The sequence below is a fragment of the Mesorhizobium sp. M1409 genome (assembly GCF_040317535.1).
Classification (GTDB): Bacteria; Pseudomonadota; Alphaproteobacteria; order Rhizobiales; family Rhizobiaceae; genus Mesorhizobium.
Genome location: NZ_JAMYKV010000053.1, coordinates 1 through 41,088, shown reverse-complemented (window position 1 = coordinate 41,088; position 41,088 = coordinate 1). Strand labels below are relative to the sequence as shown.

The 41,088-nt window shown below is 64.5% G+C and carries 51 protein-coding genes, 1 tRNA gene and 1 pseudogene; 26 read left to right on the top strand and 27 right to left on the bottom strand.

Annotated elements, in window-relative coordinates:
* Positions 1-273: 273 nt before the first annotated feature.
* Both NKG99_RS29440 and NKG99_RS29435 read right to left on the bottom strand, forming a co-directional pair.
* The gene (locus tag NKG99_RS29440) at positions 274-399 is read right to left on the bottom strand and encodes a hypothetical protein (protein ID WP_352872657.1); all 126 of its coding nucleotides are present in this window, start codon (positions 397-399) and stop codon (positions 274-276) included.
* A complete protein-coding gene (locus tag NKG99_RS29435; protein ID WP_352872656.1) occupies positions 368-937 on the bottom strand; it encodes a hypothetical protein in 570 nt (189 codons plus the stop codon). The genes NKG99_RS29440 and NKG99_RS29435 overlap by 32 nt, the downstream gene beginning before the upstream one ends.
* 127 nt (positions 938-1,064) lie before the next feature.
* On the opposite strand from NKG99_RS29435, the gene NKG99_RS29430 reads away from it, so the two are divergent.
* Complete coding sequence (locus tag NKG99_RS29430) at positions 1,065-1,436, top strand: nuclear transport factor 2 family protein (protein WP_352872655.1); 372 nt, start codon at positions 1,065-1,067, stop codon at positions 1,434-1,436.
* A gap of 269 nt (positions 1,437-1,705) precedes the next feature.
* Here the strand turns inward: NKG99_RS29430 and NKG99_RS29425 are convergent, their stop codons facing one another.
* The 4 genes from NKG99_RS29425 to NKG99_RS29410 form a co-directional block, all read right to left on the bottom strand.
* A complete protein-coding gene (locus tag NKG99_RS29425) occupies positions 1,706-2,344 on the bottom strand; it encodes a phage terminase large subunit family protein (protein WP_352872654.1) in 639 nt (212 codons plus the stop codon).
* A 269-nt stretch (positions 2,345-2,613) separates the two neighbouring features.
* Positions 2,614-3,309: a terminase large subunit domain-containing protein gene (locus NKG99_RS29420; protein ID WP_352872653.1), complete on the bottom strand. Its 696-nt coding sequence runs from the start codon at positions 3,307-3,309 to the stop codon at positions 2,614-2,616.
* Positions 3,248-3,655, bottom strand: coding sequence for a hypothetical protein (locus tag NKG99_RS29415; RefSeq protein ID WP_352872651.1), 408 nt, complete (start codon positions 3,653-3,655; stop codon positions 3,248-3,250). Before NKG99_RS29415 ends, NKG99_RS29420 begins: the two co-directional genes overlap by 62 nt.
* Complete coding sequence (locus NKG99_RS29410) at positions 3,648-4,067, bottom strand: hypothetical protein (RefSeq protein ID WP_352872649.1); 420 nt, start codon at positions 4,065-4,067, stop codon at positions 3,648-3,650. Before NKG99_RS29410 ends, NKG99_RS29415 begins: the two co-directional genes overlap by 8 nt.
* A 372-nt stretch (positions 4,068-4,439) precedes the next feature.
* Here NKG99_RS29410 and NKG99_RS29405 point away from each other — a divergent pair, with 372 nt between their 5' ends.
* Together NKG99_RS29405 and NKG99_RS29400 are read left to right on the top strand one after the other, a co-directional pair.
* The gene (locus NKG99_RS29405) at positions 4,440-4,709 is read left to right on the top strand and encodes a hypothetical protein (protein ID WP_352872648.1); all 270 of its coding nucleotides are present in this window, start codon (positions 4,440-4,442) and stop codon (positions 4,707-4,709) included.
* A gap of 76 nt (positions 4,710-4,785) precedes the next feature.
* Positions 4,786-5,091, top strand: a complete 306-nt coding sequence (locus NKG99_RS29400; RefSeq protein WP_352872647.1) for a hypothetical protein — start codon at positions 4,786-4,788, stop codon at positions 5,089-5,091.
* Positions 5,092-5,100: 9 nt separating this feature from the next.
* On the opposite strand, the gene NKG99_RS29395 is transcribed toward NKG99_RS29400, so the two are convergent.
* Entirely contained in the window at positions 5,101-5,544 is a 444-nt protein-coding gene (locus NKG99_RS29395; RefSeq protein ID WP_352872646.1) for a DoxX family protein, read from the bottom strand.
* A 701-nt stretch (positions 5,545-6,245) separates the two neighbouring features.
* Here NKG99_RS29395 and NKG99_RS29390 point away from each other — a divergent pair.
* The 4 genes from NKG99_RS29390 (at position 6,246) to NKG99_RS29375 (ending at position 7,549) form a co-directional block, all read left to right on the top strand.
* The gene (locus NKG99_RS29390; RefSeq protein WP_024501602.1) at positions 6,246-6,425 is read left to right on the top strand and encodes a DUF3606 domain-containing protein; all 180 of its coding nucleotides are present in this window, start codon (positions 6,246-6,248) and stop codon (positions 6,423-6,425) included.
* Between the two features lie 110 nt (positions 6,426-6,535).
* A complete protein-coding gene (locus NKG99_RS29385; protein WP_352872644.1) occupies positions 6,536-6,979 on the top strand; it encodes a GFA family protein in 444 nt (147 codons plus the stop codon).
* A 74-nt stretch (positions 6,980-7,053) separates the two neighbouring features.
* The gene (locus tag NKG99_RS29380) at positions 7,054-7,290 is read left to right on the top strand and encodes a DUF982 domain-containing protein (protein ID WP_352872643.1); all 237 of its coding nucleotides are present in this window, start codon (positions 7,054-7,056) and stop codon (positions 7,288-7,290) included.
* Between the two features lie 13 nt (positions 7,291-7,303).
* Positions 7,304-7,549 carry a DUF982 domain-containing protein gene (locus NKG99_RS29375; RefSeq protein ID WP_352872642.1) on the top strand — a complete coding sequence of 82 codons (246 nt, stop codon included), beginning with the start codon at positions 7,304-7,306 and terminating at the stop codon, positions 7,547-7,549.
* 114 nt (positions 7,550-7,663) lie between these two features.
* Here the strand turns inward: NKG99_RS29375 and NKG99_RS29370 are convergent, their stop codons facing one another.
* On the bottom strand, positions 7,664-7,972 hold the full coding sequence (locus tag NKG99_RS29370; protein WP_352872641.1) for a hypothetical protein: 309 nt from the start codon (positions 7,970-7,972) through the stop codon (positions 7,664-7,666).
* A gap of 148 nt (positions 7,973-8,120) precedes the next feature.
* On the opposite strand from NKG99_RS29370, the gene NKG99_RS29365 reads away from it, so the two are divergent.
* A complete protein-coding gene (locus NKG99_RS29365) occupies positions 8,121-9,047 on the top strand; it encodes an alpha/beta fold hydrolase (RefSeq protein WP_352872640.1) in 927 nt (308 codons plus the stop codon).
* Between the two features lie 34 nt (positions 9,048-9,081).
* On the opposite strand, the gene NKG99_RS29360 is transcribed toward NKG99_RS29365, so the two are convergent.
* Entirely contained in the window at positions 9,082-10,152 is a 1,071-nt protein-coding gene (locus NKG99_RS29360; protein ID WP_352872638.1) for a sensor histidine kinase, read from the bottom strand.
* Positions 10,153-10,677: 525 nt separating this feature from the next.
* On the opposite strand from NKG99_RS29360, the gene NKG99_RS29355 reads away from it, so the two are divergent.
* From NKG99_RS29355 to NKG99_RS29335, 5 genes are all read left to right on the top strand, one after another.
* Complete coding sequence (locus NKG99_RS29355) at positions 10,678-10,971, top strand: hypothetical protein (protein ID WP_352872636.1); 294 nt, start codon at positions 10,678-10,680, stop codon at positions 10,969-10,971.
* A gap of 80 nt (positions 10,972-11,051) precedes the next feature.
* A tRNA-Gln gene (locus NKG99_RS29350) sits at positions 11,052-11,125 on the top strand.
* A gap of 346 nt (positions 11,126-11,471) precedes the next feature.
* Positions 11,472-11,660, top strand: coding sequence for a hypothetical protein (locus tag NKG99_RS29345; protein WP_352872634.1), 189 nt, complete (start codon positions 11,472-11,474; stop codon positions 11,658-11,660).
* A 209-nt stretch (positions 11,661-11,869) separates the two neighbouring features.
* Positions 11,870-12,133: a hypothetical protein gene (locus NKG99_RS29340; protein ID WP_352872633.1), complete on the top strand. Its 264-nt coding sequence runs from the start codon at positions 11,870-11,872 to the stop codon at positions 12,131-12,133.
* 239 nt (positions 12,134-12,372) lie between these two features.
* The gene (locus NKG99_RS29335) at positions 12,373-12,579 is read left to right on the top strand and encodes a hypothetical protein (protein ID WP_352872632.1); all 207 of its coding nucleotides are present in this window, start codon (positions 12,373-12,375) and stop codon (positions 12,577-12,579) included.
* A gap of 74 nt (positions 12,580-12,653) precedes the next feature.
* On the opposite strand, the gene NKG99_RS29330 is transcribed toward NKG99_RS29335, so the two are convergent.
* The gene (locus NKG99_RS29330; protein WP_352872630.1) at positions 12,654-12,893 is read right to left on the bottom strand and encodes a hypothetical protein; all 240 of its coding nucleotides are present in this window, start codon (positions 12,891-12,893) and stop codon (positions 12,654-12,656) included.
* A gap of 272 nt (positions 12,894-13,165) precedes the next feature.
* Here NKG99_RS29330 and NKG99_RS29325 point away from each other — a divergent pair, with 272 nt between their 5' ends.
* On the top strand, positions 13,166-13,474 hold the full coding sequence (locus tag NKG99_RS29325; RefSeq protein ID WP_352872629.1) for a hypothetical protein: 309 nt from the start codon (positions 13,166-13,168) through the stop codon (positions 13,472-13,474).
* Between the two features lie 99 nt (positions 13,475-13,573).
* Here the strand turns inward: NKG99_RS29325 and NKG99_RS29320 are convergent, their stop codons facing one another.
* The gene (locus tag NKG99_RS29320; protein WP_352872628.1) at positions 13,574-14,443 is read right to left on the bottom strand and encodes an SDR family oxidoreductase; all 870 of its coding nucleotides are present in this window, start codon (positions 14,441-14,443) and stop codon (positions 13,574-13,576) included.
* 104 nt (positions 14,444-14,547) lie between these two features.
* On the opposite strand from NKG99_RS29320, the gene NKG99_RS29315 reads away from it, so the two are divergent.
* From NKG99_RS29315 to NKG99_RS29300, 4 genes are all read left to right on the top strand, one after another.
* Entirely contained in the window at positions 14,548-15,441 is an 894-nt protein-coding gene (locus tag NKG99_RS29315) for a LysR family transcriptional regulator (protein WP_352872627.1), read from the top strand.
* A 121-nt stretch (positions 15,442-15,562) separates the two neighbouring features.
* On the top strand, positions 15,563-15,871 hold the full coding sequence (locus NKG99_RS29310) for a DUF982 domain-containing protein (protein ID WP_352872626.1): 309 nt from the start codon (positions 15,563-15,565) through the stop codon (positions 15,869-15,871).
* Between the two features lie 115 nt (positions 15,872-15,986).
* Positions 15,987-16,289: a DUF982 domain-containing protein gene (locus NKG99_RS29305; protein WP_352872624.1), complete on the top strand. Its 303-nt coding sequence runs from the start codon at positions 15,987-15,989 to the stop codon at positions 16,287-16,289.
* Between the two features lie 157 nt (positions 16,290-16,446).
* A complete protein-coding gene (locus tag NKG99_RS29300; protein WP_352872622.1) occupies positions 16,447-17,448 on the top strand; it encodes an aldo/keto reductase in 1,002 nt (333 codons plus the stop codon).
* A gap of 93 nt (positions 17,449-17,541) precedes the next feature.
* On the opposite strand, the gene NKG99_RS29295 is transcribed toward NKG99_RS29300, so the two are convergent.
* Together NKG99_RS29295 and NKG99_RS29290 are read right to left on the bottom strand one after the other, a co-directional pair.
* Complete coding sequence (locus NKG99_RS29295) at positions 17,542-19,476, bottom strand: AI-2E family transporter (RefSeq protein WP_352872659.1); 1,935 nt, start codon at positions 19,474-19,476, stop codon at positions 17,542-17,544.
* A gap of 357 nt (positions 19,477-19,833) precedes the next feature.
* On the bottom strand, positions 19,834-20,268 hold the full coding sequence (locus NKG99_RS29290; protein ID WP_352872621.1) for a hypothetical protein: 435 nt from the start codon (positions 20,266-20,268) through the stop codon (positions 19,834-19,836).
* Between the two features lie 317 nt (positions 20,269-20,585).
* On the opposite strand from NKG99_RS29290, the gene NKG99_RS29285 reads away from it, so the two are divergent.
* On the top strand, positions 20,586-20,771 hold the full coding sequence (locus NKG99_RS29285) for a hypothetical protein (protein ID WP_352872661.1): 186 nt from the start codon (positions 20,586-20,588) through the stop codon (positions 20,769-20,771).
* Positions 20,772-20,927: 156 nt separating this feature from the next.
* On the opposite strand, the gene NKG99_RS29280 is transcribed toward NKG99_RS29285, so the two are convergent.
* The 9 genes and pseudogenes from NKG99_RS29280 to NKG99_RS29240 all read right to left on the bottom strand — a co-directional run bounded on the left by NKG99_RS29280 (position 20,928) and on the right by NKG99_RS29240 (position 29,162).
* Entirely contained in the window at positions 20,928-21,692 is a 765-nt protein-coding gene (locus NKG99_RS29280; protein WP_352872620.1) for a slipin family protein, read from the bottom strand.
* On the bottom strand, positions 21,689-23,065 hold the full coding sequence (locus NKG99_RS29275) for an NfeD family protein (protein WP_352872619.1): 1,377 nt from the start codon (positions 23,063-23,065) through the stop codon (positions 21,689-21,691). The genes NKG99_RS29280 and NKG99_RS29275 overlap by 4 nt, the downstream gene beginning before the upstream one ends.
* 177 nt (positions 23,066-23,242) lie before the next feature.
* Positions 23,243-23,602 carry an SPW repeat protein gene (locus NKG99_RS29270; protein WP_352872618.1) on the bottom strand — a complete coding sequence of 120 codons (360 nt, stop codon included), beginning with the start codon at positions 23,600-23,602 and terminating at the stop codon, positions 23,243-23,245.
* Between the two features lie 154 nt (positions 23,603-23,756).
* Positions 23,757-24,830 carry a D-alanine--D-alanine ligase family protein gene (locus NKG99_RS29265; RefSeq protein ID WP_352872617.1) on the bottom strand — a complete coding sequence of 358 codons (1,074 nt, stop codon included), beginning with the start codon at positions 24,828-24,830 and terminating at the stop codon, positions 23,757-23,759.
* Between the two features lie 24 nt (positions 24,831-24,854).
* Positions 24,855-25,499, bottom strand: coding sequence for a C39 family peptidase (locus NKG99_RS29260; RefSeq protein ID WP_352872616.1), 645 nt, complete (start codon positions 25,497-25,499; stop codon positions 24,855-24,857).
* 73 nt (positions 25,500-25,572) lie between these two features.
* Positions 25,573-26,080: pseudogene (locus tag NKG99_RS29255) on the bottom strand (hypothetical protein).
* Positions 26,081-26,321: 241 nt separating this feature from the next.
* The gene (locus tag NKG99_RS29250) at positions 26,322-26,750 is read right to left on the bottom strand and encodes a VOC family protein (protein ID WP_352872615.1); all 429 of its coding nucleotides are present in this window, start codon (positions 26,748-26,750) and stop codon (positions 26,322-26,324) included.
* A gap of 253 nt (positions 26,751-27,003) precedes the next feature.
* On the bottom strand, positions 27,004-28,203 hold the full coding sequence (locus NKG99_RS29245; protein WP_352872658.1) for an aminotransferase-like domain-containing protein: 1,200 nt from the start codon (positions 28,201-28,203) through the stop codon (positions 27,004-27,006).
* Positions 28,204-28,673: 470 nt separating this feature from the next.
* Positions 28,674-29,162 (bottom strand): hypothetical protein, encoded by a 489-nt coding sequence (locus NKG99_RS29240; RefSeq protein ID WP_352872614.1) that lies wholly within the window; start codon positions 29,160-29,162, stop codon positions 28,674-28,676.
* A gap of 108 nt (positions 29,163-29,270) precedes the next feature.
* Here NKG99_RS29240 and NKG99_RS29235 point away from each other — a divergent pair, with 108 nt between their 5' ends.
* Complete coding sequence (locus tag NKG99_RS29235; protein ID WP_352872613.1) at positions 29,271-29,867, top strand: DUF922 domain-containing Zn-dependent protease; 597 nt, start codon at positions 29,271-29,273, stop codon at positions 29,865-29,867.
* A gap of 196 nt (positions 29,868-30,063) precedes the next feature.
* On the opposite strand, the gene NKG99_RS29230 is transcribed toward NKG99_RS29235, so the two are convergent.
* Positions 30,064-31,122, bottom strand: a complete 1,059-nt coding sequence (locus tag NKG99_RS29230; RefSeq protein WP_352872612.1) for a Gfo/Idh/MocA family protein — start codon at positions 31,120-31,122, stop codon at positions 30,064-30,066.
* Between the two features lie 46 nt (positions 31,123-31,168).
* Entirely contained in the window at positions 31,169-31,873 is a 705-nt protein-coding gene (locus NKG99_RS29225; RefSeq protein ID WP_027046408.1) for an SDR family oxidoreductase, read from the bottom strand.
* 127 nt (positions 31,874-32,000) lie between these two features.
* On the opposite strand from NKG99_RS29225, the gene gcvA reads away from it, so the two are divergent.
* Complete coding sequence (gene gcvA / locus NKG99_RS29220) at positions 32,001-32,900, top strand: transcriptional regulator GcvA (RefSeq protein ID WP_352872611.1); 900 nt, start codon at positions 32,001-32,003, stop codon at positions 32,898-32,900.
* On the opposite strand, the gene NKG99_RS29215 is transcribed toward gcvA, so the two are convergent.
* Positions 32,897-33,358, bottom strand: coding sequence for an Lrp/AsnC ligand binding domain-containing protein (locus NKG99_RS29215; RefSeq protein WP_352872610.1), 462 nt, complete (start codon positions 33,356-33,358; stop codon positions 32,897-32,899). The genes gcvA and NKG99_RS29215 overlap by 4 nt on opposite strands.
* 130 nt (positions 33,359-33,488) lie before the next feature.
* Between NKG99_RS29215 and NKG99_RS29210 the strand changes: the two genes are divergently transcribed.
* Positions 33,489-34,484, top strand: a complete 996-nt coding sequence (locus NKG99_RS29210) for an ornithine cyclodeaminase family protein (protein ID WP_352872609.1) — start codon at positions 33,489-33,491, stop codon at positions 34,482-34,484.
* A gap of 257 nt (positions 34,485-34,741) precedes the next feature.
* Here NKG99_RS29210 and NKG99_RS29205 read toward each other — a convergent pair whose 3' ends face one another.
* A complete protein-coding gene (locus tag NKG99_RS29205; RefSeq protein ID WP_352872608.1) occupies positions 34,742-35,215 on the bottom strand; it encodes a MarR family winged helix-turn-helix transcriptional regulator in 474 nt (157 codons plus the stop codon).
* A 125-nt stretch (positions 35,216-35,340) separates the two neighbouring features.
* On the opposite strand from NKG99_RS29205, the gene NKG99_RS29200 reads away from it, so the two are divergent.
* The 3 genes from NKG99_RS29200 (at position 35,341) to NKG99_RS29190 (ending at position 38,066) form a co-directional block, all read left to right on the top strand.
* Complete coding sequence (locus NKG99_RS29200; protein WP_352872606.1) at positions 35,341-36,156, top strand: p-hydroxycinnamoyl CoA hydratase/lyase; 816 nt, start codon at positions 35,341-35,343, stop codon at positions 36,154-36,156.
* Between the two features lie 24 nt (positions 36,157-36,180).
* A complete protein-coding gene (locus tag NKG99_RS29195; protein ID WP_502911045.1) occupies positions 36,181-37,698 on the top strand; it encodes an AMP-binding protein in 1,518 nt (505 codons plus the stop codon).
* Between the two features lie 173 nt (positions 37,699-37,871).
* A complete protein-coding gene (locus tag NKG99_RS29190) occupies positions 37,872-38,066 on the top strand; it encodes a hypothetical protein (protein WP_352872604.1) in 195 nt (64 codons plus the stop codon).
* A gap of 52 nt (positions 38,067-38,118) precedes the next feature.
* On the opposite strand, the gene NKG99_RS29185 is transcribed toward NKG99_RS29190, so the two are convergent.
* The gene (locus NKG99_RS29185) at positions 38,119-40,215 is read right to left on the bottom strand and encodes an EAL domain-containing protein (RefSeq protein ID WP_352872603.1); all 2,097 of its coding nucleotides are present in this window, start codon (positions 40,213-40,215) and stop codon (positions 38,119-38,121) included.
* Between the two features lie 232 nt (positions 40,216-40,447).
* On the opposite strand from NKG99_RS29185, the gene NKG99_RS29180 reads away from it, so the two are divergent.
* Positions 40,448-40,897 carry an ester cyclase gene (locus NKG99_RS29180; protein ID WP_352872602.1) on the top strand — a complete coding sequence of 150 codons (450 nt, stop codon included), beginning with the start codon at positions 40,448-40,450 and terminating at the stop codon, positions 40,895-40,897.
* The last annotated feature ends 191 nt before the right edge of the window (positions 40,898-41,088 follow it).

Below are 41,088 nucleotides of genomic sequence, written 5' to 3'. Positions count from 1 at the left end.
CCGTCGAGGCATTCGATGCGCGATGACCTGATATCTGTCATTGCGGACTCCGAGATAGTAATGTTGCAGTGCAGCATGGCGGCTGGGGCCGGATTGTCAACCCGCCGCAAGATGACGAATTGCTCTCCGCTGTTACGGAAGAGCGGGCGGGACACTGAGCAGCCGATCCCTCCGGGGGAGATCACCCGCGCCGCTTCACCGCCCGCGCATGCCGCCTCCACACCCACCAGTCCCACACGCGTTTGCGAAAACTGCGCTTCATCGCGGTCATGGTCACATCCCCAGCAGCACGCGGCGCTGGCCGGTGAGGCTGCCGGGCGCGAGATCGGTCTTGATCGTGCCGGCGGTGCCGTTGCGCTGTTCGAGTTCAGCCCGCAGAGCCGCCTCGCGCGCCTGCACGTCCTTGTCCTCGGCTGTCGGCGTCGGCGGCAGCGGCTTCAGTTCCGGTGGTTTTTGAAACAGACACATGGTTCCAGCCTTCTCTTGTCCAGTCATAGAGGAAAAAATCTTCGCCGTTGCGGCCATATCCAGGCAGCAGGCAGCGTTGCGTGGCGCCCAGCCGGCCAAGCCAGTGCAGCGCCAGTTCATTGGCGGCCAGCGCCCGCGCCTCGACCCGCCAGGCGCCGCGCGCCGCGACTTGAGGCCCAAGCACGGTGTGAAAGAACCCGGTGATCCCGGGCACGCAGCGCCTAATGCGGCGCGTGCCCCAGCTCCAGGCGATCCACAGCCCGCCGCGCTGTTCGGCGGCGCCAAACCCGGCCTCCGGATTGCCGTCCAGCTCGGCGACATAGGCAAACCCCTGCAGCGCCGCCAGCGCCAGCAGCGCCGGCGACCAGTGGTCGAGCTGGCAGTCGATCTCGGCACGATCTTCGGGACGCAGGTTGGCGGCGATGTAGGACAGGTCGCGCAAGGTGGCGGGGACGATGCGAAGGGTCATGAGCAGGCCTGAGCAACGGAGGTTCCCGCTTCCGGGCGGAGTCTCGACGGCTTGCGCACTTGACCGCCCCCGTCGCTGGTGACCTACTTCGAACATCGAACGCTGCGGCTATCCAGGAGACGGGCGAATGGACATTCGAGCGACACTGACGGAGCTATGCGAAGCCTTCAACGCGCACGATCTCGATCGCATCATGGCGTTCTTTGCCGACGACTGCATCCTGGAGATGCCGAGGGGCGCCGAGCCCTGGGGAACGCGTTGCGAGGGCAAGCGCAACGTGCGGGACGCGCTGGCAACACGCTTCGAAGGCTTGCCCGATGTCCACTACGGCAAGGCTGAGCACTTTGCCGACGAGGCCGCCGACACCGGCATGTCGAAATGGACCCTCACCGGCACCACCCGCGAGGGCGTGACCAAGGAAGTCCAGGGTTGCGACTTCTACACGTTCCGTGACGGCAAGGTGATCCGCAAGGATTCTTACTGGAAGATCGTGGAGTGACACGTGGCGTCAATTCGAATTGCGGTGGTGCGACCGATACCTCCTCGTCATCCTATGGCGGAGCAAGGAGCGGAGCGACGCGGCGCAGACCATAGGATCCATGCCGTGACTTTAGAGCGCCGCCAACGATGCAGAATTTGGGCATTTCGTCCCTCACCTGAAAGCACCCAGCGGATCACTCTGCCCCACCTTCCTCCGCGCGCTCTTGAACTCCGCCGGATCCACCACCGCCTCCCGCAGCATCATCACGCCGTAGCGGGTCGCCGCCATCAGATCATCCGCAGCTTCACAACCTGGCCATCCTTGCGATGGAAAAGGCGAAACTCCTCGAACCAGGGGGCCAACGTCGAAAACACCTTGAAGCGGCCGCTCTGCATGCGGTCGAGCATTTCCATCAGCCCGGCCTCGACCGAGACCGACCCGTCCGGGAATTGCGCGTGGCGGGTCAGCATGTTCAGCCCGTGCGCGGAATATTGCCGGGCGAGCGCCACGCCAGCGCCTTCCAGCGTTTCGCGGCGACCGTCGCGCGGCCAGGCGAAGGGCAGCCATTCGCCCCATGGTTTGAGCGTCAGCGTCTGCATGGCCGGCGTCTGCTGCGAAGCGCGGGCAGCCTTTGTGACATAGACGACGTCGGCCTCCGTATCCCAGGCAAGCTCGACCGCAGCCGACGGATGGTCCCAGCCGAAATCCAGCGCGCCGAGCCTAGGCCAGTAGCGCGGCAGCCGGAACGGCTCGCAGGCGATCAGGTCCTCCGCCACCGGAAAGATGCGGCCCGACCCCAGCACCGGAATGCCGCGCGCGCGGGCCTCGCGTTCATGCGCGGGATAGGCGGCAACGATCGCCGCGCGCTCTTGCGGCGTGTAGTGCTCGGCTTCGTCGATGGTCATGAAGGTGACGTGACGGGACATGGGAAATTCCTGAATTACATTGCGAGGTGGCGGCTGTATGCTGTCGTTAGGACGCGATTTTCTCGCCACGGCCGCGCTGCCCCTCATCGCCCTGCCGGGCACTTCTCCCCGTATAGTGACGGGGAGAAGGACGCCGTGTCCGATGGTTTCGCCAATCATCCGCGTCCCAACAAACGAGCCAAGGTAGCGGCCAGCGTGCTTCTCCCCGTTCACGGGGAGAAGGTGCCGGCAGGCGGATGAGGGGCAGCGCAAGCCCAGAGGAATAAAACTCAGTTCCTTGATCTCAGTTCCACCTCACCCGCCGACAAAAACAGCAGCACCACATCCGACATGCCGAGCAGCGGCGTAAACGTCACGATGGTGATGCCGCCCGTCGCGTTGGTCCGCGTCAGGCCTTCGGAATAGATGTCGAGCGGCGGTTCCTCGTCGAACCAGACGCCGTGCAGGGTTTCGCCCTGCCATTTCTCGCGGCCCTTTTCGAAGCTCTTGAACGACAGCACCGATTCATCGGCCTGCACATCGCCGCCACCGCCCCAGCGCACCACGACGCTGTCGAGCGCGCCCGGCGCGCCGCGGCCCATGGAGGTCTGCACAATGGCATCGGCCGGGATCATGCCGGCGCCCCAGGCCGCCTGCTGCTGCGGCGGGCCGACGAGCACGCGCTGCGGATTGTCGCGCGTGCCTTCGCCGGTGACGCCGGCCGCCCACAAACGAACCGCGCTGTCAAAAACCTTGCCTTGCCACCACGAGGGATAGCGCCCGGTCAGGTGCATGGCCCACTCCGCGCCGCCGGCGCGGGTCTTGCCGAGCTGGTTGCCCGCCATGAACAGCCGCTCACGATTGGTGGCACCTGCGGCGTGAAACTCGGCTTGCCGCTGATACGGCTTGTAGGCCGCAAGAAGATTAGTGCGGCGCCTGCGGTCCAGTTCCGCCAGCAGCGCCAGGTACTCCGTCCTCGCCGCCATCGGCGCGGTCTTCGAGGAACGGTTTGACGACGGCTTCGAGGGCACGGATGCGGCTGCGGATCTCGTCATCGCTCAAGCCGTCCAGTTGGTTGATCGTGGCATTGAAATCCCTGGGCAGCACCGACAACACGATCTTCAGATACTGGTCGGGTTTGTCGGCGCGCACCTCGGCGATGACGCCGGCGCCATGCGCGCGGAAATCGGCGCGCACGGCAGCCAGGAAATCATCGCCCAGCGTTTTCTTCGCGCGCTTGGGGCGGGGCTTCGGCGTGGTCGCCGGGCTGGTGGCGGGTTTGCGCCTTGCCGGCTTGACGCTCATCGGCTTGGCGGCGGCTTTGTCAATCATGGACATGGCCGTCCGTGGTGTTGGCATCGGTGGCGGAAACCGCCCCAGCCTTCGGCGAGATCGATCTGGCCCGGCTGGCCGGCTTCCTCGAGCGAGCGGATTTCTTCCTGACGCGCTTCTTGGCTCCCCTTGGCCTTGCCGTATCGGCAGGCTTGGCCGCCCGGGCAGGCTTCCCCGCACCGGCCAGCGCCTTGAGGCGCGCCATGGCGAGACCGACAAGCTGCCCGCCGACGGCTGCCCGCGGGAAACAAAAAACACCGGCCGCGTCCCGCACCATGCCGATCAGCACGCCGGCCACGACCGGCTCGGCACGACCGAGACGGGGCCGCGGCGCAGCCCCTTCGAACTCGCCGATGGCGCTGACGATTTCCTGGCCGTCATCGCCGGTGATGATGGTTGCGTAGCGGGTCATGGTATTTCTCACGGATGCGAAAATGAGTCATCGGGCGAAGACGGCGTTCCTTCGCGCCCCCCTCTGTCCCGCCGACATTCCGCGTCGACAACACAGGCAGACGTCAAATCAAAAGGAGCCCAAAAACACAAAACCCGCCTCGGCGGCGGGTCGTGGCGCAAATCAGCACCATGGACAAATATGTAGCATAGCTGCCCTCACCCCGTCAACGACTTTCTGAGAAAAAATTCCTATCTCGGTCGACCCCCCTGCCCGACCGGGGCCCGCAAGCCGTGGAATTCTCCGGCCGGCTGGCCATGAGCCGGCATCCGTGAAATCATTAGCGGAAGCTTATGGAATGATTCCCGTCGCGCGGCCTTGTGGGAGAGGACGATGGACAGACCAGCCATGGCATCCGTGTTCAGGATGCGGCATGCATCGGCCACGGTTTCCGGGGTGCGCAGCACCGGCCAGGGCCAGGCCGATCCGGTCATCCGCGTGCGTTCGCTCGGCGAAGCGATCCGCTTCGTCGCCCACGCCTACCCCCAATACGACATCAGCGCCGTCGCCATCAGCTGCGGCGATCCTTCGGTCACGCGCCTCGGCAGCCTGGAGGTGAAGGCGCTGTGGCGCGAATATGGCGAGCGCCTGACGCAGGAATAGACGGGTTCCGCGCCGCCTTCCGGATCGGAAACGCCGCTGGCGCGTTTCAACTGCGATCAATGGAGGGAAAATCGCCATGAACGTCGCCAACCTGCAACTCGAAGGCCTGCTCATGGCCGTCGCATCGATCAACCACGTCCTGGTTCGAAAAGGCATACTGACGGCCGAGGAGATCGACATCGCCTTGCGCAAGGCCGAGGCCAGCGAAACCAGCCAGGAGCGATCCGAAGGCATGTCGGCGTCCAGCCGCGATGCCGTCAACTTTCCGATACGGCTGCTGGAGCTCGCCAACCAGTGCCAGCCGGAGGCCGACATGCCCTCCTTTTCAAAACTGGCCCGCATGGTTGGCAAGGTGAAGGAGCCCTACAACGACCAGATGTGATCCTTCGCCTCAAGCCCTACCCGGCCATCCCAGATTGAGCGAAAGCACCTTGCCCGGCCCATGCACGGCGGCAAACAGCAATCCGGCCAGGAAGGAAAAATGGTCGACGAAGAAGCCGAACTCGGCCTGGTTGCCGGCCCAGTGGCTGGGTCCGTGGAACGCAAGGCCGAGGAACAGCACATAGGCGGCGGCCGCCAGGGCGGCTTGCGAGAAGAAGGCGCCGGTCAGGAAACACAGCACCAGGGCGACTTCCAGGATCGCCGCGCACCAGGCCAGGAACAGCGGAAACGGGAAGCCGGCGGCGGCGATGTAGCCGGCGGTCGCCTCCATGCCCATGAACTTGAAGGTCACGGCCATCAGGAAGACGGCGGCGAAGATCAAGCGGGCGATGAGAAGTGCCGCGGTCTGCCACGGCGATTGGGTGATTTGCGACTGTGTGATTTGCGACGGCATGGTCGTTCTCCAGGTTTGCAATGGGTTCCGACCCAAGGACGCGCGACCGACGCCAGGTCCGACACCCCCAGGCAGATTTTTGTCTGGAAGCCCACTTATCCGAGGTGCCTCTTTGAATCCATGCACCGTGCCGGCAAAACCGATTTTCGGTTTGCCGGCCGATCTCGCCGCGATGCGCCTTAAGCCGGCCTGAGGGCGGATTCGGCGCCGACGGTCCTTCCAGCATCCCGCAAATCATGAAACTTGTTGGTAACCGCGAAAATGCTATAGTTAGCTGGGGCTAATGCACAGGTATACCGGTGCAGTTATTCGGGGTGGGGTTGAAGTGGGCACAAGCGTCGGGTTCAGAAAAAAATCCCGTGGCGTCCGGTCGACGGCGCTGCAATGCAGCGGCTGCGGTGGCGCCGGCCAGGTCTTCCAGTGTCCGCGCTGGACGAGTTCCAACGGCCATTGCTGCCCCGCCGGTACGCACCAGCGCGGCTGCCCCGGCGTCAGCGCAGCATGCACCGAGTGCGACGGCGAGCGCTCGTCCGACGCCGGCCCCAGGCGCTCCTCGGCCTGATGCCAGGCGGTCGAAAACCGCCCGGCCTTATTGTCGTGCTTGTGGAACCCGCGGCGCCGATCTGTGTTATGTCCTGTTGATCGCGGGATCGGGCGCAGACGGCCGCGCGTTTCCCCGACAACAGAAAGCGAGGCCCGAGATGGCTGACGACAAGTCGAAGACGAAACAGGACCGCAAGCTGGTCTCGAGCGAAGAGCCCTACGAGGTCGCCGCCTTTGCCCGCAAATACGGCATTCCGCCAAGCGAGGCGCAGACCATCATCAAACGCTACGGTCCATCGCGCAAGAAGCTCGACGCCCATATGGCGGCCCGCGGCTAAAGCATGGCCGGACGGATCGGGATGGGGCTCGTCTCGGATGAGCCGATGGACGAGCATCTGTCCCGCCTGGCCGGCAGCGCCGCGGGCTGACAGAAACGGAGGTCACGACCATGTCCGACACCATACGCAGGACCGGCAGTTGCCTGTGCGGCGGCGTGCAGTTCTCGGTCATGGGAGCGCCGCTCCGCATTGGGCTTTGCCATTGCAAGGATTGCCGCAAGGCCGGCGGGTCGGCCTATTCGGCCTTTGCCATCTGGCCGCGCGAGGCCTTCGAGACCACCGGCCTCATCAGCAGCTACGGCACGCGCAGCTTTTGCCCGACCTGCGGCGGCCGCGTCGCCTGGGTCGACGACAACGAGGCCGAGGTGGCGATCGGCAGCCTCGACATCGCGCCGACCGATCTCGTGCCCGAATATGAATTGTGGACCTCGAGGCGCGAGACCTGGCTGCATGCCTTGCCCGGCACCGAACAGTTCGAGCATGACCGGCCGGTGGCCCAAGACGCCGAAGCGCCGACGCCGAGGGCGCTGTCGGACATCGATGCGGTTGAGTGAAATTTGATTTTGCCGGGCAGGGAACCCACCCCTGCTGGCGGCGTTATCCGGCGCCCCCATGACGGAGACGACCGTTGAACGACAAGATGTTTCCCCGACCCATCCGCCTGAAATTCGCCCCCGAGCGTGAGCGCGTCGTCCGCAGCGCCTGGGAAGGCCTGGAATGTCTCGGCGACTGGCCGGCCGGCCAGGGCCAGCGCTACCGGGCGGCGCTGCGCAGCTGTCGCGATGCATTGGATGGCTGGACGCCGCCGGAAAAGGCGATGTGGGCGATGATCGACGCCGCGCGCGAAGCAAAACTCCTCCAGTAGCGGGAAACAGGACATGTCCGATTTGATGCTGCCCACGCCGATACGGATCAAGCCGCATGGCTCGGACACGATCCGCGACGTCGCCACACTGAAGGATGCCAGCGAAATCCTCATCGACTGGCCGCAGGCAAAACGCGGCCCGTTTTACCAGGCCGCGCGCGAAAAGGTCGAGGCAGCGTTGGAAAGCAATGCCGGTGCCGCCGAGGCGCAGGAGGCGTTCGTTGCGCTCTGCAGCCACGCCGGCGTGCTGGTTCGGTAGAGGTGCGTCGAGGCTCGGCCGGTCCCAGAAGGTCGGTTGATCGAGACCGGGAAACTTGCCACGGCGAAACCGTCGCGGGTCTCCGGCGGACGAGACTGCCGGCGAGCCCTGCCTCTATTGCTTCGGCGGCTGGGGCGGCACGTCGCCGGGCTTGATCACCGGCGTCTTGCCTTCGTCGGGCGCCGGCGCGGCCATTCCCTGATCCCCCGTGGGGGGCGGTTTCAGCACACCGCCGCAATCGGTGAGCTTCTCCGTCAAATTGCCGCTGTCGGGCTGCTGCCCGGGCTGCTGTTTTGCACCTTGCTCCGTCTGCGCACGGCAATTGTCGGTCGCTGTGCTGTCGTCCTGCTGGTCGGTCTGGGCAGCCGCCGGTGCCGCCAGCGCCAGCATCAGGCCGCATGGTACGATCGCGAGAATTCTCATCCCGGGTCTCCGTTCCTGTGATGGCCGCCCGCGGCGGCCTTCCCTTCACAGGGACAACGCATGTCGAGGAAAAAGGTTGGCCGCTTCCCCGCGGGGGCGTGTTGCAACCAAATCCGTTCGCCGGCCGTTGCGCGTGCCGGAGGCGACCATGTTCGATGACTTTAAAAGTGGGGAGATCGACACCGGCGATGCCGTCATATTCTCGCTGCGTGCCGGCAGCGGGCCGCCGCTGCTGTTGCTGCACGGCTTTCCGCAAACGCATCTGATGTGGCGCGACATCGCGCCCATGCTGGCCAGCCGGTTCAGCGTCGTCTGCGCCGATCTGCGCGGCTATGGCGGCAGTTCCTGTCCGGCGTCGGCTCCCGATCACGCGCCCTATGCCAAGCGCGCCATGGCCGCCGACATGGTAGCGCTGATGGCAAAGCTTGGCTTCCCGAGCTTCATGGTCGCCGGCCATGATCGCGGCGGGCGTGTCGCCTACCGGATGGCGCTCGATCATCCAGACAGCATCGACAAGCTTGCCGTGCTCGACATCGTGCCCACGGCCGATGCCTGGGATCGGGCCGACGACAGGCTGGCGCTGGGCTACTGGCCATGGTCGTTGCTGGCACAGCCCGAGCCATTGCCGGAAAAAATCCTGGCGGGTGCCGCCGAGGCGATCGTCGACAATGCGCTCAGCGGCTGGGGCTCATCGCCCTCGGTGTTTCCACCCGAGGTGCGGCGGGCCTATATCGATGCCTTGCGCGCGCCTTCCCACATCCATGCCATCTGCGAGGAATACCGGGCGGCGGCCATGCTCGACCGTGAGCATGACCGTTCGGACAAGGCCACCGGCCGGCGCATCCGCTGCCTATTGCTGGCGCTGTGGAGCGGCCAGGGCGCGCTCGCGGACTGGTATGCCGGTGAAGGCGGGCCGCTGGCGCTGTGGCGCGGCTGGGCCGATGACGTGCGCGGCCAGGCGATGCCGGGCGGACATTTCTTTCCCGAGGAGAACCCGCCGCAGACCGCCGAGGCGCTGGCAAGTTTCTTCGGGGGCATTTCGCAGCGGTCGGGTTTACCTTCGCCCTCGCTTTGATGGGGCCGAAGCCGCGCCCCGTGCTGAATAGACCTCAAGGGCTGAAAGACGGCTCGGTGTCGGCAGCAGGGATTTCGGCGCCGAGCGGCGGAACGACGATCGATTCCAGCGGCGCCGTCAGCGACCAGCTGAGATGGCCCGGGCCGCGTTCCAGGACCGCCGAGCCGTTCAGCGACTGCGGCGCGACCCGCTCCAGGACGACGGTGCCGAAACCCTTGCGCGTGCCATCGTCCCGCCGGCTCCCTTCATACACCGGCATCGTCTCGTCCCAGACGAGATGGATTTCCCGCTTTCCCGGAACACCGTTGGCGATCTGCCAGGTGATCTCAAGCCGCCCGGCATCGCCTGCCAGCGCGCCATATTTGGAAGAGTTGGTGCCGAGCTCGTGAAACGCCATGCCGAGATTTTGCACGGCGTTCGGCTGCAGGGTCAAAAGCGGTCCGGAGAGCGATACCTGCTCCTCGCGGCCGAATGGCTTGAGCTGCTCCTGGACCAGGTCGAAGAGGCTGGCACCCGCCCAATCCGAGTTGACCAGCAGGTCGTGCGACCGCGACAGCGCCATGATGCGGGAGCGGATCAGCTCTTCGAACTCGCGCGGATCGGTCGAGCGTTTGCTCGTCTCCCTGATCATCGAGAGGATCACCGCGAACTGGTTCTTGACGCGATGGTTCACCTCGCGCAGCAAAAGCCGGATCCGGCGCTCGCTCTCCCTGGTCGCGGTGATGTCGCGGGCGATCTTCGAAGCACCGATGATCTCGCCCGATGCGTTCCTGATCGGCGAGATGGTGAGCGAGACGGCAATAAATCCACCATCCTTGCGTCGCCGGATCGTCTCATAGCTGGCCACGACTTCGCCATTGCGAACCCGGCCGATGATGTCGGCTTCCTCATCCCTGAGATGATCGGGAATGAGCATCAGCACCGATCGGCCGACAGCCTCCCCGGCGGCGTAGCCGAACATGCGCTGAGCCGCTCCGTTCCAACTGGTGATGATACTGTTCAGGTCCTTGCTGATGATGGCGTCGAAGGACGAATCGACGATCGCCGCCAGCCTTGCGTCGGCGGCGATTTCAATCGGGCCATCGATGTTTGCCAATTCCGTCATTGCCCCACCTTCCCCTAACCGCCTGGCGTCCCACACCGCTCTCGCAACCATGCGTCAGGCTTGCAGACGGATTTCCGCCGTGCCCTGCAATGCATGGCGGACATTTTGGTTGCAATGGGAAGGCAACATTCCGCATCGCGGCCGAAGCTGCTCGTCGAAACCGGGGCTGGCAGCTCGCCTCGGCCGTTCCAAATTCCGCGAGAGGTCAATCAGGGATGGCCCGTGCGGCCAGGTTCGATACCGGGCTCGTCTGGCGGAGCAACGGGCGATGGATCGGCCGAGGCGTCCCTTTGCGGGCAATCCTCGTAGCGGTGGTCGCGGCCGCCACAGAAGGAACAGCACATGGCTTCACGATCCTCGTTTCCGGGCCACCATTGCGGCGTCTCGTGGGGCTTCCGGCCGTCCATCCCCAGCAATGCGCGACGCGCCATTTGGTTGCCCCGCAAAGAAACGGCCAGTTGGCCGTTGCGGAACCACCGGCCGGGATGCGAGTTTCGCGTGATACGTCAGCTCGAGGGAACCGCCATGCCGATGCGCCGAATTGCTTTGATGACGGCAGCGATCCTGCTTGCCGCGACCGGCCTCGCCGAGGCCCGGCCCGACACCCGCACGATGAGCTGCGAGCAGCTCCGGCGGCTGATCCAGAGCCACCGCGCCGTGGTGCTGAGCACCGGCCCCAACACCTATGACCGCTACGTCAGGCAGTTCGGCAACGAATGCGACTGGCCGGAGGTGCCGATGTCGGCCTATGTCCCAACCCGTGACGGCCGCTGCCCGGCCTACCGCTGCGAGGAGCCTGTCAACAACTTCCCGAACTGATGCCGGCCACGCGCCTTTGCCGCGGCACTGCGTTGATCCCGGCGCGCGAACCGGCTACGGGTGTTGGCGCAGTTGCATCTTCCCGCTTCGTCTAATGGTAGGACAGCGCCCTTTGAAGGCGTGAATCGTGGTTCGAGCCCATGAGCGGGAACCAGCAATCAAGAACTTGGCGGGCCTTAACCGCACAGAGCAGATCGATTACATCGAAGCTGCGCGCATGAGACCGCTCCATCCGGCTTATTAGCAGATGCTTGTATTTCTTCTGAAGCAGGATCATCATCAAGCGGTTAGCGACCTGAAGGGGTGACGCGCCATGCAACTGAGTTGCTTTGACCAGGTTGGGGGCATCCTTGCATCAACGATGTTCCTCGACATCACGGCGGTTTTCATAATTTTGGCCGCCTTTGCCGCTGTACGGCTGGTTGCAATGTCGGGCGAAGGTTCTATCCAACAGCTCCAGACGGTGTAGCCCGCGAGGTGCTTCCCACCTGGAGAGGTATATGGCCGCGAGAAAGGCGATAGCGGTTAAGGACTGGTCTTGCGGCATGAGCGACGAGCTTGGCCGTGTGGTCCTGACCATCAACCCGACCGACGGTGAGCCAATCCTGGTTTTGATGACAATTTTCCAGGCGGCGAAAATGGCCGGGGAATTGCGATCCCCGAAACGCGTGCCCTTCTCACCTCGGTAACACCACGCCCGCGGGAAAGTGGCGATAGCAGCACCTTTCGATGACGTGAACCGTGGTTCGAGCCTATGGAACCAAAATCAATCACACACTCCAGTCCGGTTCGGGTCCGCTGACGTTTTTTTAGCGACAGCGAAACCAAGGTCGCACGCCCACGTTGAGGCTCGTTCAACATGGGAGCTCAGGCAATGGATCCGGCAAGCGGGGCTGTGATGCTTTTGCTTTCGTGCGGCACCGGCGACGCCGCCATGTGCAAACCTATGGAAACGGCGCCTGCCCTTTACGCATCCCTCGATCAATGCCGGGCGTCTTTGGCCGGCAGGCTGGCAAGCTCGCCCAACGGCGAGATCGTCGGCCGGTGCCAGGCAATCGACGCGATCGCCACGGCTTCTCCACCGGCGGACTACACTACGGTCGTCGTCACGCGAGGAATAGATGCCGTGACGAGTTATGTCGTGCCACGCGGGGCGAAATGAACGGATAGCACTGAGCTAGCCGACCAACCTGGCTATTGGCTGACGGTTTGCGAGGCAACGAGGACAAAACTCGCCGGGGCGGCCCCAACGCCCTCCCCGGCGAGCCTGTTGCCCCGCTACGATGAACAATGGAGCAATTCCTGCTGTACGAATTCGGGCGCCACTAAGTTGCATCTGTTCCCCGAAACCATTTCGCGGAGCCCGCGTTGACGACCGGGGTCCGACACAGGAGAGACCACATGACCGTCAACTGCCGCATATCGATCGACAACCGACCTGAAGCCACCGATGCAATTTTCCAGGCGGTTCCCCGGATTGGCGAAAGCGTTTCCCTGTCGATCGATGGAAATACACAGGATCTGCGGGTATCACGTGTCGTGCATGTGACCAATGGCACGCTGGAGGGTGCCGCGATCATCGTCGAAGTGACGACCAACATTCTCTAGGCCAACATCCGCCACCAAGACGTCGGCCGGCGGCCCGTTGCTTCTTGCCAGGCGCCGGATCGCAAAAGTTGCGGTCAACCGCCGTGGTCTGCGGCGCCGTTGCCATCGGAGCTGCGCAGGATGCCGAAATCCTGCGACTTAACCCCTTGCTCCGCCGTCAGGAACCCGTCCGAGGCAAGGCCGCGCCGCAACAGTTCCCTGACCGCGGCCGAGCGGCTCGGCATGCGCTTGTCGTAGCGCCAGTTTTCCAGCGCGGCCAGTTCATCGGCCGTCAGCATGATTTGCAGTCGTTCGGGGCGTTCCAATTCAGCCATGGCGCTTTCCTCGCTCAGGACCAAGAATACGTTGAGTTAGTATTTAACTCACTTGGCTAATAAATAGGATAAGCCTCATAATGCGTCAAGACCCTGCTATGGATGGTTCGCGCACCAGGCGCATGATGAGGATTCGGCGCTGGCCACGCAATTGCATAACTCTACTAACTGATTGATTTTTTTGGATAATATTTAATTTGTGAATTGCCATGGCGGAGTCCTTGCCGCATGGTGGAATCTGAACAGAAAACCGTTCCGGTTGGGAGGTTTCGATGCGGTATGATTACTCGACGCGCCTGCGCGATGACGTCAGTTCAGCAGTCCTGATGGCATTCAAGACGGCCGGCATCGTCAACATCACGGCGGTGGCGGAACGGGTCAGGGTCAGGAATCTGGCCGAGAACGTCGCCCTTGAGGACGTCGAATACCTCGTCCTGCAGGCAGCCCAACTCATTGGCGTCGCAATCGAATTCGACGGCCTCAGCTCTGTCGACGGCGTCGCTGGGACGTTCGTGGATGGCCAGGCCGGCGACGATGGCGAGCGCGTGATCGATAGACCTCTTCCGGCTTCCCGGCAGTAGGGCAATTTTGGTTGAACACATTGTCCCACGCAAAGGCAGGGCGTCCTCCTCAAGAGGCCGCCCTGTTGTCCATGTTAATGGTCCTTGCGCTTGCTTCCGTCAGGCGGAGGCAGCGACTTGTGAGGCAAAGTCGCGATATGGGCGCAGTGGGCGGCCCAGAAGCGCGGTCAGGCGATCGACGTCGCCAGCCTCGGGCAGCATTCCGTCGGTCAAGAACCGCTCGCCCATCAAGCGCATGTCGTAGGCCATCCAGGCAGGCAAGAACTGCTTGAGGTTTTGCTCGAAGCCCTCTGTATCATCGCCGCCGTAGCTGATCGGACGGGCGAGCACGTCCGACCAGATCGCGGCGATATCCGCCCCGGTCAGCGTCTGCGGACCGACGAGGTTGATCCGATCGAGCGCAAGTGGCTCCGCAGCCCGTTCGCGGCGCAGCAGCTCAAGGGCGGCGATCTCGGCGATATCACGCACGTCGATCATGGCGAGCCCCTTGCCGCCGATCGGCATCGTGTAGGCGCCGTAGCCGGTGATGGCGGCTTCGATCATCAGATCGTTCTGGATGAAGTAGGCCGGGCGCAAGATCGTAGCCTTGAAGTCCATCTGCTCGATCATTCGCTCGACGCCGAACTTGCCGGCGAAATGCGGCACGTTCGCATAGACGTCGGCATGGATCACCGAAAGATAGACGATCCGCTCGATGCCAGCCGACCGGGCGACGTTCAGCGCCACCAAGGCCTGCGTGAATTCGTCCGGCACCACGGCGTTCAAAAGGAACAGGGTGGAAATGCCGGACATGGCTTTGCGCAGCGAATCGACGTCGAGAAAGTCGCCCTGCGCGACCGATACGCCCGCCGGGAAGCTTGCTTTCGAGGGATCGCGGACGAGAGCACGGACATCGGCGCCGCGCTGGACGAGGTGTTCGACGACTTGGCGGCCAACATTGCCTGTGGCGCCGGTGACGAGAATGGTCATGGAAATTTCTCCTGTTGGATTGCTTGACACGCCCAATATGTGTGGCTCACTAGCAGTCCAATAGACGGAAATTCTGGACGCAGCGTCCCACTGGTGGAACGATCATGGATCTCCTTGCCCTCGCCGACTTCAACCTCGTTGCCCGCCATGGTGGCTTCGGCAAAGCGGCAAGGGCCACCGGCCGGCCCAAGGCAACGCTGTCTCGGCGCGTCGGCGACTTGGAAAGCAGTCTTGATCTGCGCCTGTTCGAACGAGGTGCGCGCAACCTGAAGCTCACCGAGGAAGGGCGGGCACTCTTCGAGCGGACGGGGACCTTGCTCGCCGAACTGGACGAGACGGCCGCGGCGATCGCCTCGGGCGGTCAGAGACCCAAGGGCAGATTAAGGATCAGCGCACCTCTCCATTTTTCTCAGACCGCGATGGGGAGGATCGCCGCGGGGTTTACCCTCAAACATCCGGAGGTAAGGCTTGAGGTCACGACGGAGGACCGCCCTGTCGACATGATCGAGGAAGGCTACGACCTGGTGATCCGGGTCAATCCGGATCCCGACGAAAGCCTGGTCGGACGGGCGTTTCTCCGCGACCGCCTGGTCGTTGTGGCGAGCCCACACCTTCCTCGCACGACCGGTGGACGGGCCGCTCCTGGCGTTGCGCGTGGCACAGGCGAACGGCAAACATGGCACGTGAAGACACAAGGTGGCCGGTCGACGATTACGATCGAACCTGTCCTCGCTTTGTCAACGCTGATCATGGTGCGGGATGCGGTGCGAGCCGGCGTCGGTGTTGGACGTCTCCCAATTTCGCTGGTGAGCCACGACTTGGCTGACGGCACACTGGTGAATTGGGGGGACATCGACGGCCCCGAGATCGCTCTCTGGACGCTCTACCCATCTCGGCGGCTGCTCAGCGCACGCGTGTCGGCGTTCCTGGACTTTCTGAAACAGGCCTTTCCAAATGGGACGCCGGACGAACTGGCCGCCTATATTGGCAGGTGGTGACTGAAGCCGCTTTCGCCGGCAACAGTTGGGGCGACGGAACACAAGCCGAAGGCGAACAAACCGGGTGTCGATGCGGATGGTCGTTGGAGAACGGATGTTTCGGACTCTCACGGCAGAGTGATTGGCACCGACGAAACCTTGGGCCGCCAAAGGCGTTTATCGCTTCAGGCCTGTCGAGGTTCCAATGCAGACTGCATGGTTTTCCAAACCCGTGGCGGTGTCGGTCGGTGTCACCGGTTCCATCCACCATTTGTCCAATACACAGCAAGCCATTGAATTGCTCACGACACATTGGCGTGACGCCGGCAGCCCAAAACATCAATCGGCGTTGCGCGCCTGCCGCCGGGCGACGAGTGGTGACGTGTCCTCCGACATCGCCCGGGAGGCTTTCGTCGAGGCCGCCCGCGAGGCGCATATCCTGATCGAGTAGTCTGGCCGCCCGTGTCTGTTCTTGACACGGAAACCCGCCCCTCGCATATTTTGCGATAGCCGGAGCCAGCGTTGCCGGCCAGTTCAAAGCATCGTTCAAGCGATTGGAGGAAGTGATGAACGACAGGCGTTTCAACCACCCCGTTTTCGTCAAGGACGGTCAGATGATCGTCCAGGAAATCACCTGCCTCGACGAGGCCCTCGACTTTCTCGACGAATGGCCGAGCAACCGCCGCGGCCCGATCTTCGATACCGCCCGGCGCGCCTGCCATCGCGCCTTTGACGGGCTGTTGCCGCCGTCGGTTGCCCGGGAAGCCTTCGCCGGCTGGGCAAGATCGGCGCGCATCCTGGAGGAAATCTCGAGCGTCCTGCCCTGGATGACCGGGCAGCGATCCGGGCGTGGCGGTATTTCGGCCTGAGCGGCTGGTTTCAGGAATATCGCCCGGCGAACCGATTGTCGGAGGCGCCGGGATAGGCAGCGTGACCCATGGCCGGCGATTGTGGCGGCCAGCCCGCCTGTTAAGAATGGAGCGGACGCGCCTATAGTCGTGGCGAGCTGCACCGGAGAGCGCACCAATGACCCTGAAAACACGCAAGCTCGGCAGTCAGGGGCTGCAGGTCTCTGCCATCGGCCTCGGCTGCATGGGCATGAGCCAATCCTATGGCCCGGCCGATGAGGCCCAATCCATCGCAACGCTGCACCGCGCCATCGAGCTCGGCTGCACCTTCCTCGACACCGCCGAGGTCTATGGCCCCTACACCAACGAGGCCCTGCTCGGCCGGGCGTTGAAGGGCAAGCGCGACCAGGTGACGATCGCCACCAAATTCGGCTTCCGCATAGAAAACGGCAAGCAGGTCGGAACCGATAGCCGGCCCGGGCACATCCGCGAGGCCGTGGAAGCCTCGCTCGGCCGACTCGCCACCGACCATATCGACCTCATCTACCAGCACCGCGTCGACCCGGCGGTGCCGATGGAGGATGTCGCGGGCGCCGTTGGTGAACTGGTCGCGCAAGGCAAGGTGCGCTTCTTCGGCCTGTCCGAGGCGGGTGTGGCCAACATCCGCCGGGCGCATGCCGTGCATCCGGTGTCGGCGGTGCAGAGCGAGTACTCGCTGTGGGAGCGCAATCTGGAGCCGGAGATCATCCCGCTGCTGGGTGAACTCGGCATCGGCCTGGTGCCGTTCTCGCCGCTCGGCCGCGGTTTTCTCACCGGCGAGGTCAAGCGCGCGGAGGACTATGCCGAGGGCGACTACCGCCGCAACGATCCGCGCTACCAGGGCGAAAACTACGACGCCAATGTCGAGGCGGCGGCCAAGGTGCGCGACATCGCGGCTGCCCGGGGCGTCAAGCCCGGCCAGGTCGCGCTGGCCTGGCTGCTGCGGAAGGGCAGCGGTTTCGACATCGACATCGTGCCGATCCCCGGCACCAAGCGGATCAGATATCTGGAGGAGAACGTCGCCGCCGAATCCCTGAAACTCGACGCCACCGAAATGGCCGCGCTCGACGACGCCCTGGCGCCCGGGAAAATCGCTGGCCCGCGCTACACCGAGCGCGGCATGGCGATGGTCGATCGGTAGAGCGGGCGATCCCGAAACGGGAACTGGATACCTGCTCTTTCGCCATCGGTGCCGGGCTTGCCGGACCCATTGCCGAACGAGGCGACGGCGACCCTAGCTCGCCGCCGCCGCCGGCACCTTCCTGGGCGCGGGCCGCTGCCGGCGCATGCGGCGTTTGGCGATGAGCTTGAGGGCAACCGGCGGCTCGTTTGACAGTGCGCCCAGTACGGCATCGACCATGCCATGCGCCACGAAATCCGCGTTGATGTCCTGGGCCAGCCTGGCGGCCGTTTCCTTGTCCTCGGCGGCGGTCTCCGACCAGAACACGATTCCCACCCGAAGGGCGGCCTTCGCGCGCTTCAGCCGCCGAACCAGAAAGCGGGCGTGCTTGACGGAATCGCGGTTCAGGAAGCCGACCACGACGGAGTCGATGGTTTCGAGCTCGATGCGGCGGATGTTGGCGGGTTCCATCTCGGCAAAGCCGGCCGTTGCTACCGTCGCGCCCTGGACCTCCAGCACCTGCGCCAGCATCGCGGCAGTGGCATCGTCGAGTTCGCCGCGCCCGCCGGCGCAAAGCACCGATATGCCGGCGCCATCGGGCAGATCGGTCTCGTTCTCGCCGGCGGCATCGCCATGGTCGCCCGCCTCCTCGGCCACGTGCGGGTCCTCCTCCTCGCCTGCCTCCTCCTGTGCGCTGTCGTCGAGGTTGGCCACCAGCGTCAGGGCGCTGGCCGCCACCTGCCGCCGTTGCAGGTCGCCCATGACGCCGCGCACCCGGTCGCGCTCGCCCAGCAGGAGCGCCGGAATGGCGACCTTGTCGTAGAATTCGACAAGATATTTCTCCTCCAGCATCTCCTCGGCGTGGTCGGTGGCTTCTTCCGGATCTCCGGCCAGCAGCCGCTGGTATAGTCGCGCATGGGGTTCGAGCACCGGCTCGTTGCCGAACAGCACGTCGAGGAATTCAAACTGCGGCACGTGCCTGCCCAGCACCACCAGGCAGACGGTGAGCGGCGTCGACAGGATCAGCCCGAGCGGTCCCCAGAGCCACGTCCAGAAGATCGCCGCGACGATGATCGCCAGCGGCGACAGTCCCGTTCGCGAACCGTAAAGCCAAGGTTCGATGACATTGCCGGTTATCAGTTCCATCACCACGAACAGGGCGGCCGTCCACAGCACGAGCGACCAGCCGGGCGCCACGGCCAGCGCCAGGAACAGCGGCAGCAGCATGCCTATGGCCGGGCCGATATAGGGAACGAAACGCAGCGCCAGCGCCAGCAGTCCCCACAGCAGGGCATTGGGAATGCCGAGGATCCAGAGCCCGATCGCGATCGGTATCGCGTAGACGATGTTGACCACCAATTGCATCAGCAGGTAGAGGCCCACCCGCTTGCCGGCATCCTGAAGCGCCTCCGTGGTGCGGTGGAGGTCGCCGTAACCGACAAGCCTGATGAAGCGGTCGCGCAAGTCCTCGCGCTCGAGCAGCATGAAGATGACGACGACGATGATCAGCCCGGCCGATCCGAGCGGGCTGATCAGCGGGCCGACTATGTTCTGCAGGACTTCGAGCGGCCTTTCGCGCGAGACGATCTCGACGGGCACCGGCTCACGCGGCGGCTTTTCCGGGGTGACGGCCGGCAGCGTAGCGTCCTGCCGGTCGATTTCCTGGCCGACACGCTCGACCACCTGGCTCAATCTGGCAAGGATCCCTCCCCCGACCCCGGTTTCCTTGAGCGAACGGATCTTGGTCAGGATGTTGGTCTGGTAGACGGGGATGTTCTGCGCCAGTTCGCTGACCTGCGTGGCGACGATGAAGGAGAACAGGCCAAGCGCCGCGAAAGCGCCCAGCACGCTGGCGACGACAGCCGCAATCCGGGGTATGCCGACCTTTTTGAGCGCCGCGACAAGCGGCGCGAGCGCGAAGGTGAGCAGCAGCGCGATCGCGATCGGCAGGAAGACCTCGCGCCCGAAATACAGTGCCGCCACCGTCGTGACGGTGGTTGCCACATTGGGCAATGAGGTTCGAGGGTGAGGCGTGGCGGCCGAAAGCATGTCCTCCGACCCATGAGCCGGAGACGCCGTGCCGTTTCGACGATTGGCCACTCGATCTTCCCCCTGCCAACCGTCATGATCTGATATATCGAGCCGGCATGCAACTTTCTCGGCGTTCCCGTGCCTGCGCCGGGATGGCGAGATCGAATGCTGTTTGTCAGCGTTCCGATTTTCGACGCGATGAGATCGGCTCGCTCGACATCGTGTTCGGCGAGCGGCCGCTGGTAGCAGACAAGCGGCGCCATCCAGCACAATCGATAGGGGGCGGACAGACCCGCTGCCGCCTCATAGATCTTCAAGCATTCGTTCAGCCGAACTCGACGCCGTGCGCGATGTTCGCCAGCCGGGCATCGGCCTTCAGTGCAGAAACGCTCCTCGCAGCCACGCGAAGAAACCGGATCTTGCGGACATTGCCGCGCGGACACGGGATGCGGCCCATCGTGCCGTCATCGTGGCGCCGACATGGCAGTGGCAGACGATTCCGTGGAGCTGCCAATCGGTCAGTTCGAAGAAGCGCTTGGCCTCACCGTAGGTATCCTCCTTCAAGCCCAGCGCGCGAAAGATCGGATCTTCGAAAGCAACTGTGATTGGTGATCCCGCGGAACGCATTCTTTCGCGCACCTCCACGGATTGGTACTCGGTCCCCGTCAGCGCCCCTAGGCACCTGTTGGGATTTTGCTCCAGAAGCTGCGCCCAGCGTTCGAGGCGTTCGCCTCGGGTCGCGACAAGATAGGTTGCCTCGGCGTGGACGTCGGCAACGGCATTCAGTTGGTCAACGGTTTGATGCTTCACGGACGCCTCCTATTCAGTGGCTGAATTCGCTCCAGCCTTGAATGGAATTATGGCGCTCCGTGAGGTCGGCAAGACCCGGAAATGCACGGTAGGACGATTCATTTTTGACGACCTGGCTCCATTCCGCGGCACGGCTCGCGAGAGCGCGTCCGGGTCGTGACCGAAACCGCACCGGAACCAACCGCAAGCACGACCGTTCTGCCCGCATCAGATCTGGTCGAGACGCCGTCAAAGACGCTGAGGACACCTGGATGTCGGGTTGTTCGACATCCCCCCGGATGTCGACCACCCATCAAGCCCCACGCAGGAGTTATTTCATGGCCATTCTGCCTAACCCCGACCCAACGCCTGTTCCAGTACCCACGCCGCCGCCGCTTCCCGAACCGAAGCCCATGCGCGAGCCGGATCCGGACAGGCTTCCGGATGAAGACCCTGTCCCCAATCCGGATGAAAACGACGTGCCGCCCAAGCGCATGGCCCCGGTGGCCTGGAAGGAGCATTGAGCACCGTTCCAGATAGACGCCGCGGATGACGTCGGTGTAGCGCAGCGTCACGCCAGCGATCTCGGCGGTGCGGGCAATGGGCTGTGCGCCAGGGTTATCGCAGCACGGTCGGAGAACCCGAAGCTGGCGATGCGGCTGCTCAGCGCCCTAGCCGGTTCACTTGGCGCCGTCCGGCTTTTTGTTGAAAATCGTGAGCAGATCCACCGGCAGCGGAAACACCACTGTCGACGAGCGCTCGCCCGCGATGTCGTGCAGGGCCTCGAAATAGCGCAGCTGCATGGCTTGCGGCTCGGCCGCCAGCATCTTGCCGGCCTCGACCAGCTTTGCCGCCGCCTGCTGCTCGCCATCGGCATTGATCACCTTGGCACGCCGCAGCCGCTCGGCTTCGGCCTGCTTGGCGATGGCGCGGACCATGCTTTCGTTGAGGTCGACATGCTTGATCTCGACATTGGAGACCTTGATACCCCAGGCATCGGTGCGCTGGTCGAGAATCTCCTGGATGTCGCTGTTGAGCTTGTCGCGCTCGGCCAGCATCTCGTCGAGCTCGTGCTTGCCGAGCACCGAGCGCAGCGTGGTCTGCGCAAGCTGGTTGGTGGCGGCCATGAAATCCTCGACCTGGATGATTGCCCGCTCGGCGTCGACGATGCGGAAATAGAGCACGGCGTTGACCTTCACCGAGACGTTGTCGCGCGAGATCACGTCCTGCGGCGGCACGTCCTGCACCACCACGCGCAGGTCGACCCGCACCATCTGCTGGACGAAGGGAACGAGGAGGATGAGGCCGGGGCCCTTCACCCCGGTGAAGCGGCCGAGCGTGAAGACCACGCCGCGCTGATATTCCCGCAGGATGCGAATGGTCGCGGAGAGGAACATCAGCACGAGGAGGGCGAGTATCAGATAGGCCACATAACCGATGATCATTGCCTTGCTCCATTGTTCCTGCGCCGGACCGTCAGCATGAGACCCCTCACATCGGCCACCTCGACGCTGTCGCCAGGGGCGAGCGGTTCGTCGGCTTTCGCCCGCCAGCGCTCACCCTGGGCCAGCACATGGCCCTCGCGTCCCGACCAGTCGAGTATCTTGGCCGGCAGTCCGTGCATGGCCTGCGCGCCGACACGCGGCAGGCGCTTGCGTGCCGCCCACAGATAGCTGCCGGCCAGCAGCGCCAGGCCAAGCGTCAGCGCGGCGGCGGTGCCGATGACCGCCCATGACATCTCGAAGCCGGGACCCTCGACCTTGAGCAGCATGGCGGCGCCGAGCAGGAAGGCGGCCACGCCACCAAGCCCAAGCACCACGGTCGGATTGAAGGCCTCGATGACGAGGAAGGCGAGGCCAAGCAGCATCAGGGCAAGGCCGGCATAGCTGATCGGCAACAGGTTGAGGGCATAGAGCCCGAGCAGAAGGCAGATGGTGCCGATCACGCCGGGTGCCACCGCGCCGGGGCTGGTGAATTCGAAGACGAGGCCGTAGAAGCCGGCCAGCATCAGGATGACGGCGATGTTGGGATCGGTGATGACGGCGAGAAGCCGGATCAGCCAGCCGGGCTCCAGCGTCTCGACCGGGAGGCCCTTGGTCGCCAGCACCTGTTTCTTGCCGGCCACCTCGACCATGCGGCCGTCGGCAAGCTGCAGCAGTTCGGCCGTGTCATGGGCGACGAGGTCGACGACATGTGCCTGAAGCGCCGCGTTGGCGGAAAGGCTGGCCGCCTCGCGCACGGCCTTTTCACCCCAGTCGGCATTGCGTCCGCGCAGTTCGGCGAGCGAGCGGATCAAGGCAACCGCGTCGTTCGTCATCTTGGTCATCATGGCGTCGCCCGCCGGCGGTCCGGTGGCGTCCTTCTGGTCGCCCTTGTTCTGGTCGCCGCCACCGGGAAGAGACGGCAGCCCGCCAAGCTCGACCGGTGTGGCAGCGCCCAGATTGGTGCCGGGCGCCATCGCCGCGACATGGGTCGCATAGAGGATGTAGGTTCCGGCACTTGCCGCATGCGCCCCGGCGGGCGCGACATAGCCGATGACGGGAACGGGCGAGGCAAGGATATCGGCGATCATCTCGCGCATCGAGGTGACCAGCCCGCCTGGTGTGTCGATCTCGAGGATGAGAACCTCGGCGTGCCGCTCGGTGGCGTTCGCCAACGCTTCCTTGAGCTGCCTTGCGCTCGCCGGGCCGATGGCGCCGTCCATCTCGACGCGCAACGCCACCCTCTCCGCCGCCTCCCCGGTTACCAAGGAAGAGGGACTGGCGACCGCGGCGGCCATGAGGGCCGCGGCAACAACCGCCATCCGCGCGAGGTTCACGCTCAAAACTCCCCGGGCGGGATATGGGGCCCGATCCCACCGAAATCCATGGCGCGGTACAGACTGCAAGCCGACGAACCCGGCTCCGCGCGGCCTGGACGGCAAACGCATGGGGCGCATAAATTCAAATCCGGAGGAGCCCGCCGCTCGCGCGCCGGACCCCCACCCTTTTACCGGTCACGCATGCGCGTGCGGATGACGGAAGTCCCAGACGGCCCAACCTGATACGGCAACCACCAGCACGCCGAGACCGACGTGGGTGGCCATCGCGTACCCGTTCGCCATGAAGTCGAGAAACCAGGGCGAAACGATCAGCCAGAGCCCGAGAACGACACTAACCCATTCCTCCCACTCGGCGAATGCGGCAAGCGTCGCCAAAGCCATGACGCCCAGCACGACGCCAACAATCCAGGCGTTCCATGCGGGAGCGGTTTCAGCAGCGAAGCCGATTATCCAAGGTGAGATGAACAGGCAGATGGCAAGGACCAGATTAAGCCAGTCCTGGCTCTTCTTTCCTTCCATCAGTGTATTAGCCATGACAACCTCCACAGATGAAGCTTGACCAAAGCGTTAAGTTCGCGTGCAACGCACGCTCAATGATTGATGTAACTACGCTTCACATGGCCTTCAAGACCTGGCCAGAGACGGCCCCGGCAAGGCGTAGACCGCGCCACTCCGCTCCCGAACGGGATCAACGCGCCGCATGCCTTGCCAGCGCATGCTCGATCAGCACGTCGATGATCTGGCTGTAGCCAATGCCTGATGCCGCCAGCGCCTTGGCGTACATCGAGATGTCGGTGAAACCGGGAATGGTGTTGACCTCGTTGACCAGCAGGCTGCCGTCGGCGCGCAGGAAGAAGTCGACGCGCGCCATGGCTTCACAGCCGAGCGCCTGAAAAGCCTGCCGCGCGATCTCTCTCGCTTTGTCGGCAACCGAGGCCGGGACATCGGCGGGCACCTTGACCACCGCGCCGTCGGCATCGAGATATTTGGCCTCATAAGTGTAGAAGCCATGCTTGCCGGCCGGAATGATCTCGCCGGGCAGCGACACCGTCAGCGTGCCGTCGGCCCGCTCCAGCACCGAGAACTCGATCTCGCGGCCTTCGACGAACTCCTCCACCAAAACCTTGCTGTCATGCCGGAAAGCCGCCTCGACGGCCGCGGTGAAGCTGGCGCTGTCGGTTGCCTTGCTGACCCCGAAGGACGAGCCCTGGCGCGCCGGCTTGACGAACACCGGCTGGCCAAGCTTGGCCGCGACTTCCGTAAAGGCCACCGACTCGCCGCGCCGCAAGGTCAGCGAGCGGGCAACGGCAAGGCCGGCCTCGCGCATCAGCCGCTTGGCAATCTCCTTGTCCATGGCGGCCGCCGAAGCGAGGATGCCGCAGCCGACATAGGCGACATCGGCGACTTCGGCATAACCCTGCACCGACCCGTCCTCGCCGAACGGTCCGTGCAGCACGGGAAAGACGACGTCGACCGGAGGCAGGTCGGGCTGCGTTCCATCCCGCGATACGGCGACCAGCCTGCCCTTGCCGCCGGGTAAAAGCGCGACCTCGATGCCGTCCTCGGATGCCGGAGCCCCTGCCCCGTCGCCGGCGGCCGACTGTTGCAGCAGCCACCTGCCGCTGCGGGAAACGGCGATCGGCACGATGTCGTAGCGCGTCCGGTCGATCGCCTTCAGCACATTGGCGGCCGAAAGGCGCGACACGTCATGCTCGGCCGAACGTCCGCCATAGAGGATGGCAACCCTTGTCTTGGCGGTCATCGAAATCCCTCAACTCTCAAAAGTTCAAATGGCGACGGCAATGCCACGATTGGCAAAGAAGCGATCGAAATCGGCTGGCGCCAACACTGCGTTTGCCTGTGTGGCGCTGGTATGGCCGGACGGATTGTGGAAGCGGAAATCCTTGGCGGAAGCCGCCGTGACCAGCACCAGATGCCCGCCCTTCGATGGCGGCTCGCGCTCGGGCCAGCGGATGGAGCTGCTGACCGACGCGATGAAGAAACGCGATCGAGAAAGGATCGCCGGAATGTCCCCTGTCGCGACATTGGTCATCACCTCGGCGCGCAGGCCGAAGACCTCATCCACGAAGCTGACGAAGGGCGCGTAGATCAGCCCCTTGATCGATCCCTCGTTGACGACATAGCCACCATATCCAGTGCATTGCCTGGCGAGTTCGATCGTTGGCACGATCTCGCCGCGCGTCGCCAGGATCATCTTCAGGCAGGCCATGCCGCAGATGTTGGCGGCCCAGGCCGCGTATTCGTCCAGCGTTTTCGCGCCCGACCCCTGCCACAGCGGATCGCGCCGCAGCGCCACTTCGGCGCCATCGGCGAGCACGTCCTTGGTCATGTCCGGCGTTTCCCACTGGCTGAAAAACGGCACGGTTTCAGGCAGTGGACTCACGCGGTCTCCTCGGGCGGCTGGTTCCATCTCGAATACGAGGATACGAGATGGATGAAAAGCCGCTTGGGCCTGTTTCGCTCTACGAGCCGCGCGGCGTCGTTTACTCGGCCTTGGTCCAGCCGAAAACCAGCCAGGCATATTTGGATCTTTCGTCGGGTTCGGCGGTGTAGGTCATCTGCATGTCGCCGTCCTTGGCGTAGATATCCAGCCTTATCCAGCTTGAGCCACGCCGAACTGTTGCTGAAGGACCAGGTCCCGCACCAGACGCAGGCCCCCGACGTTGGATCACCGGGCTGATGGAAATTGTAGCGGCCGTCCGCCGTGATCTCCAGATAGTCGAAGGCGCCGTAAAACGCGGTCACTGTCTGCTGGAACTCATTGGCGGCCGCCTCTTGTTCCGGCGTGGGCGCATCCTTCATGTCGCGCGGCGGCCGGATGGCTCCACCGTTCAGTTTCCATTTGCCGACAAAATCCTTCTGGGTCGGAAGATACTCCTCCTGAGCCTGCGCCGACTGGATATGAGCAACGGATAATATACCGCCCAGACCCATACCCCCGGTCACCAATAGAAGTGCGGCGGCATGGAGCGCCCTTGTTGAGTTTTGCATAAAAAATAGTCTCCACGATGGGTAATGGGAGTTTTATTCAAAGGTTTGTGGCGCGCGTTGCTTCGATGCCGATTCCCGTCCGCCATTTGCACGGTTAGCACCGGGGCCACCAAATTGGCAACGCAAAGCGGCATCTCTCCAGCATCGCCCATGGCACCCCGGTCCGGCACCAACTCGGATGAGCACCGAAGCGCCCAAAGCCGTCGCTTGCGGACTGGATTCAGGTGAATATCGGCACAGCCTAGAAGGTGATCTTCACCGAAGCGGTGCTGCGCGTGTGCGGACCGTGATGAACGGCCTCGATGTTGTTGCCGTCCGGATCGAGCAGGAAGGCGGCGTAATAGCCGGGGTGATAGGGCCGTTCCCCCGGCGCGCCATTGTCCGTGCCGCCGCCGGCGAGCCCGGCCTTGTAGAAGGCCTCGACCATGGCGTGGTCCTTCGCCTGGAACGCAAGATGATGGCGGCCGGTGAGTTTTCCCAACGCCGCCCGGCTGTCGGCACTGGAGATGAACAGTTCGTCGGCCCAGAAATAGCCCTCGCCGGCACCACCGATCGGGATATCGAGCACCTGCAAGACCGCTTCGTAGAAGCGCCGGCTGGCCGGGAGATCCCTGACCACCAGCTGGATATGGTCGATGAGCCGGCCGCGATGCAATTCCTGGGTTTCCATGAAAACTCCTCCTCGTGAGGCTTTCGAATTTAGGTTCGGACAAGACGCCGTCAATGCGGACGCGTTACCGTCACCCGCCGCAAGTCCACTGATCCACCTTTCAAACAAAAAGCCCGCCGGGAGGGGATCCGGCGGGCCTTTGGAAAGCCGACACAAGAGGCTTTCCACTGTCTGCGGGGGTCAGACATGGTGAGAACTCCGATGTACCACAGAGGTTCCACCGGAACGAAAAAAGCCCGCCGGCGGCGGAAGCCTATTCCTTCAGGATGGCCGCCAGCCTTGGGACGCCCTCACTCACCGCGCGCCGGTCGGCGAGCGTGAAGGACAGCCGCAGCGTGTTGCGCCCGGTGCCGTCGGCGAAGAACGCGTTGCCGGGCACGAAGGCGACGCGCGCCTCCTCGACCGATCGCGCCAGCAACGCGGTGGCGTCGGACCCTTCGGGCAGCGTCATCCAGACGAACATACCGCCTTCCGGACGGCTCCAGGTCACGCCTTCAGGCATGTGGGCTTCCAGTGCAGCGAGCAGGCCATCGCGGCGCTCGCGATAGGCGCCGATGAGTTTTTCGACCTGGCCGTCGAACACGGCCTCGGCGACGCGGTGCATCACCACCTGGTTGATCGACGGGCTGTGCAGGTCCGAGGCCTGCTTCATCAGCACCAGCTTCTCGACGATATGGCGCGGCGCGCACACCCAGCCGACACGCATGCCCGGCGACAGGATCTTCGAGAACGAGCCGCAATAGAGCGTACGCGCCTTGTCGATGCCGCCGGAGCGCGCGCAGTCGAGCGCCAGGATCGGCGGCTCGCCTTCGCCGTCATAGCGCAGCGCGCGATAGGCGGCATCCTCGATGACGGCGATGTCGAGTTCGCCGGCAAGGTCGAGCACCGCCTCGCGCTGCTTTCGGTTCAGCGTGTTGCCGGTCGGGTTGGCGAAATCCGGCACAAGATAGGCGAACTTGGCCTTGCCGCCATTCGCGGCGGCCGCCGCGCGATAGGCGTCGGGCGTCATGTTGCCGCCGTCCGGGGTCAGCCGGTCGTAGCGCGGCTCATAGGCGTTGAAGGCCTGCAGCGCGCCGAGATAGGTCGGCCAGGTCACCAATGCCGTATCGCCCGGCGAGAGGAACAGTTTGCCGAGATAATCCAGCGCCTGCTGCGAGCCGGAGGTGATGAAGATGTTGGCTTCGTCGCAGGCAACGCCGAGCTTGCCCATCTGCCCGGCCAGCCAGCGCCGCAACGGCGGATAGCCTTCCGAGACCTGGTATTGCAGCGCCGCTCCCGCCTCCGAGCCACCCAGCACATCGGCATAGGCATCGCGGATCGCCTCGGCCGGAAACAGCGCCGGATCGGGAATGCCGCCGGCAAACGAGATGATGTCGGGCTGGTCGAGCAGCTTCAGCAGTTCACGGATTTCGGACGCCTTCATCCGCGACGAGCGCGAAGCCAACAGGTTCATCAAAGTCACGACACGCCTCCCCGGACGCTGCAATATAGGTCAACTTGGCTGACCTATATCCTCTATTGTCCGCCAATTGAAGTGTGCCTGAAAGATTTCCCGCATGCGCCAGCCGCTGGCGCTCCGGAATCGCGCCGGGCATCACAAGGCTTTCTTGTAACCGAGATGGCTGCCGGTGAAGCCGAGGTCCTTGAAGGGATCGACATAACCCCGCGCCAGCGGCAACGAGGCGTCCTCGGCAAGGTACTTGAGTTGCCATCGGAATTACCGACCAACGCAGCGCCGCCCCTCATTGTCCTGCCGGACATTTCTCCCCGTTAGTGACGGGGAGAAATGGGCAGCTGCGATGTCGGCACTATTCCGCAACGCTGGCGATTGGCGAAGCCATCGATGACGGCGTCGTTCTCCCCGTCACCATACGGGGAGAAGATGCCGGCAGGCTGATGAGGGGCAGCGCAAGGGTCCAGGCCTCAATCCCCGTCCGAGGGCGCTGCCTTGCCGCACTGCGCCAGCACCTTGCCGATGGCAGCACTGGAGCCTTTCAGCAGAAAACTGGTCTGGCCGTATTTGGCCGCACCGACCGACACATCGCCCTTCCCGCGCAGCAGGTCCAGCAGCGGATCGGCTTTCGTCAAATTGACCACGAAGTAGTTGTACATGGCCTCTAACTGCAGCGTCCTGGTCACCGTCTTGCCGTCGGCCTTGAACTCGAACGAACCACTGATACCAGGCTCCAGCTGCTGGCCGGTGGCGCCGAGATCGTAGCTCAGCACCGGCGTGTCGAAACAGATCAGCATCAGATGCGCGTCGCCTTTCGGCCCGCCGCAGACCGAGGCGGTGAGCACGCTGCCGCCTTCGTCCTCCTCCATCTTGGCAGCCCAGCCGCCGCAGGAAGCGGCAAACGCCGGCTGCGCGGCGTGCAAGACCGCCACCGCACCGGCGATGATGAGATATTTCATGACTTCCCCCTCGCACATTTGCCGCCGCACCCGCCGGCATCCTATAGGAAAAGCCATCCGGTGGCATCGCCTGTTGCGGCGTCCGGCCCGATTGTGCGGAGAGCGGTGTTGAAAACCTGTGTTCGTCTGTGTCTGCCGCTGGTCGCCCTGCTGGCCTCACCGCTGGCCGCCCATGCCGACTGGAAGCCGGTCGAAAAGGTCGAGACGTACGCCATATCGGGCCAGTCCGGGCCGGAACTCTACCGCTCGATCGGCGACAACGGTCCGAAGCTCGGCATCACCCGCGCCATCGCCCACACCAATTTCAAGCTGACCTGGACCCGGGATTACCAAGCACGGGCCGGCGCCTGCGTGCTGGCGACGGCGCGGCCGAAGCTCATCATCACCTACACCTTGCCAAGCCCCTCGGCGCCGCTGCCGCCGGCCATCCAGAAGAACTGGGAGGTTTTCATCGCCGGTGTCAGCGCGCACGAGAAGGTGCATGGCGCTGATATCATCGACATGGTGCGCAAGATCGAGGCGGCGACCGTCGGCCTCAGCGTTGCCGACGATCCCAAATGCAGCAAGATCCGCACCGAGATGACCAGACGCCTGTCCGCCTTGTCACAAGCGCAGCGGCAGGCGAGCCGCGATTTCGACCGCGTCGAGTTCGGTCAGGGCGGCAACCTGCAAAAGCTCATTCTTGCTTTGGTGAATGGCGGCTGACGCGCGTGACCAAGGTGTTGCCAGCGAATTGAACCCTCGCTGTCGGGCTGCCGGCCGCCAAGATCCTCCATTTCGAGGAATGATCGAAAGGCGCAACCGTGGCCTGGGCTTTCTGGCCGACGTCTTTTGCTCTACGAAAGCCCCCTCTCCGGCCGCTGCGCGGCCACCTCTCCCCACTTCCGTGGGGCGAGGAACCTCAATGCGTATCCGCGCTCGCCCTCAGCTCCGCCCGCTTCTCGTCCGACAGCACAGCCAGATCCAGTACCTTCTGCAATTCGGCCGCATGGTGGAAGGACGGTTCGGCCTGCACGCCGGTTCGCACCGCATCGGCGAAACGCTGGTAGTTGGTCGGTACCGTGCCGGCGTCGAGCTCTTCCCATATGGCGTTCTCGACATTGTCGCCGACGCAGGCCTTGAGCGCCGAGCCGTCGAGATTGTGCACCACCTCGAGGCCGCCTTTGTCGCCATAGATGCGCAGGCGCAGCTCGTTGAGATGGCCTGATGCCCAGCGGCTGGCATGCACCACGCCGAAGGCACCATTGGAAAAATCCAGCGTCATGGCGAAGCTGTCGTTGGCGTCGAGCCCGTAGTCGCCGATGCGGTTGCCAGGTGCCTTGTCGAAGCTGCGCAGCCGGCAGAAGACATGGTCGATGTCGAGAGCCGCACCATAGCTGGCGAAATCGAGGATGTGGATGCCGACATCGCCGAGCACGCCGTTCGAGCCGTGGCCCCGCGACAGGCGCCAGAGCCATTTCGGATCGGTGCGCCAGTCGCCCCAGAATTTCGACACCAGCCAGCTTTGCAGATAGGACGCCTCAACATGCCTGACCGTGCCGATTTCGCCCGCCCGCACCATCTGGCGGGCCTTCTGCAGCGCGGCGACGTTGCGATAGGTGAGGTTCACCATGTTGACGATGCCGGCGGCCTCGGCGGCCTCGGCCATCTCGGTCGCCTTGCCGAAGTTTTCGGCCAGCGGCTTCTCGCACAGCACCGGCTTGCCGGCGGCGATCAGCGCCATGGTGGTCGGGTGGTGGATGCGGTCGGGCGTGACATTGGCCACCGCGTCGAAGGCACCCCATTTCAGCGCCTCCTCCAGCGAGGTGAAGCGGTTGGCGATCTTGAAGCTGTCGGCGAAGTCGCCGACGCGCGCCGGATCGACATCGACGGCGCCGACGATGTCGACGCCTTCGATGGCACTGAAGCGACGGGCATGTTCCTGCGCCATCCAGCCGGTGCCGAGTATCAAAAGCCGCATTTATTGCTCCCTGGAGATATCGGAACCCCCCGCCCGATCGACGCCCTCAAATAGCGCGGATGATGCCGCCGTCGACCCGGATGTTCTGGCCGGTGATGTAGCCGGCGCCTTCGGAGGCCAGGAAGGCGATAGTGGCGGCGATCTCTTCGGAGGTCCCGTAGCGCTGCATCGGTACGCTGTCGCGGCGCTCCTCGGTGGCCGGCAGGCTGTCGATCCAGCCGGGCAGGACGTTGTTCATGCGCACATTGTCGGCGGCATAAGTGTTGGAGAAGATCTTGGTGTAGGCGGCAAGCCCGGCGCGGAACACCGCCGAGGTCGGGAACATCGGGCTCGGCTCGACCACCCAGGCCGTCGAGATGTTGATGATGGCGCCGCCCTTCTGCTTGACCATCTGCGGTGCCACGATGCGCACCGGCCGGATGACGTTCAACAGATAGACATCCATGCCGGTGTGCCACTGCTCGTCCGTGATTTCGAGGATCGGCGCACGTGGCCCGTGGCCGCCGCTGTTGACCAGCACGTCGATGCGGCCATAGCGCTCGAGCGTCAGGTCGACCAGGCGCTGCAGATCGTCATTCGACTGGTTGGAGCCGGTGACGCCGAGCCCGCCCAGCTCCTTGGCCAGCGCCTCGCCCTTGCCGGACGAGGAAAGAATGGCGACCTTGAAGCCGTCCGCCGCCAGGCGCTTGGCCGCCGCCGCACCCATGCCGCTGCCGCCGGCCACGACCACAGCTACTTTTTCTACACTCATCGGGTTTTCCTTTTCGGGTTGGCGGGCACCGCAAGCGGTGTTTTCGGGAGTTGGGCGCTGATATAGCTGGTTTTCCGCACCGGTTCGAACCAGAATGCCTGAAAACAACCTGTAGAAAAACTCCTGCATGCCCGAAGCCTTCCTCAGCCTGCCGCCGTTGAACGCACTGCGCGCCTTCGAAGCCTCGGCGCGTCATCTCAACTTCCGCATCGCGGCCGAGGAGCTCAACGTCACGCAAGGAGCGGTGGCCCAGCACATTCGCGGGCTGGAGGCTGATCTCGGCACAAAACTGTTCGAGCGGCTGCCGCGCGGCTTGGCGCTGACCGATGAGGGCCGCGCCTATATCCCCAACATCCGCCGCGCCTTCGACCTGATCTCGGAGGCGACGCTGCTGCTTCGTCCCGAGCCGGCGCGGCTGGCGATCAGCGTGACGCCAAGCTTCGCCACCAAATGGCTGATCCCCAGGCTGCAGGATTTTGTGACGCACAATCCGCTGGTCGATCTGCGCGTCCTGGCCAGCGAAAGCCTGTCGAGCTTCCAGGCGGACGGCGTCGACATTGCGGTCAGGCAAGGCCGTCCGCCCTTCGGCGCCGGCCTGATCGTCGACCTGTTGTTTCCCCAGCAGATTGTCGCCGTCTGCAGCCCGGCCTTGCTTCCGGCAGGTGCGACCGAAATCGCCGCGGCTGAAATCCAGCATCACGTCCTGCTGCACGACGCGCACAATCTGTGGCCGGAATTCATGGAAAAAGCGGTCGGCCTGAAGATGACGACGGAGCTGAAACGCATGCGCTTCAACCAGACGGGCCTGGCTATCGACGCGGCCATCGCCGGCCAGGGCATAGCACTGGCCAGCCGCTTTCTCGTCGCCGCCGACCTCGCCGCCGGCCGGTTGGTCCAGCCCGTCAGCGGCGAAATGCGCGGCACGCAGGATTTTTATGTCGTGATGCCGAGAAAACAGCGGCACCCCGAGCCGACGCAAGCCGTGCGGCAATGGCTGCTGGATGCGGGGGAGCGGCCGCCGGTCTAGATCGGCAGCAAGGCGTCGGGCTTCACATTGGCGATCGAGGCGTAGGTGTGCGTCTCCCGCACCCCGGGAAGCGGCAGGATGACCCGCTGCAGAAAATCCTGGAACATCGCCATGTCGGCGATACGCGCCTTGACCAGATAGTCGAAACCGCCGACCACCATGTGGCACTCGATGATCTCGGGCGCCCGCAGAACAGCCTCCGCGAAGCGGTCGAAGACATGCGGTGCCGTGTGGTCGAGCCGCACCTCGATGAAGACGAGTTGTGCCTGCCCGATCCGGGCCGGGTCGAGGACGGCACGCACCGCGCGGATGAACCCTTCGGCGAACAGCCGCTTGACACGCTGCGCCGCCCCGGTCGGCGACAGGCCGACTCGCCGTGCCAGATCGAGCGTCGTGCGGCGGCCGTCCTCCTGCAACAAACGCAGCAGCGAGCGGTCGATACGGTCGAGATTTTCCATTTCAGTATTCACACCTTTCGGCCTTCGAGGGCGTGATAGTCACGCCAAAATAGCAAAAACAGCATATTTTATCACGCTGCCAGATGGCAATACCGTTGACGGGCAACGCAACCCGATCAAGGCAAGACCCATGACATCAGCCCTATCGATTTCCCGCAGCGCCCAGGCCAAGGGCGACACGCCGGTGCTCATCCTGAACGAGGCCGAGGTGAAAACCTGCATCGACCCGCGCCAGCTTCTCGACGCCTTGGCCGACGGCTTCAAGGCGCTGTCCGGCGGCAAGGTGGCCAGTCCGGCACGGCCGCAGCTCGACATTCCGCAAGCCGGCTATTCGCTGTCTATGCCGGCCTGGATGGCGGGCATGCATCTGACGGTGAAGATCGTCAACGTGTTCGAGGGCAACATCGCCAAAGGTATCCCCAGTCACCTCGCCACCATCCATCTGTTCGACCCGCGGAGCGGCATGCCGGTCTGCATCATGGACGGCACTTATGTCACCGCCGTGCGTACCTCCGGCTCGGCCGTGCTCTCGGTGCGCGAACTTGCTCGCCGCGACGCCAAGGTCGCGACAGTCGTGGGGGCCGGCGTGCAGTCCGGCCAGCATCTCAATCTTCTTCCGCTGGTGCGCGACTTCGCCGAGATCCGTGTCGTCTCGAAGGAATTCGCGGATGCACAGGCGCTTGCCGCGCAGCACCCAGGTGTAGTCGCCGTCGCCGATATCGAGGCCGCGGTGCGCTCGTCGGACGTCGTCTGCCTGGCGACGCATTCCTATGCGCCGGTGATCTCGGCCGACTGGGTGCGGCCCGGCAGCCATGTCTCGTCGGTCGGCGTCGCACCGCCCGGCGGCGAACTGCCGGTCGAGCTTATCGGAAGGGCCAGCCTGTTCGTCGAGACCAGGGAGGCCTTTGCCCCGACACCGGTCGGCTCCTGCGAACTCGCCGGCCTCGATCCGCAAACCGGAACCGAGCTCGGCGAAATGCTGCTCGGGCTGCGACCGGGGCGGGTCGGCGCCGACCAGGTCACCGTCTACAAGGCCATGGGGGTCGCCATGGAAGATATGGTGGCCGCCGACCTCGCCTACCGCGAGGCGATACGGCGAGGAATGGGGCGGGTTGTTGAGCTGTAGGGTACTGCCCGCTTAATTGTCGAAGCCAGCGCCGCTCCTCATTTCCCTGCCGGGCATTTCTCGCCGTAGAACGGGGAGAAAGAAGCTCTTTCCGCAACGCTGGCGATTGGCGAAATCGGCCATGACAGCGTCCTCGTTCACGGGGAGAAGATGCCGGCCGCCAGACAAGGGGCGGCGCAATGTTCGGGCCAGACCGCAGGTATTTCAGAAACTTTCCACACTCCGGCTTGAGCGCTGGCACCAACCAGGCAGCCCGCTCAGTCTTCCTCGGTCCAGATCAGCCGCAACAGGCGCAGCAGCGTTGCTCGCTCCTTTTTCGTCAGCCTGTGCAGGAACCGGTCCTCGTGCCGGCGAACCTGTTGCCGCCATCCCGGCATCGCCTCCCTGGCGGCCTGCGTCAGGTTGAGCACCTGCACGCGTTTGTCCCCGGCATGATCGTCGCGCTCGACCAGCCCGCGTTCTTCCAGTTCGGAGAGCAGCGGCGCCATGTTGGCGCTCTTCATGCCGAGCAGGCGGCAGAGTTCGGCGGCGCGGATGCCGGGCTTCTCGTCGATCAGCGCCAGCATGCCGTAGGTGACCGGGCGCAGCGCCGCATCAGACAACTCGACGGCGAAATCGTTGAGCGCGAGCGCCGAGGCACGTCTGAGATTGTAGCCGATCTGCGCGTCCAGCGCGTCTTCGGCCTTTGCACTTGGCGCGCTGCGACCGGGGTGAAGTCGGGTATCATCCATGCTGCAACCGATCGCCGCGATCATAGCCCTTGTCAAGCGAAAAAGACTATGCGACATAGCAAACATAAAAGCTATGCCACATAGCAATTTATGCTGATGACAAAGCGGAACGGGAGGACATCACCATGACCGAAGAGACCGTAGCCTTCGACGTCGAGAACGGCATCGCCTGGGTGCGCTTCAACCGGCCGGACAAGCGCAACTGCATGAACCCGGCGCTCAACCGGAGAATGATGGAGGTTCTCGACGAGCTTGAATTCCGCGACGATGTCGGCGTGCTGGTGCTGTCCGGCGAGGGCAGCGCCTGGTCCGCGGGCATGGACCTCAAGGAATATTTTCGCGAGACCGAAGCCAAGGGCCTTGCCGCCATCCGCAAGGCGCAGTCTGAAGCGTATGGCTGGTGGCGGCGCTTGCGCTGGTATGGCAAGCCGACCATCGCCATGGTCAATGGCTGGTGTTTCGGCGGCGGCTATGGCCCGCTTTTTGCCTGCGATCTCGCCTTTGCAGCCGACGAGGCGCAGTTCGCTCTGTCCGAAATCAACTGGGGCATCCTGCCCGGCGGCGGCGCCACGAAGGTGGTGGTCGACCTCTTGTCGATGCGCGACGCCATGTACCACGCGCTGACCGGTGAGCTCATCGACGGCAGGAAGGCCGCGGCCTGGAAGCTGGTCAATGAAAGCCTGCCGCTGGCCGACCTCAAGGCGCGCGTCACCGAGGTTGCGAACGTCCTGCTGAAGAAAAACCCGATTGCCCTGAAGGCGACCAAGGACGCCATCCGCCGCGTCGCCGAGATGACCTACGACAACGCCGAGGATTATCTGGTACGGGCACAGGAGGCGGCCAATTCCCACGACAATGACGGCCGCAAGGAAGGCATCCGCCAGTTCATCGACGAGAAGAGCTACAAGCCGGGTCTCGGTGCCTACGACAAGGCGCGATAAACCACCGACGCAATCTGGGAGGAGATGCAAATGCCGGCCTGGACGACGCCAGATCCCGTGGCCCTGCACGCCGGGACGCAGCCGGATCGTCTTGCCTGTGTCGACCTGGCAACCGGCCGGCGCTGGACCTATGCGGCACTCGACGAAGCCATCCAGCGTGCTGTCGGCGTCCTCGAAACCGGCCATGGCATCGAACAGGGACAACGGATCGCCACGCTTGCCCGCAACAGTGCCGACCTGGCTATCCTGCAGCAGGCCGCGATGCGGCTCGGCGCCATCTTCATGCCGCTCAACTGGCGGCTCGCCAGAGCCGAACAGCAGGCGATCCTGGCCGATTGCGATCCGATCCTGCTGCTGCATGACACCGTCCTTGAAATGACGCTGCCCGAGGGCTGCACGCCAATCGAAGTCGCTGCCTTCGCGGCGGCGGTCGAGGAACACCCGCCCGCACCGCGCCGTCCCTTGCCGGCCAGCGATGCGCCGTCGATCATCCTCTACACTTCGGGCACATCCGGCCAGCCGAAAGGAGTTGTTATCACCGAGGCGAACGCCTTTGCCACCGCGGTCAATTTCGGCGTGCTGGGGCGGGTCGGCAATGCCAGCGTCTTCCTCTGCGACGCGCCGATGTTCCATGTCATCGGCCTCATCACCAGCCTGCGCCCGACGCTGCTGCAGGGCGGTACGGTGCTGATCTCGCCCAGCTTCGACGCCGGCGTCACCAACCGTCGTCTCGCCGATCCCACGCTTGGCGTCACCCATTATTTCTGCGTGCCGCGGATGGCCAGGATGCTGCGCGACCATCCCGATTTTGCGCCTTCGAATTGGACGTCGCTGACCGCCATCTTCACCGGCGGCGCGCCCAATCCCGCCGCCGACATCCTCTGGTGGCTGGCTCAAGGCGTGCGCATGGCCGACGGCTTCGGCATGACGGAAGCCGGCACGGTGCTTGGCATGCCGGTCGAGGCCGACCGCATCGCCGGCAAGGCGGGCGCGTCGGGCCTGGCTGGACCGACGATCGGCCTGCGCATCGTCGACGACGCTGGCCGTGACGTCGCTGCCGGCGAACCGGGCGAGATATGGCTGTCCGGCCCCAGCATCACACCTGGCTACTGGAACCGGCCGGAAGAGACGGCACGCGCCTTTACCGCCAACGGCTGGTTCCGTACCGGCGACATCGGGCGGCAGGATGAGGAAGGCTTCGTCACCCTCGTCGACCGCCGCAAGGACATGTTCATCTCCGGTGGGGAGAACGTCTATCCGGCCGAAATCGAGATGGTGCTGCTCGACCATCCCGACATTGCCGAGGCAGCGGTGATCGGCGTCGCCGACGAGCGTTGGGGCGAAGTCGGGCGCGCCTTTGTCGTGGTCAAGTCAGGTTGCGTGCTCGATCCGGCTGATCTGGCAAGCCACTGCGGCGCCCGCATCGCCCGCTACAAGGTGCCGAAAGAATTCCTGCTCACCGATGCGCTGCCGCGCACCGCATCCGGCAAGATCCAGAAACACATTTTGCGCGGCTGGACAGCACCGGCCGGCGGGCATTGAAGCTGCCGATCTCCCTCCTTGTGGGGAGATTGGCGGCGTCACCGGCCGCGCCCTCCCAAGGCCTCCTCTGCAACATTCGACGGCATTTGAATAAAACCCGCCTGTGGATATTTACCCCGCATTCCGCCAGGCCCGGCAAGATGGACATTAGGGCGGGATCATGGAGGGAACCATTGACCAGCGATTTTTCAGCCGCCCGCATCCACCTCGAACGTGCCTATCACTATCTGCAAGGCAATGACGAGACGAGCCGCGCTGCCTGTGACGCCCTGGATCTGTTGATCGAAGCGGTGGCGGAAGCACAGCACAGGCGACCCGAGGCTGGCGTGCTGGAGTTTCCGAAATCGACCGCGCGGCGAACCGCGTAGAATGTGTTGAGACTCAGGTCAGGCCGGCCGGCCTGACCTGAAACGCGGCGGATCACGAAGCCTTGCGGGCCACCACCACCACGGTCGCGCGCGAAACAATCTGCTCCAGCGGCTCTGGCCGATGCAGCAAGAATCCCTGGCCGTAGGCGACGCCCATGTCGCCCAGCATCGTCAGCGTGTCCTGCCGTTCGATCTTCTCGCCGACCACGTCGCAGCCGAGGCTGCGGGCGATGCTGGTGATGGCCAGCACGATTTCGCGGTCGAAGCGGCTTTGCGTGATGTGCTCGATGAAGGAACCGTCGATCTTGATCGTATCGACGGGGAAGCGCCTGAGATATTCGAACGAGCTCATGCCGGCGCCGAAATCGTCCAGGCTGACCCGGCAGTGCCGCTCGCGCGCCTTGCGCACGAACTGTTCGGCGGCGTCGAAATTGGTGACGGCGGCGGTTTCGGTAATCTCGAAGCCGATGCCCGAATGCGGCGCCCCGGTCTCCTCGATGACGCTGTCGACGAACGCCCACAGCTGCGGATCGCTCAGCGTCTGCGCCGACAGGTTGAAGCCGAGCGTCAGCGCGCCCGAGCGCAAGGCGGCACCATGCCGCGACAGCGCGGTGCGGATGATCCAGCGGTCGAGCCGCGACGCGATGCCGAAGCGCTCGGCCACCGGAATGAACTCACCGGGCGGCACCAGCCGGCCGTTGCGTGCGACGAGCCTGGCCAACACTTCGACATGGCGGCTTTCCTGCCAGGGCCGGCCCAGCAAATGGATTTCCTGGCCGAACAGTTTCAGCCGCCCGTCTTCCATGGCATCGACCGTGTCGGCGGCGACGCGTGCGGCATTCAGCCCGCCCGATCCTGCTTCCGCTGCCGCGGAGAACACCGCGAAACGGTTGCGTCCGGCAGCCTTGGCCGCGTAGCAGGCGTCGTCGGCGCAAGCGAGCGCGTCGGCCACCGTGATGTTGGCGTCGTCGACGAAGGCGATACCGATCGAGGCCGCCAGTTTGCGCGTCGACGCGGCCAGGCCGAGATCCGCCTCGCGCACCGCGCCAAGCACGGCAGTGGCGATCCTCTCGGCCAGCGCGGCATCGCAATACGGCACCAGCAGCGCGAATTCATCGCCGCCCAGCCGCGCCGCGTGCGCGCCCGGCGGAAGGCAGCCGCGGATACCGGCGGCAACGCTCTTCAGCGCCAGGTCGCCGGCGGCGTGGCCGGCAAAATCGTTCAGCGCCTTGAAGTAGTCGAGATCGACATAGAACACCGCCAGCGGCGCACCCGCCGCGATATGGTCGGCGAGCAGCCGGTCGAAGGCGGAGCGGTTACACAGACCGGTCAGCGCGTCGTGACGGGCGGCATAGGCGAGTTCCTGCTCGCGCAGCTTGTCCTCGGTGATGTCGCGCACCGTGCCGAGGATCTGGCCTGCGGCACCCGCGCCGGCGATGGAGCGCACCAGCGATTCGACATGCCGGACCTGGCCGTCCCGCCGGATGATACGGTATTGCGAGGCCGTGACACCGTCCGAGCCGGGCGGCGGCAGGTGAGCCTGCTCGGTGGCCTCCTTGTCGTCGGGATGCAGATAGCTGTGCCAGAGGTCGGCCGTCACCTCGTCGGTGTCGGCGACGAGGCCGAATATGTCCCTGGTGCGGGCGTCCCAATAGCTCCTGTTGGTGGCGATGTCATAGTGCCAGATGCCGGTGCCGCTGGCGGCGAGCGCCAGGCGGAAGCGCACATTGACCTGCTCGAGCTCGGCTTCGGCCGCCTTCTGCTTGGTGATGTCGGTCTGCACGCCCATCAGCCTGAGCGGTTTTCCGGTCGCGTCGCGCTCGACGACGCCGCCACGATCGAGCACCCACACCCAGTGGCCCTGCTTGTGCTTCAGCCGCAGCTCGGTCTCGATGGCATCGGTCTGTCCCGCAATGTGGCGGTCGCCGCTGGCCAGCGCCCGCTCGCGATCGTCGGGATGGGTCAGCCGCAGCCACAGGTCGCTGGTGTCGGCAAGCTCGCTCTCGTCATAGCCCAGCATCCCCGCCCAGGTCGCGGAATAGAAGCAGTCACCGGTGCGAAGATCCCAGTCCCAGACGCCGAGATGGGCGCGTTCCAAGGCCTTGACCCAGAACGTTCCATTGCGACTTTTCTTGTCCCGACCAGCCATCGTCTGTTTCGCTCATCCCCACCGCGGGGCAATCTGCGACAAAACCAGAGAAGAAAGCGTTACTTGGGCTGAGGCAGGCGGTTTCGTGCCTCCTGACCTGCCACCCCTGCCCTCCCGCCTTTCGATTGGCCGGCAAGAACCGGAGTTTTGCGCCCGCCGGATCGTCCTAGTCATGGCTCCAGGTCGTCGGCCAATCCGATGATCGCGTTGCAGAGACAAAGAGGACCTCCCAATGACCAGCCAAGAAGACAACAAGGCCGTCGTCGTCAGATGGTTCACCAACTTCTGGGGTGAAACATGCGATCTCTCAGTGGTCGACGACATCGCCGCGCCCGACATGCTGTTGAAATATTCGCTGCACGAGCCGCGCCGCGGCCGCGACGACATCAAGGCCTTCATGACCGACTTCCGCGCCGCCTTCCCGGACCTCAACTTCTGGGCCACGGCCGACCTGATTGCAGAGGGCGATTATGTCGTCGGCCAGTGGGAGGGCGGCGGCACGCACACCGGCCCGGCTTTCAGCGATTTCCTCGTGGGTTCGCTGCCCGCCGCCACCGGCCGCACCATGCGCTTCACCGGCATCACCGTGCTGAAGGTTGTCGACGGCAGGATCGTCGAGGAGATCGGCCTCGATGACGGCGTCGCCGCCCTCACCCAACTCGGCCTGATCAAGACCGCCTGATCGAACCGCATGATTGAACGTGGGGGCGCGGCGCCCCCCCGGGGGGCGCCCCGGGGGGGGGGGGGGGGGGGGGGGGCGCGCCCCCGGGGCGCGGGGGGCCACGGGGGGGGCGGCCGAAAAACGGGGGGCCCCCCGCCCGCCCCCCCCCCCCCCCCCCCCACCCCCGCGGCCCGGGCCCCACGCGCGGCCGG

Coding starts and splice junctions, on each gene's coding strand:
- NKG99_RS29435 (WP_352872656.1), bottom strand. CDS start 937: ATGACCCTTCGCATCGTCCCCGCCACCTTGCGCGACCTGTCCTACATC.
- NKG99_RS29430 (WP_352872655.1), top strand. CDS start 1,065: ATGGACATTCGAGCGACACTGACGGAGCTATGCGAAGCCTTCAACGCG.
- NKG99_RS29425 (WP_352872654.1), bottom strand. CDS start 2,344: ATGTCCCGTCACGTCACCTTCATGACCATCGACGAAGCCGAGCACTAC.
- NKG99_RS29420 (WP_352872653.1), bottom strand. CDS start 3,309: ATGGCGGCGAGGACGGAGTACCTGGCGCTGCTGGCGGAACTGGACCGC.
- NKG99_RS29415 (WP_352872651.1), bottom strand. CDS start 3,655: ATGATTGACAAAGCCGCCGCCAAGCCGATGAGCGTCAAGCCGGCAAGG.
- NKG99_RS29410 (WP_352872649.1), bottom strand. CDS start 4,067: ATGACCCGCTACGCAACCATCATCACCGGCGATGACGGCCAGGAAATC.
- NKG99_RS29405 (WP_352872648.1), top strand. CDS start 4,440: ATGGACAGACCAGCCATGGCATCCGTGTTCAGGATGCGGCATGCATCG.
- NKG99_RS29400 (WP_352872647.1), top strand. CDS start 4,786: ATGAACGTCGCCAACCTGCAACTCGAAGGCCTGCTCATGGCCGTCGCA.
- NKG99_RS29395 (WP_352872646.1), bottom strand. CDS start 5,544: ATGCCGTCGCAAATCACACAGTCGCAAATCACCCAATCGCCGTGGCAG.
- NKG99_RS29390 (WP_024501602.1), top strand. CDS start 6,246: ATGGCTGACGACAAGTCGAAGACGAAACAGGACCGCAAGCTGGTCTCG.
- NKG99_RS29385 (WP_352872644.1), top strand. CDS start 6,536: ATGTCCGACACCATACGCAGGACCGGCAGTTGCCTGTGCGGCGGCGTG.
- NKG99_RS29375 (WP_352872642.1), top strand. CDS start 7,304: ATGTCCGATTTGATGCTGCCCACGCCGATACGGATCAAGCCGCATGGC.
- NKG99_RS29370 (WP_352872641.1), bottom strand. CDS start 7,972: ATGAGAATTCTCGCGATCGTACCATGCGGCCTGATGCTGGCGCTGGCG.
- NKG99_RS29365 (WP_352872640.1), top strand. CDS start 8,121: ATGTTCGATGACTTTAAAAGTGGGGAGATCGACACCGGCGATGCCGTC.
- NKG99_RS29360 (WP_352872638.1), bottom strand. CDS start 10,152: ATGACGGAATTGGCAAACATCGATGGCCCGATTGAAATCGCCGCCGAC.
- NKG99_RS29355 (WP_352872636.1), top strand. CDS start 10,678: ATGCCGATGCGCCGAATTGCTTTGATGACGGCAGCGATCCTGCTTGCC.
- NKG99_RS29345 (WP_352872634.1), top strand. CDS start 11,472: ATGGCCGCGAGAAAGGCGATAGCGGTTAAGGACTGGTCTTGCGGCATG.
- NKG99_RS29340 (WP_352872633.1), top strand. CDS start 11,870: ATGCTTTTGCTTTCGTGCGGCACCGGCGACGCCGCCATGTGCAAACCT.
- NKG99_RS29335 (WP_352872632.1), top strand. CDS start 12,373: ATGACCGTCAACTGCCGCATATCGATCGACAACCGACCTGAAGCCACC.
- NKG99_RS29330 (WP_352872630.1), bottom strand. CDS start 12,893: ATGGCTGAATTGGAACGCCCCGAACGACTGCAAATCATGCTGACGGCC.
- NKG99_RS29325 (WP_352872629.1), top strand. CDS start 13,166: ATGCGGTATGATTACTCGACGCGCCTGCGCGATGACGTCAGTTCAGCA.
- NKG99_RS29320 (WP_352872628.1), bottom strand. CDS start 14,443: ATGACCATTCTCGTCACCGGCGCCACAGGCAATGTTGGCCGCCAAGTC.
- NKG99_RS29315 (WP_352872627.1), top strand. CDS start 14,548: ATGGATCTCCTTGCCCTCGCCGACTTCAACCTCGTTGCCCGCCATGGT.
- NKG99_RS29305 (WP_352872624.1), top strand. CDS start 15,987: ATGAACGACAGGCGTTTCAACCACCCCGTTTTCGTCAAGGACGGTCAG.
- NKG99_RS29300 (WP_352872622.1), top strand. CDS start 16,447: ATGACCCTGAAAACACGCAAGCTCGGCAGTCAGGGGCTGCAGGTCTCT.
- NKG99_RS29295 (WP_352872659.1), bottom strand. CDS start 19,476: ATGCTTTCGGCCGCCACGCCTCACCCTCGAACCTCATTGCCCAATGTG.
- NKG99_RS29285 (WP_352872661.1), top strand. CDS start 20,586: ATGGCCATTCTGCCTAACCCCGACCCAACGCCTGTTCCAGTACCCACG.
- NKG99_RS29280 (WP_352872620.1), bottom strand. CDS start 21,692: ATGATCATCGGTTATGTGGCCTATCTGATACTCGCCCTCCTCGTGCTG.
- NKG99_RS29270 (WP_352872618.1), bottom strand. CDS start 23,602: ATGGCTAATACACTGATGGAAGGAAAGAAGAGCCAGGACTGGCTTAAT.
- NKG99_RS29265 (WP_352872617.1), bottom strand. CDS start 24,830: ATGACCGCCAAGACAAGGGTTGCCATCCTCTATGGCGGACGTTCGGCC.
- NKG99_RS29260 (WP_352872616.1), bottom strand. CDS start 25,499: ATGGAACCAGCCGCCCGAGGAGACCGCGTGAGTCCACTGCCTGAAACC.
- NKG99_RS29250 (WP_352872615.1), bottom strand. CDS start 26,750: ATGGAAACCCAGGAATTGCATCGCGGCCGGCTCATCGACCATATCCAG.
- NKG99_RS29245 (WP_352872658.1), bottom strand. CDS start 28,203: ATGAACCTGTTGGCTTCGCGCTCGTCGCGGATGAAGGCGTCCGAAATC.
- NKG99_RS29240 (WP_352872614.1), bottom strand. CDS start 29,162: ATGAAATATCTCATCATCGCCGGTGCGGTGGCGGTCTTGCACGCCGCG.
- NKG99_RS29230 (WP_352872612.1), bottom strand. CDS start 31,122: ATGCGGCTTTTGATACTCGGCACCGGCTGGATGGCGCAGGAACATGCC.
- NKG99_RS29225 (WP_027046408.1), bottom strand. CDS start 31,873: ATGAGTGTAGAAAAAGTAGCTGTGGTCGTGGCCGGCGGCAGCGGCATG.
- gcvA (WP_352872611.1), top strand. CDS start 32,001: ATGCCCGAAGCCTTCCTCAGCCTGCCGCCGTTGAACGCACTGCGCGCC.
- NKG99_RS29215 (WP_352872610.1), bottom strand. CDS start 33,358: ATGGAAAATCTCGACCGTATCGACCGCTCGCTGCTGCGTTTGTTGCAG.
- NKG99_RS29210 (WP_352872609.1), top strand. CDS start 33,489: ATGACATCAGCCCTATCGATTTCCCGCAGCGCCCAGGCCAAGGGCGAC.
- NKG99_RS29205 (WP_352872608.1), bottom strand. CDS start 35,215: ATGGATGATACCCGACTTCACCCCGGTCGCAGCGCGCCAAGTGCAAAG.
- NKG99_RS29200 (WP_352872606.1), top strand. CDS start 35,341: ATGACCGAAGAGACCGTAGCCTTCGACGTCGAGAACGGCATCGCCTGG.
- NKG99_RS29195 (WP_502911045.1), top strand. CDS start 36,181: ATGCAAATGCCGGCCTGGACGACGCCAGATCCCGTGGCCCTGCACGCC.
- NKG99_RS29185 (WP_352872603.1), bottom strand. CDS start 40,215: ATGGCTGGTCGGGACAAGAAAAGTCGCAATGGAACGTTCTGGGTCAAG.
- NKG99_RS29180 (WP_352872602.1), top strand. CDS start 40,448: ATGACCAGCCAAGAAGACAACAAGGCCGTCGTCGTCAGATGGTTCACC.